This is a genomic window from Limnobacter alexandrii, assembly GCF_005871185.1.
Lineage (GTDB): Bacteria > Pseudomonadota > Gammaproteobacteria > Burkholderiales > Burkholderiaceae_B > Limnobacter > Limnobacter alexandrii.
In genome coordinates, this window is record NZ_SWKN01000006.1 from 1 (window position 1) to 57671 (window position 57671).

General features: G+C 53.1%; 49 protein-coding genes and 1 tRNA gene (1 of these 50 running past the window's edge). 12 read left to right on the forward strand and 38 right to left on the reverse strand.

What is annotated here, in order from left to right; all coding sequences use genetic code 11:
- Window positions 1-288: hypothetical protein (locus FCS97_RS16585; protein ID WP_212746414.1), on the forward strand; the 288-nt coding region annotated here is incomplete at its 5' end.
- 84 nt (window positions 289-372) lie between these two features.
- Here FCS97_RS16585 and FCS97_RS00260 read toward each other — a convergent pair.
- Window positions 373-1149, reverse strand: coding sequence for an enoyl-CoA hydratase (locus FCS97_RS00260; protein WP_138515525.1), 777 nt, complete (start codon window positions 1147-1149; stop codon window positions 373-375).
- 151 nt (window positions 1150-1300) lie between these two features.
- Here FCS97_RS00260 and FCS97_RS00265 point away from each other — a divergent pair, with 151 nt between their 5' ends.
- From FCS97_RS00265 to FCS97_RS00285, 5 genes are read left to right on the forward strand one after another with little or no spacing between them, the layout of a single operon-like run.
- Entirely contained in the window at window positions 1301-2047 is a 747-nt protein-coding gene (locus tag FCS97_RS00265; protein WP_138515527.1) for an SDR family NAD(P)-dependent oxidoreductase, read from the forward strand.
- 28 nt (window positions 2048-2075) lie between these two features.
- The gene (locus FCS97_RS00270) at window positions 2076-3356 is read left to right on the forward strand and encodes an FAD-binding domain-containing protein (protein WP_138515529.1); all 1281 of its coding nucleotides are present in this window, start codon (window positions 2076-2078) and stop codon (window positions 3354-3356) included.
- 2 nt (window positions 3357-3358) lie between these two features.
- Complete coding sequence (locus FCS97_RS00275) at window positions 3359-3841, forward strand: DUF3429 domain-containing protein (protein WP_171035097.1); 483 nt, start codon at window positions 3359-3361, stop codon at window positions 3839-3841.
- Between the two features lie 48 nt (window positions 3842-3889).
- Window positions 3890-4873 carry an acrylyl-CoA reductase (NADPH) gene (gene acuI / locus FCS97_RS00280; protein WP_138515533.1) on the forward strand — a complete coding sequence of 328 codons (984 nt, stop codon included), beginning with the start codon at window positions 3890-3892 and terminating at the stop codon, window positions 4871-4873.
- A 16-nt stretch (window positions 4874-4889) separates the two neighbouring features.
- The gene (locus FCS97_RS00285; RefSeq protein ID WP_171035098.1) at window positions 4890-6728 is read left to right on the forward strand and encodes a M61 family metallopeptidase; all 1839 of its coding nucleotides are present in this window, start codon (window positions 4890-4892) and stop codon (window positions 6726-6728) included.
- Here the strand turns inward: FCS97_RS00285 and trpC are convergent.
- The 7 genes from trpC to rpe form a co-directional block, all read right to left on the reverse strand.
- Complete coding sequence (trpC, locus tag FCS97_RS00290; protein ID WP_138515538.1) at window positions 6722-7510, reverse strand: indole-3-glycerol phosphate synthase TrpC; 789 nt, start codon at window positions 7508-7510, stop codon at window positions 6722-6724. The two genes, FCS97_RS00285 and trpC, sit on opposite strands and share 7 nt — an antisense overlap.
- Window positions 7511-7519: 9 nt before the next feature.
- Window positions 7520-8557, reverse strand: a complete 1038-nt coding sequence (gene trpD, locus FCS97_RS00295; RefSeq protein ID WP_138515540.1) for an anthranilate phosphoribosyltransferase — start codon at window positions 8555-8557, stop codon at window positions 7520-7522.
- 48 nt (window positions 8558-8605) lie between these two features.
- Window positions 8606-9190 (reverse strand): aminodeoxychorismate/anthranilate synthase component II, encoded by a 585-nt coding sequence (locus FCS97_RS00300; RefSeq protein WP_138515542.1) that lies wholly within the window; start codon window positions 9188-9190, stop codon window positions 8606-8608.
- An 89-nt stretch (window positions 9191-9279) separates the two neighbouring features.
- Window positions 9280-9831, reverse strand: coding sequence for a hypothetical protein (locus FCS97_RS00305; RefSeq protein WP_138515544.1), 552 nt, complete (start codon window positions 9829-9831; stop codon window positions 9280-9282).
- A gap of 99 nt (window positions 9832-9930) precedes the next feature.
- The gene (gene trpE / locus FCS97_RS00310) at window positions 9931-11433 is read right to left on the reverse strand and encodes an anthranilate synthase component I (RefSeq protein WP_138517737.1); all 1503 of its coding nucleotides are present in this window, start codon (window positions 11431-11433) and stop codon (window positions 9931-9933) included.
- Window positions 11433-12113 (reverse strand): phosphoglycolate phosphatase, encoded by a 681-nt coding sequence (locus FCS97_RS00315; protein WP_138515546.1) that lies wholly within the window; start codon window positions 12111-12113, stop codon window positions 11433-11435. The genes trpE and FCS97_RS00315 overlap by 1 nt, the downstream gene beginning before the upstream one ends.
- Before the next feature lie 6 nt (window positions 12114-12119).
- Entirely contained in the window at window positions 12120-12800 is a 681-nt protein-coding gene (gene rpe / locus FCS97_RS00320; RefSeq protein ID WP_008253168.1) for a ribulose-phosphate 3-epimerase, read from the reverse strand.
- 151 nt (window positions 12801-12951) lie between these two features.
- Between rpe and apaG the strand changes: the two genes are divergently transcribed.
- Complete coding sequence (gene apaG, locus FCS97_RS00325; protein ID WP_138515548.1) at window positions 12952-13335, forward strand: Co2+/Mg2+ efflux protein ApaG; 384 nt, start codon at window positions 12952-12954, stop codon at window positions 13333-13335.
- On the opposite strand, the gene FCS97_RS16495 is transcribed toward apaG, so the two are convergent.
- Entirely contained in the window at window positions 13332-13478 is a 147-nt protein-coding gene (locus FCS97_RS16495; protein WP_171035099.1) for a hypothetical protein, read from the reverse strand. The two genes, apaG and FCS97_RS16495, sit on opposite strands and share 4 nt — an antisense overlap.
- On the opposite strand from FCS97_RS16495, the gene mltA reads away from it, so the two are divergent.
- A complete protein-coding gene (mltA, locus tag FCS97_RS00330; RefSeq protein ID WP_171035100.1) occupies window positions 13477-14721 on the forward strand; it encodes a murein transglycosylase A in 1245 nt (414 codons plus the stop codon). The genes FCS97_RS16495 and mltA overlap by 2 nt on opposite strands.
- A 19-nt stretch (window positions 14722-14740) precedes the next feature.
- Here the strand turns inward: mltA and FCS97_RS00335 are convergent, their stop codons facing one another.
- Both FCS97_RS00335 and FCS97_RS00340 read right to left on the reverse strand, forming a co-directional pair.
- A complete protein-coding gene (locus FCS97_RS00335; protein ID WP_138515552.1) occupies window positions 14741-15550 on the reverse strand; it encodes a DsbC family protein in 810 nt (269 codons plus the stop codon).
- An 86-nt stretch (window positions 15551-15636) separates the two neighbouring features.
- Window positions 15637-16863 carry an FAD-dependent monooxygenase gene (locus tag FCS97_RS00340; protein ID WP_138515554.1) on the reverse strand — a complete coding sequence of 409 codons (1227 nt, stop codon included), beginning with the start codon at window positions 16861-16863 and terminating at the stop codon, window positions 15637-15639.
- Between the two features lie 127 nt (window positions 16864-16990).
- Between FCS97_RS00340 and FCS97_RS00345 the strand changes: the two genes are divergently transcribed.
- The 4 genes from FCS97_RS00345 to FCS97_RS00360 all read left to right on the forward strand — a co-directional run bounded on the left by FCS97_RS00345 (window position 16991) and on the right by FCS97_RS00360 (window position 21264).
- Window positions 16991-17066: transfer RNA gene (locus FCS97_RS00345), tRNA-Phe, on the forward strand.
- A gap of 168 nt (window positions 17067-17234) precedes the next feature.
- A complete protein-coding gene (locus tag FCS97_RS00350; protein ID WP_138515556.1) occupies window positions 17235-19622 on the forward strand; it encodes a GAF domain-containing protein in 2388 nt (795 codons plus the stop codon).
- A 41-nt stretch (window positions 19623-19663) separates the two neighbouring features.
- Entirely contained in the window at window positions 19664-20812 is a 1149-nt protein-coding gene (locus tag FCS97_RS00355; RefSeq protein ID WP_138515557.1) for a hypothetical protein, read from the forward strand.
- Window positions 20809-21264 (forward strand): hypothetical protein, encoded by a 456-nt coding sequence (locus FCS97_RS00360; RefSeq protein WP_138515559.1) that lies wholly within the window; start codon window positions 20809-20811, stop codon window positions 21262-21264. The genes FCS97_RS00355 and FCS97_RS00360 overlap by 4 nt, the downstream gene beginning before the upstream one ends.
- A gap of 30 nt (window positions 21265-21294) precedes the next feature.
- Here the strand turns inward: FCS97_RS00360 and FCS97_RS00365 are convergent, their stop codons facing one another.
- The 27 genes from FCS97_RS00365 to FCS97_RS16590 all read right to left on the reverse strand — a co-directional run.
- A complete protein-coding gene (locus FCS97_RS00365) occupies window positions 21295-21561 on the reverse strand; it encodes a hypothetical protein (protein WP_138515561.1) in 267 nt (88 codons plus the stop codon).
- A gap of 45 nt (window positions 21562-21606) precedes the next feature.
- A complete protein-coding gene (locus FCS97_RS00370; protein ID WP_138515563.1) occupies window positions 21607-23043 on the reverse strand; it encodes a pilus assembly protein TadG-related protein in 1437 nt (478 codons plus the stop codon).
- Window positions 23044-23205: 162 nt separating this feature from the next.
- Entirely contained in the window at window positions 23206-23616 is a 411-nt protein-coding gene (locus FCS97_RS00375; protein ID WP_138515565.1) for a DNA-binding transcriptional response regulator, read from the reverse strand.
- 92 nt (window positions 23617-23708) lie between these two features.
- Window positions 23709-24332, reverse strand: a complete 624-nt coding sequence (locus FCS97_RS00380) for a ParA family protein (RefSeq protein WP_138515567.1) — start codon at window positions 24330-24332, stop codon at window positions 23709-23711.
- 45 nt (window positions 24333-24377) lie between these two features.
- Window positions 24378-26606, reverse strand: coding sequence for a penicillin acylase family protein (locus FCS97_RS00385; RefSeq protein ID WP_138515570.1), 2229 nt, complete (start codon window positions 26604-26606; stop codon window positions 24378-24380).
- Window positions 26607-26707: 101 nt separating this feature from the next.
- Window positions 26708-26830 (reverse strand): hypothetical protein, encoded by a 123-nt coding sequence (locus tag FCS97_RS16745; protein ID WP_256366096.1) that lies wholly within the window; start codon window positions 26828-26830, stop codon window positions 26708-26710.
- Window positions 26831-26915: 85 nt separating this feature from the next.
- Window positions 26916-27713: a ParA family protein gene (locus tag FCS97_RS00390; protein ID WP_138515571.1), complete on the reverse strand. Its 798-nt coding sequence runs from the start codon at window positions 27711-27713 to the stop codon at window positions 26916-26918.
- Window positions 27714-27726: 13 nt separating this feature from the next.
- Complete coding sequence (locus FCS97_RS00395) at window positions 27727-29163, reverse strand: coniferyl aldehyde dehydrogenase (protein ID WP_171035101.1); 1437 nt, start codon at window positions 29161-29163, stop codon at window positions 27727-27729.
- A 141-nt stretch (window positions 29164-29304) separates the two neighbouring features.
- Entirely contained in the window at window positions 29305-31647 is a 2343-nt protein-coding gene (locus FCS97_RS00400) for an efflux RND transporter permease subunit (RefSeq protein ID WP_138515575.1), read from the reverse strand.
- A gap of 29 nt (window positions 31648-31676) precedes the next feature.
- Window positions 31677-32849, reverse strand: coding sequence for a WD40/YVTN/BNR-like repeat-containing protein (locus FCS97_RS00405; protein ID WP_138515577.1), 1173 nt, complete (start codon window positions 32847-32849; stop codon window positions 31677-31679).
- A 70-nt stretch (window positions 32850-32919) separates the two neighbouring features.
- The gene (locus FCS97_RS00410) at window positions 32920-34287 is read right to left on the reverse strand and encodes a DUF1329 domain-containing protein (RefSeq protein WP_138515579.1); all 1368 of its coding nucleotides are present in this window, start codon (window positions 34285-34287) and stop codon (window positions 32920-32922) included.
- Window positions 34288-34314: 27 nt separating this feature from the next.
- Window positions 34315-36171 (reverse strand): DUF1302 domain-containing protein, encoded by a 1857-nt coding sequence (locus FCS97_RS00415; RefSeq protein ID WP_138515581.1) that lies wholly within the window; start codon window positions 36169-36171, stop codon window positions 34315-34317.
- 375 nt (window positions 36172-36546) lie between these two features.
- Window positions 36547-37206, reverse strand: a complete 660-nt coding sequence (locus tag FCS97_RS00420) for a TetR/AcrR family transcriptional regulator (protein ID WP_138515583.1) — start codon at window positions 37204-37206, stop codon at window positions 36547-36549.
- A gap of 57 nt (window positions 37207-37263) precedes the next feature.
- Window positions 37264-39399 carry a CocE/NonD family hydrolase gene (locus tag FCS97_RS00425; protein ID WP_138515585.1) on the reverse strand — a complete coding sequence of 712 codons (2136 nt, stop codon included), beginning with the start codon at window positions 39397-39399 and terminating at the stop codon, window positions 37264-37266.
- Between the two features lie 84 nt (window positions 39400-39483).
- Entirely contained in the window at window positions 39484-40371 is an 888-nt protein-coding gene (locus FCS97_RS00430) for a hypothetical protein (protein ID WP_138515587.1), read from the reverse strand.
- Window positions 40372-40445: 74 nt separating this feature from the next.
- The gene (locus tag FCS97_RS00435; protein WP_138515589.1) at window positions 40446-41615 is read right to left on the reverse strand and encodes an NAD-dependent epimerase/dehydratase family protein; all 1170 of its coding nucleotides are present in this window, start codon (window positions 41613-41615) and stop codon (window positions 40446-40448) included.
- Between the two features lie 54 nt (window positions 41616-41669).
- The gene (gene cysC, locus FCS97_RS00440; RefSeq protein WP_246065672.1) at window positions 41670-42215 is read right to left on the reverse strand and encodes an adenylyl-sulfate kinase; all 546 of its coding nucleotides are present in this window, start codon (window positions 42213-42215) and stop codon (window positions 41670-41672) included.
- A 29-nt stretch (window positions 42216-42244) separates the two neighbouring features.
- Complete coding sequence (locus FCS97_RS00445; RefSeq protein ID WP_138515593.1) at window positions 42245-43375, reverse strand: TIGR03032 family protein; 1131 nt, start codon at window positions 43373-43375, stop codon at window positions 42245-42247.
- Between the two features lie 77 nt (window positions 43376-43452).
- On the reverse strand, window positions 43453-50844 hold the full coding sequence (locus FCS97_RS00450) for a tail fiber domain-containing protein (protein WP_138515595.1): 7392 nt from the start codon (window positions 50842-50844) through the stop codon (window positions 43453-43455).
- Between the two features lie 8 nt (window positions 50845-50852).
- Window positions 50853-51416: a hypothetical protein gene (locus FCS97_RS00455; protein WP_138515597.1), complete on the reverse strand. Its 564-nt coding sequence runs from the start codon at window positions 51414-51416 to the stop codon at window positions 50853-50855.
- A 118-nt stretch (window positions 51417-51534) separates the two neighbouring features.
- A complete protein-coding gene (locus FCS97_RS00460; protein ID WP_138515599.1) occupies window positions 51535-52218 on the reverse strand; it encodes a hypothetical protein in 684 nt (227 codons plus the stop codon).
- A gap of 39 nt (window positions 52219-52257) precedes the next feature.
- The gene (locus FCS97_RS00465) at window positions 52258-53142 is read right to left on the reverse strand and encodes a peptidylprolyl isomerase (RefSeq protein ID WP_138515601.1); all 885 of its coding nucleotides are present in this window, start codon (window positions 53140-53142) and stop codon (window positions 52258-52260) included.
- On the reverse strand, window positions 53135-53620 hold the full coding sequence (locus FCS97_RS00470; protein ID WP_138515603.1) for a hypothetical protein: 486 nt from the start codon (window positions 53618-53620) through the stop codon (window positions 53135-53137). The genes FCS97_RS00465 and FCS97_RS00470 overlap by 8 nt, the downstream gene beginning before the upstream one ends.
- Complete coding sequence (locus FCS97_RS00475; protein WP_138515605.1) at window positions 53617-54486, reverse strand: hypothetical protein; 870 nt, start codon at window positions 54484-54486, stop codon at window positions 53617-53619. The genes FCS97_RS00470 and FCS97_RS00475 overlap by 4 nt, the downstream gene beginning before the upstream one ends.
- 3 nt (window positions 54487-54489) lie before the next feature.
- Window positions 54490-55740 (reverse strand): type II secretion system F family protein, encoded by a 1251-nt coding sequence (locus FCS97_RS00480; RefSeq protein ID WP_138515607.1) that lies wholly within the window; start codon window positions 55738-55740, stop codon window positions 54490-54492.
- 2 nt (window positions 55741-55742) lie between these two features.
- Window positions 55743-57443: a GspE/PulE family protein gene (locus FCS97_RS00485; protein ID WP_171035102.1), complete on the reverse strand. Its 1701-nt coding sequence runs from the start codon at window positions 57441-57443 to the stop codon at window positions 55743-55745.
- Between the two features lie 12 nt (window positions 57444-57455).
- On the reverse strand, window positions 57456-57671 hold the 3' end of the coding sequence (locus FCS97_RS16590) for a hypothetical protein (RefSeq protein WP_212746415.1). 675 nt of this gene lie beyond the right edge of the window; the window shows 216 of its 891 coding nt (coding positions 676-891); its start codon lies off the right edge, out of view — the gene reads right to left on this strand; the stop codon is at window positions 57456-57458.

The following is a 57671-nucleotide window of genomic DNA, read 5'->3' on the forward strand; positions in this document are numbered from 1 at the left end:
TCGAAATTTCTGCTAACCTTGCCGCTCTTCACTACTGTCTCGTTACCACCTGAGACCCTGAAGAACCGCTTGTTTGCTTCGTTTCGTGCTGCTTGTCGTGCAGCAGAGAAACGAGATTATGCACATCAATCCAAAACCTGTCAAACACTTTTGCGAAGAAATTTGTATTTTTCTGCAACACAGCAAAAGTGTGTTCCAACCACCCCACAAGCCGACGAAAACAAGCCCCTGACGTACAAGGATTTTTTTCAGAGTTGCACAAAAAACAGGCTCCCGAAGGAACCCTGAAAATATTTCAATTTTTTGACGCGCCCGCTGTGTTTAAGGCATCTCTGATGGAATTAATTCCGAATTAATTCCAAAAATTCTGCTTTATTTGTTCTTGAAATCGGGTTTTCGCTTCTCAACAAAGGCGGTCATGCCCTCTTTCTGGTCTTCCGTCGCAAACAAACTATGGAACATACGACGTTCAAACAACATTCCTTCCGACAAAGAGCTTTCAAATGCGCGATTAATGCTCTCCTTGGCCATCATTACAGAGGGATTCGAATAAGCGGCGATCACTGTGGCGGCCTCAATGGCCTCATCCAGGCATTTGTCCGCCGGCACGACACGTGAAACCAGGCCGGCACGCTCTGCTTCCGCAGCATCCATCAAGCGGCCGGTCAAACACAGGTCCATTGCCTTTGCTTTACTGATTGCGCGCGGCAAGCGCTGCGTGCCGCCAGCGCCGGGAATAATGCCAAGCTTGATTTCAGGTTGCCCAAACTTGGCAGTGTCGGCACAAATGATGAAGTCGGTCATCATGGCCAATTCACAACCACCCCCCAAAGCAAACCCACGCACCGCTGCAATCACAGGCTTGCGTACGTTGCGAATGGTTTCCCAGTTGCGGGTGATGTATTCGCTTTTGTACACGTCCATATAGGTAAACGAGGCCATGGCTCCAATGTCGGCGCCAGCAGCAAAGGCTTTCTCGCTTCCTGTAATTACCATGGCACCAATGTTGTCGTCGGCATCAAAGGCCATCAAGGCATCGCCCAACTCACTCATCAGTTGATCATTCAGTGCATTCAATACCTGTGGGCGGTTCAAACGCACCAGGCCCACTTTGCCGATGGTTTCTACGAGGATGGTTTCATATGTCATGGTCAGTCTCCTGCTTATTAATAGGGATGTGGAAAGTCTAACCGCTCAAATTCGAGGAATTGAAGACTGGAAAGAGTTTTGAAGGAAGACGTGACTTTATTTCTTGTCTAGGACAAAATAGGGGCACTTTGGACAAAACAGGCAGTAAAGAATGACAAAGTGCGTATTTGTAATGGGCGCCAACAGTGCGATCGCCCAAGAGTTGATTCAGTTGTGCGTGAATTCAGACCAAGAGGTGATTGCGGCAGGCCGAGATATCGCCGTACTTGAGGCGTTGTACGGTCAGACCTCGGGTGTGCATATAGTAGAAGCGCAGGCATGTGATTCGGCCTCGGTTGACAGAGCCTTTGAAACAGCAGCCAGCATGGGCAAACAGGTCAACGGCTATGCGCATTGTGTGGGTTCCATTCTGGTGGCCCCGCTGACCAAAACCACCGATTCTCAGATTGACAACGTGATGCAGGTCAACCTGCTCTCGGCCATGTATGGGCTGAGGGCCTTTTTGAGACAAGCCAAAGCCCAAGGCCAAGGTGGTTCAGCCGTTCTGGTTTCAACCTGCGCAACTGGAATTGGCGTACCCAATCACGAAGCAATTGCAGCCGCGAAGGCTGGGGTTGAGGGCTTGGCGAAATCAGCGGCAGCCACGCATGCGGCAGACAACATTCGGATCAATGTGGTGGCTCCTGGTCTCACAGACTCCCCGATTGCCTCGGCTTTTCTAAAAAGCGACATGATGCGGGCAGCCAGTGCAAAGCAATATCCACTGCAAGGTGTAAACACACCTGCTGAAGTGGCACAGGCCATGCATTGGTTGTTGAGCGACGGCGCCAGCCGGATGACCGGTGCTGTATTGAACGTCGATGGGGGGTTCCGGAACATCCGCCCACTTGTGAAGTAAACCCGATTCGATAAATAAAAGGCCAGCCATGCAGTACCAGAAACCCCACAAATTTGAACCCAGCCGCCGTGCCGCATTGAATGCGCTGGCGAATGTGGACCCGGCACTTTACAGTCGCACCCGAAATTTTCTGGATGGGGCGGTGACATGTTTGTCGCCGTGGATTACCCATGGCTATTTAAGTGTTCGGGAAGCCACCCAAATACTGATAGAAAAATATCGCCTGAGTTTTGAAGACAAATTGATCTTTGAGTTCGCTTGGCGGGAGTTTTTCAAACATGCACATGCCGAACTGGGCAACGGCATATTAAGTGATGTACGCAGACCAGTTTGGTCGGGCAGATACAACCAACAATTGCCGGACGATATCCGGGAAGGCCGAACCGGGGTTGAAGCAATCGATGCTGGTGTGGCCCTGCTTTACGAGACGGGCTACTTGCACAACCATGTGCGAATGTGGATTGCCTCTTATGTCGTACACATGCGCAAAGTGCACTGGAAAGTGGGTGCTGACTGGATGTACGCCCACCTGTTGGACGGCGATTTGGCTTCCAACCACCTGAGCTGGCAATGGGTGGCAGGTACGTTCAGCCACAAGCCCTACGTGTTCAACTCGGACAATGTGAAGAAATACGCGTCGAAATGGGACTGCAGTGGCACAGCCATCGACACGGACTATGAAGACCTTGAATCAATCGCGCGAAGCAAGCGTGATGTGGGGCGCGAAAAAAGTGCGCCTGCGGTGGGCCTGGAAGAGCCTATTCGCCATGACTTTGATCTCGAACTGTTGAGCGACACACTGAAGCGCAAGACGGTGGATCTTCGACAACAGGCTGGGGTCGAGTCTGGCAGCTCCCTGATGAGCAATTTCAAGAAGATCAATCTGGTTCACCCCTGGGACTTGAAGGCCTGTTTTGATTTGACACAAAGCGGCGAGTTGCGCGTGGGGCTAATTGAGTGCGCATTTCACAAAGCGCACCCCTGGAACACACAACGATGGGATTTCGTGCTGAATGCCATGGAAACCGGTTGCGACCAAGTCTGGATTGTGAATACGGATGACATTGGACACTGCGCAAACATGCTGGCACGGTTTATTCAAACAGGTGCGGAGTTTGAGTTGAAAGAAACCTTGAATTCAGGCTATTTGACCATGGGGCGATGTTTTCCGGTTCGATGGAGGCTGGAAGACAAGCTTCTGCCAAACCCACCCCGTTTTCAGCAAAGTTTTTCACGTTTTTACAGAGAGGCAACCATGATGGCAGGCAGCCTGGAAGAAGCCGTGCATGGCGGTCTTTTGGTGGATTGACGATGGCACAAGCATTGAAAACCCACTGGATGAATGTTCTTGGCTACGCAGGTTTGATTCCTTTTATAGGCCTGGCCGTGCTGACAGGAATTTACAGTGACACTGAAACTGCCGCGAAACTGGCCAACTACAACCTGGTGTACGCACTGTGCATTGTTTCCTTTTTGGGTGCGGTGCATTGGGGATTGGCCATTTCACTGAGTAGCCAGGATCAGCCTGCCTACCTCGCAGGGCTGGATCAGGCAGAATTTGAAACACGAAGTTTTATCTGGGGCGTGACGCCCTCGCTTTTGGCCTGGTTGGCCGGTGCATTTTCGCCGCCTGAATTCACCTTGTGGATTCTCGCGCTGATTCTGGCTTTGGTGTGGTTGGTGGACCAACGTTTTTTAAAGCCCATGAAAGCGTTTGATGCCTACCTGCGCTTGAGAAACCACCTCACATTGGGCGCAATTCTTGGATTGTTGACAACCGCCTGCTTTGTCTAATGGTGTAGTCTTGTTTCAAGACTGATCAACAGCAAGGAAGGGACAAGTATGTTTAAGGCGGTATTTCTTCAGAAAAACGAACAGGGCGAATTCAAAGCCAGTGTTGAACAACTGGATGAAAGCCAGCTGCCCGAATCTGGCGATGTGCTGGTTCAAATATCCCACTCCACACTGAATTACAAAGACGGCCTGGCCATTTGTAACAAGTCGCCTGTGGTGCGCCAGTGGCCGATGGTGGCGGGCATCGACGGTGCTGGCACTGTGCTGGAAAGCGCCCATCCGGGATTCAAACCTGGCGATGACGTGATTTTGAACGGCTTCGGCGTGGGCGAAACTCATTGGGGCTGCCTGGCCGAAAAAGCGAAATTAAAAGGCGACTGGCTGATCAAACGGCCAGAAGGTTTGAGTGCAGCCCAAACGATGGCCATTGGCACCGCTGGCTACACAGCCATGTTGTGCGTTCTGGGTCTGGAAAAAGGCGGCGTGAAACCCGAGCACGGTGAGATTTTGGTGACAGGCGCAACCGGCGGCGTCGGCAGCATTGCCATTGCGCTGTTGAGCAAGCTGGGCTACACCGTGGTGGCCACCAGTGGGAAACCTGATCAAGCCGACTTTCTGAAAGGCTTGGGTGCCAGCGAGGTGATGGATCGCAAACTGTTGAGCGAACCCGGGAAACCTTTGCAACGCGAGCGTTGGGCCGGTGTGGTGGACTGTGTAGGATCGCACACCCTTGCCAACGCTTGTGCACAAACCAAATACGGTGGCACAGTGACTGCATGTGGCTTGGCCCAGGGCATGGACCTACCCTCGTCAGTGGCTCCATTTATTCTGAGGGGTGTCACCTTAAGGGGTATTGATTCTGTGATGGCACCACTGCCGGTTCGAGAGGAGGCGTGGCGCAGGTTGGCTTCTGACCTTGATTTGAAAAAGCTGGACCGCCTGTCGCACACCATTTCGCTGGAAGGTGCCATTGAGGCAGCCGCTCAAATTATGGCAGGAACACACACTGGCCGAGTACTGATTAAAATTTAATCCACAGACAATGACCATGTTGCATTACCAGGTCGCGGTGGCAGACCCGAAAGGCCACTACTTCGATGTTCAGTTGCAATTTGAAATTGCCAGGGAACAACTACAGGGCAAGGATGAGGAGCGCTGGATTGACCTCAGCTTGCCGGCCTGGATTCCTGGTAGCTACTTGATTCGCGAGTTTGCAAAGAACGTCCTGTTTGTGCGAGCGCGTGTTGGCCATGTTGAAACCACATGCGCCCGGGAAAGAAAAGACACCTGGCGTGTGCATGTGGATGGCGCGCAGATTGGTTCAGTTTCCCAATCGCTTTTAATACAGTGCGAATGGCGAGTGTACGCTTGGGACCTGTCAGTGCGCGGTGCCCACTTGGATGACACCCACGGTTTTTTCAATGGCACCAGCCTGTTTCTTTGCCCGAAAGGGTTTGAGCACGCACCAGTTGAGTTAAGCATCACCAGACCCGGAGAGAATTTGCCGGACTGGCTGATTGCCTGCGGCTTACCCACCCAAGCGGGAACTTTGAAAGACCCCCACGGTTGCCCGGTGTTGCGGGCGGGGAGTATGGTGAAGTTTCAGGCCGCTGACTTTGACAGCTTGATTGACCACCCAGTAGAAATGGGTGCCTTGCAAGTTGAAAGCTTTACTGCACTTGGTGTTGAACACGTGTTCGCCGTTTACGGCGCGGATGCGGACCTGGACCTGCTGCGCATATGCAATGACCTGAAACCCGTGTGTGAAGCGCAAATTGCGCTGTTTGAACCAGAGACCAGGCAAGCGCCCTTCGAGCGCTATGTATTTATGCTGCATGCGACCGACAACGGATATGGCGGACTGGAACACAGAAACAGCACCGCCTTGCTTTTCAACGCCGGTGAACTGCCACAACGCGGCGTTGAAAAAGCACCCAAAGGTTACGAGGGCTTTCTGGGGCTTTGCAGCCATGAATACTTTCATTCATGGAATGTGAAGCGAATGAAGCCCGCTGCATTTGTTCCCTATGATTTAACACAAGAGAACTACACCCGACTGCTTTGGATTTTTGAAGGATTCACCTCCTATTACGACGATGTGATGCTGGCACGTGCGGGCAAGCTGAATGAAGAGGCTTACCTGAAAAGCATGGGTAGGAACATTGCACAAGTCATGAAGGGGCCGGGGCGTTTAAACCAAAGCGTTGCTGACAGTTCTTTCGACGCATGGACCAAGTACTACCGACAAGATGAAAACGCACCCAATGCCATTGTGAGTTATTACACCAAAGGCTCGTTGGTGGCCCTGTGTATTGATGCAGCCATTCGGCAACAAACCGGAGGACAAAAAAGCCTCGACGATGTGATGCGACTGATGTGGCAACGAAAGGGTTTGACTGGCGAGGGCCTGCGCGAAGATGAATTCCCGCGTTTGGTGCTTGAAGCCACAGGCATTGAATTGAGCCGGGAAATTGCACAGTGGACAGACAGCACCGACGAGCTGCCATTGGGCGATGCGCTAAAAGCCTATGGATTGACATTAAGCCAAAGCCAAAATGAGGAACAGATTTACCTGGGCCTGCATGGTCAATTCAAACCAGAAGGCATGTTGGTGAAACAGGTGATCAATGGCAGCCCTGCCCATGCCAGCGGAATTTCAGCAGGCGATCTGCTGGTGGCCATGGGTGGAAAAAGACTGACTGAGACGCACTACAAACGGCTGTTGGCCTCAAGCCAGCCAAGCACTGAGGTGCATGCAATTGGATTTCGCGCTGAGCGATTGATGGAGTTTGATTTGCTGGCAGGAAAACCTGCGTCGAATGAATGGACGATCAAGAAACTAGAACAGATTGAAGGCAAGACAGTTCCTGCCCCTTGGCTTCAGTAGAAAAGATCAGCCAATGCCTGACCGGGCGAGGGTGCCCGCATGAATGCCTCGCCCACCAAAAATGCGTGAATGTCGTTGGTGCGCATCAATGCGACGTCATCTCGCGTTGAGATACCGCTCTCTGTGATCAACAAATGTTCCGGGCCCACTCGACCTTTCAAGTCGAGTGTGGTTTGTAGTGACGTTTCGAAAGTTCGCAAATTGCGGTTATTGACGCCAATCAGGGGCGTTTTCAATTGCAAGGCAATGTCCATTTCTTGTGCGTCGTGCACTTCCACAAGCACATCCATACCCAGCTCATTCGCGCATTGCTCAAGCTCCAGAAGTTGAGGTAACTGCAAGGCAGAAACAATCAACAAAATGGCATCGGCACCCAAACCACGGGCTTGAACAACCTGATAGGTGTCGATGATGAAGTCTTTGCGAATGCAGGGTAAACCGCTGGCTTCGCGGGCCATGTCGAGGTATTGAGGTGCGCCTTTGAAGTATTGAATGTCAGTGAGAACTGACAAGCAAGTTGCACCATGCTCGGCATAGCTTTTGGCGATTTCGACTGGATCGAAGGGTTCTCGCAAAATGCCTTTGCTGGGGCTGGCACGTTTCACTTCAGCAATGACAGCGGGCAGGCCTTTGGCCACCGCTGTTTTCATGGCATTGGCGAAACCCCGCGTTGGGGCCAGACGAGCAGCTTTGGCCAACCACTGTACTTCAGACAAGACCTGCTTGCCCTGCGCAATTTCTTCGCGTTTGGTGGCCAGAATTTTGTCAAGAATGTCGCTCATGTTGCTGCCTTATTGCTCAATCGACTTGGTGAAGTCGACGAATTCATTGAGTTTGCGGATTGCCGCGCCACTGGACACCGTTGCGCGTGCAACATCAATACCCTCTTTCAGGCTGCCAGCTATTCCTGCTGTGTACAGCCCCGCTGCACTGTTGAGCAATACGATGTCGCTGATTGCACCGCCCTGGCCATTCAATGCATGGAAAATTTTGTCCCGGGACTCTTGAACCGAACCCGCGTGCAGGCTGCTGTGCGAGGCGCGGGCAAGACCGAAGTCTTCAGGCTTGATGCTGTAGTGCCTGATTTCACCATCGCGTAGCTCAGCAATTTTTGAGTCGCACTCAATACAAAGCTCGTCCATGCCATTTTCGCCGTGCACGATGAGCGCTTGAACAGACCCCAGGCGCCGGAGCACCTCAGCCTGCAATTCCAGCAAATTGGCGCTGTACACACCCATGACCTGCCGCTTGGCGTTGGCAGGGTTGGTCAGTGGACCGAGTATATTGAATACGGTGCGCACACCCAGTTCTTTGCGGACCGGGCCGGCAAACCGCATGGCGCTGTGATGATTTGGCGCAAACATGAATCCGATACCCACCTTGGCAATTGATTCTGCAACTTGTGCTGGCTTCAGATTGATATTGGCCCCGAGCAATTCAAGTACATCAGCGCTGCCTGAATTGGAGGACACACTGCGACCGCCATGCTTGCCCACTTTCGCACCCGCAGCTGCCAGCACAAACATGCAGGCAGTCGAGATGTTGAATGTTTGCGCACCGTCGCCACCCGTGCCGCACAAATCGACCGCCTCGGTACCGGCGGGCAGTTCAACCGGCGTAACCAGGTCGCGCATGACTTGCGCGGCTGCAGCCACTTCTTCTGCGGTTTCGCCTTTGACACGCAAACCCACCAACAAACCTGCAATTTGAGCTGTGGTAAGGCCGCCGCTCAACAATTGCTGGAATGCATTGCGGGTGAGCTCATGCGACAAGTCTTGCCCGGCAAGCAGTTGATTCAAAGTGGCGGGGTAATTAAATGGCTGCGACATGACGTTGGCTGGTTAGGGTAAAGGTTGGGTACGTGTAGTGCCGACAAATCAGGCCGCGACGGGCGACTTGACTCGCTTCAGGAAATTTTTCAACAGATCGTGGCCGCGATCACTCAAAATGGACTCCGGGTGAAACTGAACACCCTCAACATCGAGTGTTTTGTGGCGCACGCCCATGATTTCGCCATCGGCGGTTTCAGCGGTGACTTCCAGGCAATCGGGCAGGTTTTCACGCTCGATGGCCAGGGAATGATAGCGAATGCAGGTTAGAGGATTGGGCAAACCTTCGAACACGCCTACATTTTGATGATGCACTGGGGATGTTTTGCCGTGCATGATGGTTTTTGCCCGAACTACCTTGCCACCAAAGGCCTCCCCAATGGCCTGATGCCCCAGGCACACGCCCAATACGGGCACAACCCCAGCCATGCGCTGGATGATTTCAATGGACACACCGGCTTGCGCGGGTGAACAGGGGCCGGGAGACACGCACACTGCGCTGGGCTTGAGCGCCATGGCTTGATCGACTGTGATGGCGTCGTTGCGGACCACATGCACCTGCTGACCCAACTCGCCAAAATACTGGACGAGATTGAAGGTGAAACTGTCGTAATTGTCGATCATCAACAGCATGGTGAACCTGCGCCTGAAGAAGAATGTGGGGTAGATGTGCTTGATTTTCCAAAATTTTAGCACATGCACCCGACACCACCTGCCCTCACTCAAGCGTATTGCAGTGACAACACCCGATCCACCCGGTATTGAACCTGGCTGGACAATTCAAGCAATGCATTCTTGATTTCTGCGGTTTTGGGATTGGGCCGGTCCATGTACCTTAAAACCTGATCAATGGCAGCACGCGCCAGAAGCAAATGATCGCCTGTGCAACGTTGTTTAAGCCACTGAAGCTGACTGTGGGTAACCGGCCCATGGCACAAACTGTTCAGCGTTTGATTCATGACATGCAGTTGCACCTGGGCCTCACGGCCTTGCGCCCTGGAAAGCCCCAAAACATTGGCGTTGATTTCCTGAACCAGTTGAGCTGCATCGCAAGGCAAAATCACGAATCGTTGTACGCCGCGATTGCGCGCCCGCAAGATGGTTTCCTTGTCGGCCTGACAGGCCATGAGCGGAAAAAAATAAGGACCGTTGAGCAAATGAAGTGCTTCGGTGTTCGTTTGACACAATTCGACCGTACCGGGCCAGTGCGGCCGAATTGAATCGACCCAACTGTGCTTCACTGCGCCTTCATTCATTACGACCAACAATCTCATAACCACCCCAAGCTGAATTGATAATTCAAGAGTTCAGGTTATGAATAAGTCGTAAAGATGATAGCTACCCAGCCGGGGGAATTGTCCGTTCTGCTTGAATCAGTTCAACTCGCCGTCCAGGCCAGCCTGCACCAACTCTGCCGCACGCATCACCGCACGCGCCTTGTTTTCAGTTTCAAGCCATTCGCTTTCGGCAACAGAATCGGCCACCACACCGGCACCAGCCTGAACGTACAGCGTTTGGTCTTTTACTACGCCTGTTCGAATGGCAATGGCCACGTCCATGGTGCCAGTGAAACTGAGATAGCCGCAGGCACCGCCATACACACCGCGTTTGGTGGGCTCGAGTTCATCAATAATTTCCATGGCACGTACCTTGGGCGCGCCAGACAATGTGCCCGCCGGGAACGTAGCGCGCAGTACGTCCATAGCACCCATGCCTGGCTTCAAGTCGCCCTGCACATTGCTGACAATGTGCATGACATGAGAGTAGCGCTCGATGATCATTTTCTCGGTGACCTGCACTGAACCGACTTGTGCAATTCGGCCTACATCGTTGCGGGCCAGATCGATCAGCATGACATGCTCGGCAATTTCCTTGGGATCGGCCAATAACTCTTCAGCCAGAGCCGAATCCTCTTGCGGTGTTTTGCCACGCGGGCGGGTACCGGCAATGGGGCGCAAAGTGACCAGAGGGTCTTTACCCTCGACTTGGTCTTGCCGAACCAGAATTTCAGGCGATGAACCCACCACCTGAAAACTGCCAAAGTTGTAATAGAACAGATATGGCGACGGGTTCAGGGAGCGCAATGCGCGATACAACATAAGTGCATCTTGCGTGAAGCGCTTGCTGAGCCTTTGGCCCAGCACCACCTGCATCACATCGCCAGCGGCAATGTATTCCTTGGATTTGGCCACCATGTCAAAGAAGTATTCTTTGCTCATGCTGCGTTCAATCGGTGTGCTTTCACTGCTGCCTGAGACCGGAATGGCGATGGGCTGGCGAAGCTGCGCCATGAGACGTTTGACTTCGGCAACACCTTCTTCGTACGCATTGGTTTGAGTGGGGTCAACGAACACGATGAGCTGAATGGTGCCTTGAATGTTGTCGACCACCGCCATGCGATCGGTGAACATCAGGAGAATATCGGGGATTTCGAGATCATCCGCCTTTCGGCTGGCCTCCAGACGTGGCTCCATGTAGCGCACAGTGTCATAACCGAAATACCCGGCGAGCCCACCAAAAAACCGGGGGCTGCCCTTGACAGGCGGCACCTTGAAACGGGCATGGTACTGCTCGATGAATTGCAGCGGGTCGCCATTGAATGTTTCAAGTGCTTCGAGTGTGCCGTCCGCATGCTGCTGTTGCACAACCACACTATGTTCAACCACTTTGATGGTGATACTGGAGGGCAAACCGACAAAGGAATAACGGCCAGAACGTTCGCCGCCCACCACCGATTCAAGCAGGAAAGTATTGGGCTTGTTGGCCAGTTTGAAATACACCGACAAGGGCGTATCAAGATCAGCGTAGCAACGCGCGATTAATGGAATGCGGTTGTAACCTTGCGCAGCAAATGCATCAAATTCGGCTTGAGAAATCATTGTGGTACCCGTGTGCCCAGCAGGCGTTGTGCAGCTTCTTCGATTGTATTCACGATGCCATCACATGTTGTATCGTGAACTGATCGCCCTTCGTTGTAACCGTAGGGCAACAGCCAACACTCTACGCCGGCTGCGTTTGCAGCAAGTGCGTCGTTCACGGAATCGCCAATCATCAAGGCCTGAGAAGGCTCAACACCAAGCAACTTGCAGGCGTGAGTCACTGGCATGGGATCGGGTTTTTTCACAGGGCAGGTGTCTCCGCCTACGACCACCTCGAAGTAATGGGCAATGCCAGTGCGTTCAAGCAAAGGGTGGGTGAAACGCTCGGGCTTGTTGGTCACCACCGCCAACTTGTAGCCCGCATTTTTCAACAACGCCAACCCTTCTTTCACACCGGGATAAAACACCGAGTGATTGCCATTGATGTGGGTGTAGTGATTTTGCCAGTTGGCCATGGCCTGGGCATACAGTTCAGGCGAGGCCTTTTCGGTCATGCTGCCGGTCAGGCTTCGATTGACCAGATTTTCAGCGCCCTTGCCCACATACACGGCCACCGTTTCTTCGGGTAAAACAGGTTTTCCCAAGTCGACCAGCATGGCGTTCACCGCTGCGGCGAGATCAGGCACTGTGTGCAACAGGGTGCCATCCAGGTCGAACAATACTGCTTGCTTGGTCATGGTTGTTTATCTCGTAGTCGCGAGTTCTGCGCGCATTTGATCAATCACTGCCTTGTAATCAGGCTTGCCGAAAATGGCGGAGCCGGCCACAAAGGTGTCCGCACCTGCCCGGGCTATTTGGGCAATGTTGTCAGGCTTCACGCCGCCATCCACTTCAAGGCGAATGTTTTGACCGCCCTTGGCCACATGGGCATCAATTCGTTTGCGCAATTCGGCCAGCTTCACCAAAGCTTGTGGAATGAAACTTTGACCGCCAAAACCAGGGTTTACCGACATCACCAAAATAAGATCGAGCTTGTCCATGACATGATCGACCCAGGAAATTGGGGTGGCTGGGTTCAGCACAATGCCCGCCTGGCAGCCTGAATCGCGGATCAGGCCCAAAGTGCGGTCGAGGTGATCGGTGCCTTCGGGGTGAACACTGATCAGGTTTGCGCCCGCCTTGGCGAAATCGGGAATGATTCGATCGACCGGGCGAACCATGAGGTGGACGTCAATCATTGCAGTGGTGTGGGGGCGCAGGGCCTCGCACACCAAAGGACCAATGGTGAGGTTGGGCACGTAATGGTTGTCCATGACATCGAAGTGAACCCAGTCTGCGCCCGCTGCAATCACATTTTTCACCTCTTCGCCCAAGCGGGCAAAGTCAGCAGAAAGAATACTGGGAGCGATTACAAACGGGTTCATGGTTGGCCTTCGATGGAGAATTCACAAATCAAAGCAAGAGTTTAAACGAAGTTACCCCAGGTAAATGGCTTCGCTAGCGGCTTCGGATTTGTGAAATCGAGGGTTTGAAGTCATACTTGAAATTCAGAGCAACATTCACAAGCCACACCGCATGAGCAGCCCGTCACCGTATCAGTTTGAAGTTCGAGTCAGCACCCAGTTTCTGGAAGAGCAAAGTGACAAAGACAAAGGCCCTTATGTGTTCGCCTACACCATTGAAATCGAGAATGTGGGTGAGCGAACCGCACAATTGCTAAGCCGCCACTGGATTATTACCGACGCCCACAACATTGTTCAGGAAGTGAAAGGTGACGGAGTGGTGGGCGAACAACCCACCTTGCGCCCAGGCGAAAGTTTTGAATACACCAGCGGGTGCCCACTGCCTACCCCTGTGGGCACCATGAAGGGCAAATACACCTTTGTGGGTGAAGGTGGCGAACAGTTTGATGTGCCTGTGCCCGAGTTTTTACTGTCAATGCCGCGGGTGTTGCACTAATCCTTGTTTGGGGGCGACTCGGTGGTGGATGATTCTTTTTCGGACTTTTCGACCGGATGATCCACCCTGGCCCTCAAAGTCCACCACATGATGAACACGATCAGGCCCAAAGCCAAAACCATTTCTGCAATGAGTAACCACATGTTCAATCCACTCCGTTGTTGGTGGCCCAGCACTGTGCTGGCTGCCCTGATTTTATCTGGATGCGCTACTGCTCCGACTCCGAAAGCGGCGGAATGTTCATGCCCGCCTGGAGAAAAACAGGCCAAAACCGAGAAAAAAGACGAAAAACCGGCTTTGCCCCTGTTGGTGAAGTCTGACTTCTCAAGCCTGCCCGGATGGAGCAACGCCGACCATGGCCGTTTTCTGGAAGCATTTGCAGAGCAATGTTCAGTCAATGGCAATGCCTTGGCCAAACGCAAAGCCACACCCACCGGTCTGCTGGAAGCTTGCCGCAAAGCCCGACAGAATTTGAGCGGCAATGCGCTTTTGCCCGCGCAAATCTGGATGGAAGCCAACTTTGATGTGTGGCAGTTTCAGCAAGAAGACGGCAAGAAAGAAGGTTTGCTGACCGGCTACTTTGAGCCCATGCTGAAGGGCGCGCGCAAAGCACAAGGCAATTACAATGCGCCACTTTACGGCGTACCCGCTGACCTGATCACAGTGAAGCTGGATGAACAGTACCCCGAGTTAAAAGGAAAACGCCTGCGTGGCCGCCTGCAAGGCAACACGCTGGTTCCATTTTTTGACAGGGCAGAATGGGAGCGCCTTGGACCAGATCGCGAAAAACCGATTGTTTGGGTGGATGACAAACTGGACGCGTTTTTGCTGCAAGTTCAGGGTTCAGGCCGGGTGACCTTGCCGGACGGCAGCGTGATTCGATTGAGCTATGCGGAGCAAAACGGCCACCCCTACAAATCCATTGGCAAAGTGTTGGTGGATCGCGGAGAACTGACTGCCGCACAAGCCACCATCCCCGGCATCAGAAACTGGGCGAAAGCCAACCCAGGGAAGCTTGACGATTTGTTGAATGCCAACCCGAGCGTGGTGTTTTTCAAGGAAAACAAAGTGCTTCGCCCGCAGGAAGGCCCGGTGGGCGCAATGGGCGTTCCCTTGACCGGCAAACTCAGTTTGGCCATCGACCGCGAAAAGATACCCTATGGCAGCCCGATCTGGATTGAATCCAGTAACCCGGTGACTAACATGCCGATTGCGCAGGGCACCTTGGCACAAGACACAGGTGGTGCCATTCGGGGACGGGTACGTGCCGACTATTTTTGGGGAACTGGGGAGGAGGCAGGCGCGGCCGCTGGCCTGACTCGCCAACCCTTGAAGATGTGGCTGATTTGGCCCAAGGGCACGCCACTGCCCGAAGGCGGGAGCTAGGCCCCCGGAACCGAAATAGTTACTTAGACCGTGATGCCGCTGCAATGCGGCGATTCAGGTCAGCAGAAGGGATGGCACCACTGACACGTGTGCCGTCCTGGAAAAACACAGTAGGTGTGCCAGAAACACCCATTCCACGCCCCAAGCTGACCAGATCTTCGATAGGCGGGTTGCAATTGCCGTTGCCCGTGGGCGACTGGTCTTTCAGCATCCAGTCATCCCACATTTTCGACTTGTCGCTGGCACACATCACTTTCTGCGCTTTATCTACTGAGTCTCGGCCCAAAACCGGATACACATAGGTGTATACCGTGGTGTCCTGCAGCTTGGTTAAAGTTTCCTTGCGAAAGCGTTTGCAGTATCCGCAGTTCGGATCTTCAAACACAGCAATTTTGCGACTTCCCGTGCCATACACGGTTTTAAGGGCAAGGCCCAAAGGCAAGTCTTTCTCGAAATTGATCGCATTGAGTTTGTCCAGCCGGGCCTCTGTCAAATTGGCCATGGATTTGCTTTCAAGCAACTCACCCAGAATCATGTGACTTCCGCTAGCATTGGTATATATGATTTTCTTGGTACCGTTGTGGTTCACCACCACTTCAAACAAACCATCAATGAACTCAATGTCGTTCACTGAAATTACCTTGACACCAGAAGCTCCCAAAGACTCATTCACAGCAGCGGTGATGCGATCGACCTGAGATTTGCTTGCCGCCGCCTGCACTGGCTGAACCGACTGGGACAAAGCCCAGGCACCTGCTGACAAAGCGATTACGGAGAAAACAACAGCACCGCTGCGCTTACGAAGGGACAAAGGGAGATTAAATTTCATAGGCCTGCTTGGGTAAAAATGATGAATTGTATTTAGGACACGCTCGAAGGCAATTTGTTCATTGCGCCAGGAATTTAAGGGTGAATTTACCGCATGGCCTGCTGAGACAACCAACGCTTGAGCATGGGTAACTGGTTGACAAGGTGCATGCCTTTGTTGCGCACCCAGGCGGCGCCCGGCAAGTCGAGCCTGAACAGGGTGTGCAAGCCATCGGTCAAAAAATGCACCGGCGTGCAAGCCGCTTTGCGGCGGCGCTCCCAGGCGCGCCACAGTTGTTCATCAGCCAGCCCCAAGCGCTGCACAGCCAAAAGGCGCTTGCGCGAGGTGAGCAAATTGGCCAACTCGGCTGCGTCCTCCAAGCCAAGGTTCAACCCTTGCCCAGCCAGAGGGTGAATAACATGGGCGGCATCGCCCATCAACACAACACCGTTGTCAAACCACACCGGCGCAACGCCGTGCTTGAGCGGAAAGGCATATGTTTTACCCACAGGCACCAAATCGCCATACAGTTCTTGAACTGCACCGCCCGAAATGGATTGCACTCGGCTGACCAGGTCAGAGGAGCCGAGTTGTAATAAAGCCTGAGACTGAGACAGTGGTAAAGACCACACCATGGAGACATGCGGGCCAGGCAAGGGCAACATGGCCAAGACCGAATCGCCAGCAAACCATTGACGCGCAGCGCCGTGATGCGGCTTTTCGATGGCAAAGGTGGTAACCACGCCTTCAGCACTGTAATCATCAAGCGGAAAATCAAGACCAGCCTGCTTGCGGGTTTCGCTTTGCGCACCGTCTGCGGCAATCAGCAAAGGGACACGCACGGTTTTCAGGTTCGTGACCACCGCCCAACCCTCTTTTTCGCGGGACAGACCTTCCACCCTTGCATCCAGCCAATCAATGCCCGGCTGGTAACGCATGGCCGCAAACAGCACATCATAGAGGCAGCTTTGTTCGATAATCCAGGTGAGGTAATCAACCCCGGTGTCACTGGCATTAAACCGCAAATGGCCTTGCGCATCGCCGCTGGAATCGCCCCAAACCTGCATCTCCGTGACAGGCTGCACTTTTTCGCTCGGGATGTTGTCCCACACCCTTAAGCGGTCCAGCACCCGTTGACTGCGATGCGACAGGGCAAATACACGGGGATCAAAACGTTGATCGGGATTGGGCTGAAACTGGGGGGGACGAGCACCCACCACCAACACCTTGAAACCAGCACTGGCCAACACCAGCGAGGCCACCAGCCCAACAACGCCACAACCAATAATGGCGACATCGTGATTCTGGGACTGCGTGCTTGCTGGATTGCTCATGGACTCTCAATGACCGGCGTGATGAATTATTAAACATGCTACAGCGATTTTGCATTTCTTGTTTGCGCAACGTGAAAGTTTCGGATAAACTTGCGGGCTTCGGTAGTGAACACCACCGAAAACGCGTGGCCGAGTAGCTCAGTCGGTAGAGCAGAGGATTGAAAATCCTTGTGTCGGCAGTTCGATTCTGTCCTCGGCCACCACCACCCCCCGGTACCACTCTGGTACGCCTAGAAAGGGGAGCCCCCCTACTGTATTTCCCAACGCTATTTCAGCGCTTTCGTTAGCTGTTACACTTGATTCACAACAATTAAATCAAGAGTGGCGCCACGCCCTGCTTCACAACGCCGCACTGAGCACTGAATGGATCCATGACCAAGCCCAATGAGGTGGCCGAGGCTTTAAGACTGGCCGAGCTGTACCAACTCGCAATTCTGGACACTCAACCCGAGGAGGGTTTCGAAGCAGTAGTTGATTTAGGCGTGTCTGCCTTCAATTGCTCGAGTTGCATTGTTTCATTTGTCGACTCGGATCGGCAATGGTTCAAAGCCCGACGCGGCTTTAACAGCCTGAACGCGGACGAAACCCCACGCGATATTTCAATTTGTACCCACACGATCAAAAAAGATGAACCCATGGTCATCCCGGATTGCACCGAGGATGAGCGTGTCAGGGACAGCCCGCTGGTCAGTGGTTCACCCTGGATTCGGGCGTATTTGGGCGTACCGATCAAAACCCCGACCGGGGCCAGAGTGGGTACTTTTTGCCTGATTGACACCAGCCCGAGAAACTGGAGCAGCGCCGAAATCAAAATGGCGAGCTCAATGGCGGCGCTGGTTGAAGTTTCGCTGGCGAACCGGCATCAAAACGCGCTGGAAAACCGCTCTCGTGAGTCGATTTTTCAAGACAGCCACCGCAGTGACTTTTCGGGTCGTGAATCGTCGTATGCCAGCTGGCGACGAGTTGGCGACGATAATTTCATTGCATTGTCGCCCAACCTGGAAGATTGGCTTTGCCTGAGCAACAGCCCCAGAATCAACTGGGCCTGGTTCAATAATTTGGTGGTGAGGGAGCATCGGCACGATGTTGAACTTGCAAGACAAACTGGCGACGGACAAACATTCCAATACCAAATTCAGTTGCCCAATGGCCGCCTGCTGACTTTGAAAGAACGAACCTACACCTCACCCGAAGAAGAAGGCGAGGCGTTGACCGTAGGACTGATTCAGAAGATTGCCATATCAGCGCAATTGCCGCCTGCCGCCTTGCATGGCAGGCCTGACCCCTTGGACATGCTGAAATCCACGGCAATGAGTTTTCTGGCTGAATCAACACGCGGCAAACTTGTACTGGATCTGAATTACCAGTTGGTGCAACTTGGACAGGTGGATGACGCAGAACTTCATCGACTGAAAAATAACCAGTCCATTCTGGACTTCATTTATGAAGAGGACAGGGACGATCTGGTTCGAGGCATGGAAACCGTGCTTGGCACTCGCCTGAAGCAGAGAGTATTTGCCAGAATCAGATTACCGGGCGACAAACCCGCATGGGCGAGATTTGTCATTGAGCGACCTGCCCCAGGCGTTGAAACCAGTCGTAAAGCCTTGGTACTGACGTACACCAAGATGGTCAACGAGTCGACCATGGTAGACCGCAATCTGCTTGACCAAACCCTGTTGAACATGACGGAAAAGCTGGGCGGCCTGGGTACCTGGTTTTACCATGTGGACAGCGGCCTGCTGAAAGTGAGCGAACAATTCAAGTTGATCTGTAAAGCCCATGATCAGCCTTTGGGCAGCATATTTGAGTTAACAGAATTGTTGGGCAAATTAACTGGCAAGAACATGGCATCGACCTTGATTGAATGCATCAACAATCGCCACCCAGCCAAAATTGAATGTGAGGTCAACCTGGATCGCCTGACCGGTCATCGCTGGTTTCGCTTCAGTTTTCAACCAATCAGCAACGGCTTGGGTGGTAGCAGTGGTCTGTACGGTTCCGTCGAGGACATCACGCATACCAAACATCTCGCGCAAGAGTTGTCTCGCAAAAGCAAAAGCCTGAACCAGGTGTTGAACACTTTGACCGACGGGACTTTTGAGCTGAATGAGGCGCTTCAACTAGAGTCTATTGATGCGCTGGCCAGGCCTTTGATTCTGGGCAAGGAGGCATTTGTTCACCAAGCGGCAATTGCAGATGTATTACCCACACTGGACACGCAGGAACTGCGTCAACGCCAGGCAGCATTAAAACGGGAAGGTCACGCCAAAGACTTTGAGTTTTTCAATGCCCGAACAGAGCGTTGGTTGCGATTCAAATTTTTGCCACGAGATGAAGGAATGACTGTTCTACTGCGCGATATCACCTCGCGCAAATCGATGTACAGGGATCTGTTCATGGTGGGCTCTGCAATTGAGCAAATCAACGAAGTAATTTTGGTGGCCAATGACCTGGGCAGTAACCCTACGTCATTTCAGTGTATTTACTTGAACTCAGCCTTTGAAAATGTAACCGGACAGGCCGTGTCAAAATGGTTGGGGCGCAACCCCTATCCCTTGATTGCAGACCGTTTGCCCCTTCGAGATTTCCGAAAAGTACTTGTGCATTTGCTCAAGCGCGAAAAACTCACGATTAAAACCCGATATGAAACAGACAGTGGAACCTACACCCCCTGCGAAATATTGGTGTCGCCTTTTGTCGACAAAGAATCGGGAACGCCTTGGTCTTTGATTGTTTTCAGACCTGCAAGCACCTGATAATGACCACACTCTAAAAATAATATGTATTGAGCCTGCTTTTGAACTTTGCCATCACCTTTCACAAACTGCTGAAAGCCGTCGCGCTTGTGTCGGGGTTTGCGCTTGCCCATGGGCAGGCCTTGGCCGTGGACTATTCACTCAGTGGATTTGGAACCGTTCAATACACGCAAGGTGACAACGAACGGAAGTACCTGCGTTTCGTGGATGAAGACGGCACCTTCAAAGTCAACTCGATTTTGGGTGCACAACTGGATGTTCAGCTGACCGAGCAATTCAGCGCGACGGTCCAGTATGTTGTTGCCCCAAAGCAAAGACGTGACGAAGGTGTTGAATTTGACAACCGCTGGGCATTCTTGAAATACAAGCCCAACGACAACTGGCATTTCAAACTGGGGCGGCAACGACTCAACTACTACCTCGATTCAGAGAACCTGGATGTTGGTCACACCTATGTACCAGCCAACCTCAGCCCGGAGGTTTACTTCAACGCGGGCGTGCTTTCCATCGATGGCTTTTCGGCGAACTACAACTTTGAGGACGCCAGCGGAAGATATTGGGGAGTTCAAGCGATTACTGGTAACCGGGACATTGTTCAACGGCTTGCTGGATTTAATCAGGACTTTCCGCTGAATTCGTTTGAAATTGCTGGACTGGTGTTAAGCGTGCAGGGCGAACGATATCGAATCCAAATTGCGCACCACGGTGCAGAAGTGGATCGTGTGTTGACTCAGGTCAATGGTGTTCAGCTTACCGATGGTCGACTGGACGCCAACGCAAGATTCACCAATCTTGGGGCCGAGTATCGCTGGGACCTGTACACCTTGCGCGGAGAGTTGAGTCAAACAGAATTGGCCACGTCCCAAAGTGGCATCATCACCGGCAGTGGATTGCCGCGGATTACGCAATCGGCGCCCAAGTTTGAGGAGCATGGCGCGAACCTCCTTCTGGTGCGCAAAGTATTTGAACAACACGCAGTGTACGGAAGCTACGGACGATTCATTTCTGAATTCGACGATCAGTACTCTTTCGCGATTGGTGGCAAATACAATCTTGACGCTTCGAGTTCAATCAAACTCGAGCTTCAGCATGTGGTTGAAAAAAGCAACCGGCCGCAACTGTCAGACAACCGCATCCCCAACACAACGTTCAATTTCCTGAGCGTGTCCTACAACTGGGTGTGGCAATGAGTGCGCGCGTCTCCAGGATTGTCAGGGCCACGGCATCGATTGGCTTGTATTTAATCCTTGGCGTGGTAGGGGCAGCCTCAGCGGAAGTGTATGTGGTTTCATCCGCGTCGCTCCCCATCAATGAGATTGCAAAACGCGAGTTGCGCAGCATTTACAAAGGACGCTTAAGCCAAGTAAATGGCCATCGCCTGACCCCATTGAATTCAGCGCCGGGCACAACAGACCGCGATGCATTTTTAGAACGCATCATGAATTTGAACGAGCTGGATTACACCGGCTACTGGCACGTGCGCCGATACACCGGCCAAGGCACGCCTCCCACAGAGGTTGGAAATCAGGAAGAACTCTTTGCCGCACTCAAAGCGCAGCCTGATGGCATTGGCTACCTGTGGGTGCCAAACGGCAGCAAACCAAAACTTCCGGATGGACTCAAATTGATCCGGCTGAAATAAGCCAAGCAGTCTCCGCCTGGCTTTATTGCCTTATTCCTTGGTGTAGCCCTTGCTCAGGGGTAGCCACCAAGTGAAACCAAACACCAGTGTTTTCATAACTACTTTACCGACTGGCAAGTTCAGTGCTCGCAGGCGATTAATGGCCAAGGGAATTTCAAGCACATGCGCCAACAAAATGATGGCGGCAAACAGTGTGAGAAAAGGAACATGAAAACCCAAAAGGCCAACCAAGGGAACAATCAGCCAAAAAACCACCAAGCCTGCTTGCAGCCCGTACCAAACCCGTTGTTCACCCATGCGTGTCCCCTGCCGTTATTAATATTGAGATGAGCGAAGTTTAACTCAACGGGTGAGCACTGCCGTGTTGAAGCAATCCATGTTGTCGACTTGAACATAAACTTCATTGGCTTCTAGCCCCAACACTTCAAAAATTTCATCGAGCCCACTGCCCAATGAGTTCAATGCGCCCCGCAAAACCGGGTTGGTTGCCAGCACAGTCAGTATTCCGTTGAGCGCATTGACACCGGTATTCAAATTCGTCAGCAAATTGCCCACACCCTGTGAGGCTTCGAAGCTGTAAGAGGTTGTGACAATCGGATCGGGATAACCCACCATCGACACGTCGTTTGCGCTGCCGCTGCCCACATTCGCATTGATCGATCTCTGCCCCAACAGCGGCAGTGATGGCAAACGCAGCGCGGCGGCAATGGGTGTTGAATCCAGGTCGACCGCAACCGATGAGTCGGATTGGGGCAATCGGCAATCAATGTCCTTGATGTCGACGGAGCCGCCACCCGCTGTGACGGTGAGGTCCAACACGCCGATTCGGGTCGATACAGCCAACTGCTCAGTGCGGGCCGTGGCAATCACCCTGCCATCCGTGTTCAATTTGGTGGCCACAAACAATTGGGGAGGATTGAGTACCGACACATTGAGTGTATTGCCCAAGTTCAGGCGAATGCCGTTGCCCCCAACGCCACTGGCCGCCGCAAAGCTGGATGCAAACGCCAAATTGCCCAGACGCACTGAGGTGCCCGCAAATTCGGAATCGCCGCTGGTGTCTGCTGACAGTATTTGACTCAAAAGAAAATCAACCGTATCGACCGGACCGTTGCCTGGTATAGCCACCACCGGGGCGTCAGGACCAGCAACGTTCAGTGCTGCATCCAACAGTTGCGCAGCCGTCACCTCTGTATTCAGCAAACGCGCCATGTCCAGTTGATCGCCTGCACTGAACACGCCCAGTTCCACGCCCAACTGCAACAAATCAACCTGGGCATTCGAAGCCAACAGCCCCTGGAAACCCAGCAAGTTCAGACGCAATTCAGAGCCGATGGCGCTCATCAGCGGAGAAAGACCCGAACCATTCAGATTCAAGGCCAACAGATTGGTACCTACCAAACCCGAGATAACCGGGGTGACAGTGGCTTCGGCCACCGCCACAACGGATTCAGTGCCCAGAAAGGCGGCGGGCACATTGCGCACCACGCGCACCAAAACTGAACGTTCGCAGGCGTTGGCGGGCAGCAAGGTGTCAGTGCCCCGAACGTTGCAATTGATCGAAATACTGTCACTGGCGTCATCCAGGCCATTGCGCCTTGCATAATCCACCGCCGCCGTGAAACCCTGGGATGAATTGGCAATGTCGCTTGCCGCAGTCTTGGCAGCCAGATCGGCAATGCGCTGCACTTCTTCCCTTTCCCACACCACTTGACCCAGGCCCAATACGGCCAAAGCGCCCACCGCCATCAACATGGTGAACACCGTGAGGATGGTCATGACCCCGCGCTGGCGATATGACGGAGATACGAGCTTGGAATTGAATGAAGACATGTTGGTGCGGCGAAGGCAAACAAGCCTGATTTTGCATCAAAAAGCTTGAATTTGATATCGCAAGCTAAGGGCGATTGCGCAGTCAGATCAAGTTTTGCGGTGTTGGGCCTACTTGCCGTCTTTGAGAAACTTGCCAAGAATTCGCTTGCCCGGCGCCAAACGTCCCACCAAGGCTTTGGCCACACTGGCAATGATTTCCATGGGTGCAGCCAATCGGGAGGTTTGCGCGTGAGCCCCCAATTCCTGCAAGGTTGCGCTATCAAGCACGCCTGTTTTGCCTTGGAGCAAAACAACGCCCAATTCGGGATTGTTGGCTTTGATTTGGTGAAGCAAAGAAGATTGACTGGCCTGTTCGGCGTCAACCAACATGACTTTTACTGAATATTGGTCAATCGAGCGTTCCGCGGCAGGCAAGCCAGCGCAAGACAAAACTCGCTCAAACTGGTTAGAAGCACTTAATTGTGCTTCCAGCGCCAGGCGCGAATCTTGGTCCGAATCGACAATCAGCACCGTGGTCATTGCCCCCTCCTTTTGGTGTTTGGAGGTTGTTTAGCAATTAAGGTGCCAGAAACTCAAGGGCAATTTGGCCTGTTTTGGTGCAGAACCAAATATTAGCCCCTGCCGAGCAGGCCCTTGACTTCCCGCCACAAGCTTTCAATTTCCGCAGCCGCCTTGGAGTTGGGCGCAAATTCATTGACTGATTTGCCCAGGCCCACACTGATCACAAAGTCGTTGCGCTCGTGCACGATGGTGCGGCAAATTTTGGCAGTGGCTTTAAGTTGCTCAAAAACAATTTCAGGCGTGCTGCTGAATACTGAGGCACCGTTGATGACCCAGGTAACCTTGCTGCCAGCATCGGAAGCCCATTCGAGGGTGCTGCTTGCGCTGTGAATGTCCAGCGGGCTTGCCTTGGTGGGAATCAACACCAGGTCCGCATGCTCCAAGGCATCCTTGACCCATTTTTTATCCGTGGGAGGCATGTCAACAAAGACATAGTCATACCCTTCATCTTCTAGCTCGGAAAGCTCGATCACAATGTCGTTGAAACCCACCTTGCGTACATCAGGATAGTCCGCCTCGCGCAGCGAGTCCCAAAACCTGCTGGAGCCTTGGGGATCGAGGTCGAGCAATGCTACTTTTTTCTTGCCTTGCTGACTGGCCAGGGCCGACAAATTCAAGGAAAGCGTTGTTTTGCCAGCCCCGCCTTTGCGGCTGCTAATGATGATGGTCTTCATGGGTGGACATCCTGTGCAATAGGAAATTAAAGCAATATCGAGAATTTATTCTAACCTGCCAATGCAGTGGGGAAAAAGTTGTTCAATGCGGCTTGGCCGCAACGGCATGGGTATGCTTTGCCGTGTTTGCCACAGAGGTATTTGATCGGTGAGCAGTTGACTGCCCACCCAGCCGTCTTGCCCGCCCAGTAAAACAAAGTAATTCTCGTCAGGATCAGCAAGATCCGATAGATGCCTGCTTTGAGAACCATAGCTGGTTTCATCAAAACCCCGAATCAAATTGTGTGCATTTTTCATCAAGGTTTCTCGGGAACCCGCAGCCGGAAAGGATTTCGAAGAAAAAAGCTTACCCAACAAGGGCACATGCCCAAGCACATGACGCAAACGGATTTTGTGCAAATTGCCCCAAAGCTGCCAGTGTTGGGCCCTGCGGTTTGCCTCATCCACACACTTTGGCACTATTTTCTCGCGTTCTGAATCGGCGAGACTCTCGAGATCTTCCATCAGACAGGATGTGAGATAGGACCATTGATCCATCAAACTGGGCATTCTGCCTGCGTGGCGCAAAACCGACAATTCTTTGATCAAGGCCGCCAACAAAAACTCGAATTGAAGTGCAGCAAAGCTGTCGGCCGTGTAAGCGCCACCCCACAAATCAATTGAATTGCACAACACAGTCTGTTCACTGTTGCACAAAAAAGGGCGGCAAAATTCAGCCAGTTGACTGGACAACTGGTCGGCCAGCGGAGAAGTCACATCCAGCTGCAAAGCCAACAGGCTTTGGGGACTTAATCGCTTTTGGGAATTGAACAGGGCCCGCGCCCGCATGACGCGATCATCGCCGTTGAACAAAAATCCAAGCCCCGTCACTTCTGAAGGCCGGTTGTTGGCAGACACGATGAAACCAGCGGCGGGGTTGATGACACTGGGGAAATCGCGGGCACACAACTGCTCTGACCAGTGTTCGCTGGCCAGGGCCTCGGGCAGCACCCAGTCATTTTCCGGGAAACCGGGCCGCTTGGGCAAAGTAGCCGCCAGCACATGGCCAATGTTTCCATCTGTGTCGGCCCCAAGCACATTGAGAGGTGTTACCCCCACGCCATGCATGGCCTGTTGTAACTGCTCCACATTCTGCGCCTGCATGCCCAGTAGAAAACTGGTGATTTCATCGGTGGGCCAATGCCCTGCCCAGCGCAAGGCCAGGTTGTCTTTGCCACACAAGCGACCCAATGCAGCGCAATCGGTGAGCACCGGGCCATGGGGGGAGAACCTGAGTTTCCTGGTTCGGGACCAAGAAAACCGCACCCGGATTTTTACGACTTGCTCGGCGGTGTTGTGCAAGGTGCTGTCATCAAGACGTACCAAGTCTGATGATGCTGCACGCAAATTCGTGCCGCCCCAAGCGAGGTTTGCATTTCTGCCCAACCCCAAAATTGGCACGCCCGGGAACATGAGGCCCACACACTGGTAAGTGGGTGTGCGTAGCCCCACCATCATCCAGACATTGGGCAAGTGTTGACCCAAGTGGGGGTCGTTAACCATCAATGGCTTGCCGCTTTGTGTGCGCGTGCCATGCACCACAATAGAATTGCTGCCGGAGCGAGACAGGCTGTTCAAGAACTCGCCGATTTGTTGGGCAGTACTGGGCTTATTTGAGTTGGGATTGTCGAAACTGGTGGACACGCCGGCCCCAACTCGGCGAAGCCGGTTCCACCATTCGATGAAATCGCCGGACAGGCGATGTTCGATCAATGAAAAGTAAATGGGCCAGTTCACGTCTGCGCCGGCCAGCCGACCAAACAAAAGAATGTCCAAGGGCGAGTACGGTTCAGGTTGAATACCCAAGAACTTTTCATCCACCCCGCGCTTCCGTTGTGCTTGCACGCAGTTAAGCCCGGCCACGAAGCCTTCAACCCATTCCTGGCTTTTTTTGGGCATCCTGGCCCAAATTTCAGGCGCAGCCCGACCAAAATCGAGCAGACGAATAAGATGGTCCATATCAACAAACCCACGCCCTCCCATTTCGGCCAAACGCCCTTGGGCGAGGCGCTTGAGAAATTGCAGCTGCGGTCCGCGTTGAAATTCTGTAATGGTGCCAAGTGCAAATGCACCGTCGCGGTCGGAATTAGAGACCACATAGGGAACAAAGAATTCATTGAACCGAATGAAGGTGCCTTCAGCGAAAGGCAGGTTCAAAGCCTTGAATTGTTGCAGTCGATCTTCAAGCGTGTACGTTGGGTAACGAACCGACAACCAACCCATCGCACTGGACAAGCGGGCCAACCCGCGTGCGAGTTTACGCAGCAGGGGATTTTGAGACGGACCGAGAGATTTAAGCAAAACAGCCTAGGCAGAGCGGGGATTGAGTGTAGCCCTCAGGACAATCCGTAAGACACCAGTTTACCCAGGCGTTTTTGAAGTTTTTTCTGAAGGCGCTGCTGACGGGCAGCTTTGAACTGCCCACCCAGCTTGTTGACCCACACCATGGCTTGGCGCATTGGATACACTCACGTTGAATTGATCTCAAACTGTGAGTGTGATGTTTACAGGTTTCAGGAATGTGACAAACCCGGAATTGACAAATCAGGCAACCTTTTTCTTGCCCTTCGCAGCCGCCGCTTCAATTTCAGTGTGCATGGCCAAAAATTCCAGACTCAGCTTGTGCGACGGCATGAAGTGAATCATTGGCTTTGCGGCATCGTGGCTTTCCCGAATTTTAACGGACGAGGAAAGGCAGGTGTTCAACACCGGGTGACCCTCTTCCAGCAATTCAGCAACCAGTTTTTGCGGCAGGCTTGCACGGGGCTGAAACTGGTTGACCACAATGCCTTCAACATTCAGCGCGGGGTTGTGGTCGGCTCGAATCTCGTTGAGCGCGTCCAGCAGGTTGTACAGGGCGCGGCGAGAGAATTCATCGCAATCGAAGGGAATGAGCACAGAGTCGGCGGCAATAAGCGCAGAACGCGAGAAGAAATTCAAGGCCGGGGGGGTGTCGATGTAGACACGATCGTACTGCCCCTTCAACTCGTCAAGGGCTTCACGCAATTTGAAAATTTTGTAACGTGACTCCAGTTTGACCTGAAGTTCTTCAAGTGCGGGGTGGCTACCCAGCAAGTCGAGATTCTCGTACGGTGTTTCAACCACAAATTCTGCGCTTTTCTTGGGGCGAATTTTGAAGTTCAAAGCCTGATCAAAAAAATCAGCCAGGGAGTATTCAAGAGGAGCCGCGCCGCGCCCCATGATGTACTGGGTGCTGTTGCCTTGAGGATCAAGATCGATCAACAGGGTTTTCAGGCCGCTGTTGGCCGATATGGCCGCCAGGTTGCTGGTGATGGTAGATTTCCCAACCCCACCTTTTTGGTTAAAGACCACCCGACGCATGTGAACACTCCCTTTAGACGATTTTTTTCAATACTGTAACAACTTTTTCGAACACTGTGCCATAGGGAGCGCGCAGCAATGACGCTGCATTGAGCCTGGACTGTTCGAGAACAGGCTTAAGTTGAGACATTGCATTGAAACCGACCAAGCCGTGATAGGCGCCCATGCCGCTGGCACCCACGCCACCGAAGGGCATATTGTCATTTAACACATGCCACATGGCGTCATTTACGGTGACACCGCCCGACACGGTTTGACCAAGCACCATTTCTTTTTCTGCGTTTTTGCTAACAAACAGATACAGCGCAATCGCCCTTTCCTTGGATTGAACAAGGGCAACAGCTTCCTCAAGGGTTCGATAAGAAAGAATTGGCAAAATAGAACCGAACACTTCTTCTTGCATCACGCGCATGTCGGGGCTTGGATTCACCACCAAAGTCAGGGGAAACTTTTTGGCGGCTGGCTCAAACACCTCGTGAGCCGGATTGATCTCAATGATTTCAGCACCCTTTTTTCGCGCATCCTCGACCAGATCGCGCAAGCGGGCCATGTGCTTTGAGTTGATCACACAGGACACATCGGGGTTGTGTCGAATGGTGGGGTATTGTTTGTAAGAAGCGCGTTTGACCTCAGAGATAAAACGCCGCAATTGGCTTTCATGCACCATGGCGTAGTCGGGTGCAACACACACCTGCCCAGCATTAACCATTTTGCCATGTGCAGCGCATGCAGCAGCTTGTGCCACATTGCCACTGGGCGCCACAATCAAAGGTGACTTACCACCCATTTCAAGTGTTACCGGGGTCAGGTTCTCGGCAGCGGCTTTGGCCACCAGGCGCCCCACCCTTTGAGACCCGGTGAACAACAGGTGATCAAACGGCAAACGTGAAAATGCTTCCGCCACCGTTTCGTCGCCTTCAATCACCGCGACATGCTCTTCACCAAAATTGTTTTCAAGCAAACGGGCGATGAGTGCAGACGTTCTTGGGCTGTACTCGCTGGGCTTTAGCATGCAGCAGTTACCCGCTGCCAATGCCGAGGCCAAACCAGCAAAGCTGAGGTACACCGGAAAGTTCCAGGGGGTGATAATGCCAATCACACCCAAGGGTTGTGGCCTGATGTACGACACGGACGGACGCATTTGCAAAGGCGTGGGCACTTTGCGATGCTTCATCCACAAACCCACATGTTTGCGGCTGTGTCGAACTGCGGCCAGGCTGCTGATGATGTCGAGCATGGTCGATTCATGGCGAGACCGATGGCCGAAATCGTCCGACATGGCATCGAGCAAGCAACTTTCATTGCGAAGAATAATCTCTTCAAGCAATTCAAGGTTGCTGATGCGTTCTTGTTTACTGGGGTTGGGATTGGCCCGATAAGTTCGCTGCTGACAGTCGAACACATCCTGCAATCGTCCACTGACCAGTTGTAGGTTATCGACGCGGTCCAACAAACAATGCTCCGTATGAATGAGACTCGATTGTGGCGGCGCTAACAGTTGTACACAACCCCCTCAAATGAACTGTGTAGAAATGAAAAAACGGGCCGATAAAGCCCGTTTTTTCAATAACTTACTGCTTTCTTACAACAATTACACTTTTTCTCCACGACGATCAAGGAAGTAAGCCAGCGCGGGCAGGAATACTACTGCACCGACCATATTCCACAAGAACATGAAGGTGAGCAACAAGCCCATGTCAGCCTGGAACTTGATGGGCGAGAATGCCCAGGTGGCTACACCAATGCCCAGGGTAAGACCAGTAAACACAACCGCCTTACCCGTGGATTTGAGGGTTTCAAAGTAGGCATCGGCAAATGGCATGCCCTGCTTCAAATACTCCTCAAGCTTGCCATAGATGTAAATGCCGTAGTCCACACCAATACCCACGCCCAAGGCGATCACTGGCAGAGTGGCCACTTTCACACCGATACCCAGCACCACCATCAGTGCAGAACACAGCAGCGAGGTGAGTGCCAATGGCGCAATGATACAAATGACCGTGCGCACGGAACGGAAAGCCAGCCACACCAGAATAGCCACCACGCTGTAAACCCAGATCAACATTTCGGTTTGAGCGCGCTCAACCACTTCATTGGTCGCAGCTTCGATACCCGCGTTGCCGGCCGCCAGTTTGAACACTGCATCGCCTGTGTCATTGTTCGCAATGAAGTCTTCAGCGGCAGCCACAACCCGCTTCAAGGTGTCGGCTTTGTGATCTTCGAGGAAGACGATAATGGGCATGAAGGAACAATCGGAACTGAACAAGCCATCTGACAAGTTCATGCCGCTGATGGTGCCGTTCAATACAAACTGGTTGCGGTTCAGTGCATTCCATTTGATATCGCCTTCGCTGTATGCGCTGATGACAAACTTGGAACGATCAGCCAATGAAATACTGCTTTGAACACCTGGCACCTGTTCAATGGTCCACTGGAACAAATCCACCGCAGCCAGGGTGTTGTACTTGATACAACCATCCATTTCTGTCTCAACCATGACCACAAACACGTCAGTGCTGGTGGAGTAGTTGTCGGTGACATAAGCGTTATCAAGGTTGTAGCGGGAGTCTGCCCGCAATTCTGGTGCGCCTTTGTCAAGGTCGCCAATTTGTACATTGGCATTACCCCACAAGCCCACGGCCAGCAAAGCCAAGCCCACTGCCAGTGCTCCCTTGGCCATTTTGGCCTGGGCAAAACCGGAAATGAAATGCCACAGCTTGTTGCCGCCAGACTCGTCTTGCTGCAACTTGGTAACTGCTTTTTCATCCACACCGGTGTAGCTCATGATCAATGGCAACAACACCAGGTTGGTCAGAATAATAACGGCCACACCCACAGAGGCGGCAATCGCAAGGTCTCGAATCACTGGGATATCGATCACCATCAAGGTGGCGAAACCGAAACCGTCAGACAACAGGGCGGTAAGGCCGGCAATGTACAAACCACGAAACGCCAGGCGTGCCGCATTCAATTTGTTGTGACCATCACCCTGTTTGTGAGCGATTGCATTGACGATTTGCACGCCATGGCTTACGCCAATGGCAAACACCAGGAAAGGCACCAACATGGAATAAGGATCAAGCCCCATGCCCAATGCGTTCAGCAAACCCAACTGCCAGATGACAGCCGTGATTGAGCAGGCAAGGGTTGCAATGGTACTTTTTACACTGCGTGAATACAGGAACAACATGACCAGGGTGATCAGCACTGCCACACCAAAGAACATGACAACCTGCGTTGCACCTTCGATCAGGTCACCCACAATTTTTGCGAAACCTGTTACGCGAATTTCGATTTTGTCGGAATTGAATTCATCGCGAAGTTCGGTTTCAATGCGCTCGGAGAACTCTTTGTAATCCAGGCGATTGCCGGTTTCCGGATTAATTTCCAGCAAAGGCAGGTACACAATGGTGCTTTTGAAGTCGTTGCCCACCAAGCGGCCGATTTGGCCTGACAGCTCCACGTTCTGACGCACTTGCGCAATACTTTCCGCATCGCCGTTGTAGGTGGCGGGAATCACCTGTCCACCTTCCAGTCCTTCCTCAGTTACAGAAGTCCAACGTGTATTCGCAGTCCACAAAGACGCCATTTCAGGTCGGTTCACGCCCGGGATATAAAAGGCCTTGTCGGTCACCTGCTTCAGGGTTTCGAGGTATTCCGGCGTGAATATGTCGCCCTCCTTGGCTTGCACGGTGACACGCACCACGTTGCCAAGGCTGGTCAGGTCTGCCCTGTTCTCAAGGAAATTGACCACATACTCATGTTTGGTCGGGATCATTTTCTCGAAACTGGCCGCCACTTTCAGTTGAGTTGCCTGCCACGTCAACACGGCAGTGGCCAACACCATCAACACAATGACGAGCAAGCGATTATTAAAGATCAACCGCTCGGCAAACGGCGCGTTTGCCTGGATGTTTTTATCTGGAGAAGTCATTTTTAATTGAGTCCGTTTGAGGGGTCTGTTTACTTGAATTCAGACAGGGACAAGGTTTTGAAACCCCGCATACCCGCCAACAGAATTTCCTGGTCATTCAACTGCACCACACTGGCTGAGGGCAGTTTGTCGGAACGACGCGTCACTTGAATGGTTCGGAAGTCGTCGGTGCTGCGCGCCAAAATGCCACGCGACCCCACCACCACCATGGAACCATCAGTCAACACGGTTGCCCCATTGAAAGTTTCGCGCAAATCGGTTTCCACGGCTTCCCACTGACTGCTGCCAAAAGGAAGTCTAAACGCATTGCCGCGAAGACCCACTGCGACCACGGTGCGCGTGTCGGGCGCTTCGATCAGGGCAAAAACAGAGCCATCGTAATCAATTTTTCGTGCCGTCCAGGTTTCACCTTCGTCAGCACTAACCAGCACCGTGCCCTGCTCCCCGGCCACCCAGATTTCTCCGGTCTTGCTCAACATCATGGTGTTGAAATGGTAGTTGGTCGAATTGTTGGTGCGGTCACCCAGGTATGTCCAGCTTGCTCCCTGGTCAGTGCTTTTTAGCAACTGCCCGTAAGCGCCGGCCACAAACACGGTGCCATTGCCATTCACAATCACATCCAGCAAAGGCTTGGAGGGACCCACTTCGAAATCGCCCTGCGCAAGATCCAGCGTAAAGGTGGCCTCTTCGGCTGCAATCTCGAGCCGCTCGCGTTCTTCAGGTGCTGCGTTCTCGGGCAGGTTGTCTACTTGTTCCTGCAAGGCGTCGGCTTTGGCCTGCGCGATATCCAGCACGAATTGATTGATGGTGGAACCGTCCATCAGCTTGGTCCAATTGGCACCTGCGTCTTCAGTTTTTAACACCACACCGTCATGGCCTACTGCATAACCAACCGCTTCGTTGTCAAATGCCACGGACACCAATGTGATGGAGACAGGCACTTTGCCCGCAACCCAGGTTTGCCCGTTGTCTTCGCTTTTCAAGATTTGCCCGAACTCGCCTGCGGCATACAGATTGTTGCCCACGCGCTCAACATCCAGCAACAGCGACCGGGTTGCATTAACGCTTGGAATTGACGGTATTTGGAGCAAATCCACTTTCGCAGCAGTCAGGCCGCCATACCCGATGAGGCCTGCACACAGAACCCCGCCAAGAACCAGCGTGGAAGCCGCCCTGTTAGAAAAACGATTCCGGAGAAACATTGATAATCCTTTGAAATTAAAAAAGGCTACAAAGGGCGCATGCCCCCTGTAGCCTGAATTTACCTAACGATTACTGCACGCCGAGACGACGCAAGCCCGCTGGTGTGTAGTTTGCCCGGTCAGGCGTAAAGTCGAACACGAATGGCTGAGCAGCCTCATTGGTCAAACCAATGGTGAGGTAGCGACCAGACTGCAAGTCATAGAGTGCTTCAGCTGCATAGAAGGGCACATTTTCGTTGTAGTACTGGATGTTGTGCGCCTCAGCAACGCGCCACAGCGCGCCCTTGCCATCGTAGTGATCGATGATGGAGGCTTGCCAATTGTCTTCGTTCACGAAGAATACGCGCTTGGCGTAAATGTGGCGTGCATCACTCTTCAAGGTCGCTTCCACTTCCCACACGCGGTGCAACTCATAGCGCAGGTGCTCTGGGTTCATGTGCAGCGGTTGGTGAATTTCCTTGTAAGTCAGCTTGTTGTTGGCCAAACGGTAGGAGTTGTACGGAATGTACATTTCCTTTTTGCCCTTCAACTTCCACTCGTAACGGTCGGGTGCGCCGTTGTAAAGGTCGTAGTTGTCGGTGGTACGCAAGCCGTCAGCTGCCGTCCCTGGTGAGTCGTAAGCCACTTGTGGTGCACGGCGAACGCGGCGTTGACCCGCGTTGTAAGCCCAGGCCCGGCGACCTTCTTTCACCTGATCCAGTGTGTCGTGTACCAGCAATACGTTGCCGGACACAGACACTGGGCTCTTCAGGATTTGATAGAAGTAGAAGTTGATGTTGTCGTCTTCACCAGCCTTGTAGAAGTTAGGCAAGTTGCGAGGAAACACCAAAGTGTCTTCAATGCGGTTAATGATGAAGGAGCCATCGCGCTCGACAGGCACCTGCACGAAATCACGCTTGGCAGCGCCACCACGATAACGGGTCAGGTGGTTCCAGATTACCTCAACACCATTTTGTGGAATGGGGAAAGGAATGGCCTGCTCGAAACCGACCACGGCGTTACCGTCGTTCTCAGTTTTGGCATTGGTTGCGTTTTTCTTGGCTGCGTCCAAAACTTTCTTGGGGTAAGCCGTTGTGCGGTGGGTTTTGTACACATTCATTTTGAATGTGGGGTATTTTTTGAGCATTTCCAGCTGGCCTGGTGACAGGTTGGCCTTGTATTGCTCGGCATTGGCACCGGTGATGGTGAACAATGGCTTTTCATTGGCGAACGGATCAACCAAGTGCTGGCCTGGCTTGTAGCCCGCAGGTGCCTTGGTGAGGCCACCGGTGTAGGCTGGAATGGTGCCGGCGGCATTGCCCGCCTTTTCCGCACCAAATTCAGTCAGGGTTGTGCCCAGCTTTGCCGCTTCTTGCGCGCTGACAGCCGCTTGCGCGGTACCAACGGCAAACAAGCTTGCCAGAGCCAGTGCTGTGAGTTTTGTTTGAAACTTCAACATAAAAATTCCTCCAGTGTGTCTCTGTTCTTAGAATGAGTAAGAGCCTGTGAATGAAATGAAATCGCGGTCGCGCAGTGGGTCAAAGTCAGCTGCATTGGTAAAGGTTGTGTAGCTAACAGCAGCCTTCGTATTCGCGTCAAACTCGAAGCCGAGAGTCAAACCAACGGATTGACGGCCCTCATTGAATGCACCTCCTGGCTCTGGTGACCAACCATCCACATCATGAGAAAATGCGATTTGAGGGATCAAATCTGTACCCAAGAATACATCTCTGTATGTGGCAGCTCCCCGCATGCGATAGCCCCAAGAAAAATCGGTAACAAAACCCTCGTTGGGTCTAGCCGTCCCAAATACAGGATTACGTCCGTATTTTTGAACATCAAGCCCCGGCAGGTCATGTACATAGACGGCCGCTACCTCTGCCGCGAACACTGCTTGACTAGACCCTAAGGCACGGTCAAACGTCCGGATGAAGGTAGTTTGAATCTGACTAACGTCGAATTCGTCGTAACCTCGAGCAATCTCTCCTGGTTGGGTCGTTTGTACTCTTTGATCAAAGGTTGAAGTCCCCAGAGCTGGGGCTAAACCTCCCAAAAGAGCACCAAGCAGCAATTGGTTCTGATTAATTTGAACTGGCAAGTCCATAGCATGAGAGAATTCACCGCCCCAAGACCATCCGCTTACATTGGTTGCAAAACTCAGGCCCAATACCGAAATATCTTCGGCATAGTCCACGACATAAGTACCGTCAGTGCCTCCAAACGCGTAAGGAAGAGGGCCGTTTGGCCCCTGCGTAGAAGAGGTACGGAAACTCACAGTTGGCAGGCGACTGTGGTAGTTCATGACATAGCCACCGAACTCAGTATCCAATTCGCTAACGTAAGATCTAAGCGCAAATCCAAACTGGCCGCCATCATCTGGTTGACGATCTACACCCCTAACTACTGGAGGCAGTGTCAATGTTGTCGCCCCGAGGGTTACGGTATTAAATGCGCCCCCCAGCTCCATTTGATCTCCGATCCTCATGCCTGAGGCGCCGAATATCAATGGACCAGCAAACGCTAAGCGGTCACAACCATCTGGCCCAGAATCCGATGTAGAAAAGTAAGTACCGCACCCTTCCAAAACAGTTTTCCGCCATTTGAGCTGATAAAACGCCTCGAGACTAGTATTGTCAGTCAACCCCAAATTCATGTAGAGCATCTCTGAGGGGGTAAAACCCTCTTTCAAATCAGCACCTGGGCGACGAAGGGCGGAAATATCAATTGTATTCAGGCCACTAATAGGGCTCTGAATAAACAAACTTTCACCCCAAGAGATTACCTGTCGCCCTAAACGCAAATCCACCGGCTTACCGCCAATATCAGTATTTATATACCCGAAAGCGTCAAGTACATCGATTCCATCGAATCGCGCATAGGGGTGGAATCCATTGTCATTCAACCTTTGATTCCGGGCATTTCCAGTTGGCTCGTGACCGTGATAAGTTGAGCCTTTGTTTTGCTCGTAGTCATAAAACCATTTGACACGAGAGAAGAATCCATAATTGTCTTTTTTCAGCTCAAAATCATGAACACCCTTGACGATAGTTGAAAAAGTATCGCCATTGTCGTAGTTCAAATTACCGTCGTCAGATGTATTAGACAAGCCTGTACCTGGCACTCCATTTTGATCGGTGTTTGACACTGCAAATAAAGCACGATCTCGCCCTTCAGCCCTAAAACTGGTACCGGCAGAAACAGTTGAGTTGATGCTTAAATCGAAATCTCCAACTTTGAATTCAGCAGCCTGCACAGGCATTACCGCCGCTGCAAGAAAACCCGCAGCGATCATGTTGCGCACGGCAACGTGTGTTCTTGTTTTAGTAAAAGAATGTTTGTTCATGTAGCCCCCAAATAATTATCGAGTCAGCAGACGTAATACGACTGCAATTACCAAACAGCCTCAAACCGAGGATGTCGGAAAATCAACTGAAAAATCGAATAGTTGTTCCGGCCTGCAACAGGCGCGAAGCAACATTCATGGGGAGCTTCGGGAACCTTGAGAAAAATAAGACATGTCACCTCCAGTAATTGCATCTTTATTGATGCTTTTTGCTAATTTTTGCTTAGTGTAAAGCAGCTTTCCAAAAAATAAAACCGTAATTACAGTTTTAGTTATTTAGAGTGCTCTGACTAAAAATGTACCACTGGAGTAACATGAAATGTTGCGCGAATTGTCAATACTCGCAATTTAGTAGTAATTTCACTACAAGGCCTGTCAGGACTTGATTCCGAGGTATCGGCTTACCACATTCTGAATTCGTGTTTCAAATTCTTGAGTTCGGAATTTGACGGGACCAGCATCGCGCAGGCGGGCATTGTGAAGTGCTCCGTAAACCACTTGAATGGCAAAACCCAAGGCCCGCAGGGGGTCTGGGTGAACGGTGCTGTCGATGTGTTGCAACAGGGGTTTTGACACTGTGGTGATGAAACCAAGACCGACGTCACGCATGGGCGTTGAGTCGATAAAACCCTTGGATTCACGAATAAACGCTTCAGTCAAAATTGAGCTGTATTCACCCTGAAAAATACCTACAAGAAAACTGACTACTTCGTCGCATATCACCTTGCCATCCACACCAATCCAGTTTCGGTCATCAAACTGACTGGCTGCGCTCATGAGCAATTCCTGGCAGCTTTCGGCAATCAGGGCATCGAAGTAGCTTTCCTTGTCCTCAAAGCGACTGTAAAACGAACCCACCGTGCAACCGGCTTCGGTGCAAATGTCTTTGATGGAAATTTCCTCGAGCACGCGAGTGTGCAGCAACTTGCGCCCAGCTTTAAGCAGGTCGTATCGTTTTTGAAGACTGCGCGCCTGCATGGCAGGACGAACACCTTGGGTATTTTCTACGGCTTCGGCTTTGGCTTGATTTTTCACTGGAAATAAGCGCGCCCACGTGGAGTGGGCGCTGCGAGTAATCGATTAATAGCCGGATTATGGCATTAAATTTTGCAATGTGGGTAAATTCAAAGTGCCGCGTAGCGCCACCAAAGGGGTGATCAAGTCGCGCGACGCGGTAGCCAAGTATTGCGGATGGTAGCCATACACCAGCAAACCCAGCGTTTCGCCTTCGGCCAGGCGCTCGGCCACACCGGTCATTTCCACATGGCGGGTGCCAAATCCGCGCACCGGTGTCACCTGGTCATCAATCAATCGCCAGGCTCCGTTGCGGTTCACACCCAAACCGACAAACAGCATGGGGTCACAACCAGGCTCTAGCCCGGCCAGACCGATTGGAGACATCGCTGTGGCCGCGTAAATTTGACTGCACAGCGGATTCATCAGCATGTCCACAGGTGGCGCAAGCTCGAACGTGGCGGTTGGAATACCGGCAATGGTATTGACACCAGCGGGTAATTCGATGGGCATGACCGCGGGGGCGAAGGGATAGCGCAAAATACCTGTGGCCGCACTGGTCAGCACATTGAGCGGATCTGCACCTGGGGTGAAATCAACGGCAATCGGCTGCAAATCAGCTTGCGTGGCCTGGCCTTTGGCTGCAGGCCCTAACTTGGTGAATAGTGTATTTTCATTCACCCAGACCGCGGCATTTTCTGAGGCCTCGCCTTGCCCCACATCGTCGTTCAAGCTTAGGCAAACCTTGCCTTTGTTGGCGGCAAGAGTGGTGAATGCATTGGACTCACTGGAATTTTTTATGGCTGCAGCTTCTTGGGGTGTGAACAACTTTTCTACGAGAAACGCGAACTGCGCCTCGGGTATGGAGAGATCACCACAGGCAAAGGGACCGCCAGGTTTCTGGAACTCAATTTCATTCAAACCATTTTGGGCACCCTGCTCGGTCAAATCTGCCAAGCCCGGCACCATGGAGAGCGACAGGGGCAAAATGTGACCGCTTTGGTGTGTGAGAAAACGCACGTCGGCTTTCTTGCCCTTGTCGTCTTCAAGCGCGCGGTAGCAGGCGAAGTTGTGAAACCCGTCGTTGAAGTTGAACAAGGTGTCGCGGAACCCTTGGGTGAACAAAATATCCACAGGCTCGGGCGTTTTCTGGGCCAGGCCTGGCGTTACTTCACTTTGCAGGAAGGTTTGCGCACCGGGGGCTTCAGCATCGCACCAGTAGCTGGGGCTGTGATAGCGGAAAAACTCCAGCGCGCCTTCCGGAAAACGGTTGGCTGTGGCACCACGCAACAGGGTTTCGCGAATCAAATTGTCTTGGCCGCTGGTTTGCAAGGCCATTGGGTCGCCGGCCTGCAATTTGGGGCTGAGCGAACCCGATTCGCCACCAGCCACCAGCAACAAAGCCCAGCCCGACTTCACGGTGCCGGTGGGTTTGATACCACCCGCTGCCGGCTCAAAATTCTCAATGCCATAGGCACCACCCGGGTTCAGGCTGTAGCGCAGGTCGTTCCAGGTGATGTCGGGGGTCAAGGCATCCAGCCGCGTCAGAGGATCCACATTGTGAATCAGCAACTGGTACCCACCGCCATAGCTTCCACCAGTGGCACCGGCCACCATATTGAATTCGCGATCACCCGCAGGCTTGTTGTTGCTGTAACGCAACCAGTCCAGGTTGTCCTCGGCCCAATCCAGAATTTGAAGCAGGTCTTGCCCTTCGAAATCGGGGCCCATAACACGCACAGAGCCACCACTTTCCCCAAAGCCGCGCTGATCAATGCTGATAACACCGGCCCCCGCCTCGATCAGCTTGCCCATAATGCCGCGCGGGCTGGTCGCCCGTGCGCCGCCATAGCCATGGCCTTCAAGCACAACAGGATTGCCCAAGCGACAATTGAACTGCGCCGGTTCAAACACCGTGAATGCAATGTTGTGGCCGCTGGCCGACTGCAAGTTCACGCTGTAACTGTTGCCACCTGCCCTGGGCTGGGTGGCGTTGTCGCTGCAAGCAGTAGATGTGAACTGACGTTGCACCGAATCGGGATTCTTGAAATTGGCCACGACCGCAATCGCTGGCTCTACCTCTTCATTGGGATTGGTGGGGTTGTTGGGGCCGCCCGCAGTCAACGGCGCGTCATCGCTGCCACAAGCTGCCAAGCCCAAGGAGGCGCCGAGCAAGGCGGTCATCCAGAGTTTGCGAATAGGTACTGCCGTCATGGTGTTGTCTCCTGCCACGGTATTGGTGTGTTATCCCTTTGTTACCGGGACGTGACAGGAAATGGATGTTGCAGAAGTGTCGGGTTACCGACACTTCACTGCAGCTGACACACATTGTGACAGCCATTTGCAAACCCGCTCAAACCGGGTTCCAAAGGTGTAGCGTGATTCACTGCCCTCGGAAGAACGGCCATAATCTGCATCCAAACCCATGATGCTGCCGCGGTAGCGGGATTTACCCACCAACATGTCGTCGCTTTGGGCGCGAATCAACCGTGGATGTACCGCACGCCAGGGCCAGGGCTGGGCAGGTGGCTGTGTTTCGCGCCCCTCAGCGATTTCAATCAGTTCATGAACACTGGGCAAGCGCCAAGCCCTCATTTGAGCGTCGTTTAACAAATGGCTGGGCGTGCAGGCCAACAGGAGTTGGGCCTGGATTTTAAGGGGCAGGGCTTCGATTGAGAGACAACCACCTACACCATTTTTGGGTGCAACCCCGTCGGGCAACGCACGATTTAACAAGGCCATGGACTGTTCACACAGTTCCGATTGTGCGTGAAGCAAACGCGCCCGGAGCTGATCTGTGACGGTGTTGTCGTGCCTCGACCTTAGAAAACGCAAGTCGGTTTGTACGGATTTGCCCTTATGGTTAAAGCCAGCCAGCTGCGACCGTGCAGCGAACAACCGTTGGGCGTGCAGAGAAGCAGATTGAGCATCAATTTGGCGGGGCTTCGATAGTGCAAGTGATTCAAGCAGACTATCCACTCGCGAGGACGCTGTGGCCCCGGAAATGGCACTGGACTGCGGGGTCAGTGAAGGAATCGCACGTGGGGCCAGGGTTGGCGTAACAATGCCCGCCACGGCGCCGGAAACTGCGCGGTGTGCAGGCCCCCTGGACGGCAATTTGAAGTACGAAACACCGTGAATGCCGGCTGACTGGGTTGGCTGGTGCGCGGACGTAGGCGTTGGCATGTGTGCAAGCTCCTGAACTCAGATACAAAATTTGAACTGCACTGAGTAACAACTCAAACCACTTGGTTCAGGATTTACAGTTGATAAAACGCCCGGTACCACTGAACAAATGAATTCACGCCAGCCTGAATACTGGTTGCCGGGGCAAAGCCGGTGGCAGCAGTCAGCATGGTGGTGTCTGCACAACTTTGGCTTTTCTCAAGAATCGGGCCAGTGATGTATTCCTTGACTGCGGTTTTCTCCAGCGCCAACTCAAGTGCTGCAATCAAGTCTTCGATAGACACTGGAAGGCTGTTGCCAACATTCAAAATTCGCCAGGGTGCGTTACTGGTGGCTTGATCCGGCAATTCAACCAACCACACCGGATTGGGTTCGGCGGGTGTGTCGCTGGCTCTCAAGATGGCCTCGACCAGGTCGGTGATGTAGGTGTAGTCGCGCGTGTTGCGGCCATCGTTGTAAATTTGAATGGGTTTGCCTTCGAGTATGCGCTTGGTGAATGCAAACAGCGCCGAATCTGGTCGCCCCCAAGGGCCATACACCGAAAAAAACCGCAAGCCAGTGGTGGGCAAATTAAACAGATGGCTGTAGGAATGAGCCATCAGCTCACAGGCGCGCTGGGTGGCTGCATCCAGACGTTGCGGGTGATTGGCGCTGTCGCGCTCACTCATGGGTTTTTGAAACCCGGCGCCGTACACGGCATGGCTACTGGCATACGTCAGGTGATGTATCTTGAAGTGCCGACAGGCTTCCAGCAGCGACACAAAACTGTTGATGTTGTTCTGCACGCATTCGGCCGGTTTGTCGTGCGACAAAAACTTGTCGGTTTGCCCAGCCAAATGAATCACGCGCTGTACTTTGTAGGTTTCAAGACAGTCGTGCAATTCCTTGCCATCGCACAAATCGGCACGCACACTGTGGTACTTGCTTCCGGTAGCCTTGGCAATCTCCTCCAGCATGGTGAGGCGCTCGCGTTTAAGCCGGGTGTCGTAGTGATTGTTCATCGAATCAAAACCGATTACTTTGTCACCGCGTTCCAACAGGGCCTTGGCTGTGTGGAACCCAATAAACCCCGCATGCCCCGTGACCAGCACGGTTTGCTTTTGATCGGCCTGTTTGATACGCAAGGGTCCGATTGCCTCGAGTTCGGCCATTTCCTGGGTTTGGCTGGGTAATGAGTCCGGTTGCGTCACCGAGCTTGGAGAAAGCTTGTCAGGGCCGGGTACGGCCTCCATTCGAATTGCCATAGTGTGCCTATGCCTTGAGACAGTTTGCAAGCCTCCCTTGAAACCAGAAAAAAGTCAATCCGGCGGCAACAACGTGTGCAACCGGAGCAGGGTTATCAATTGATTCACGCACTCGTCCAACGGCGTGACATGTGTCTGCAACACCAAGTCAGCGGAGGCAGGCGGTTCATACGGTGAGTCAATGCCCGTGAATTCAACAATTTCTCCACGCCTCGCTTTCTGATACAACCCTTTGGGGTCTCGGTACTCGCACACGCTCAGGGGGGTGTCCAGATACACTTCCAGAAAACGGACGTTGTGCATGCTGCTGCGCACTGCATGGCGATCACGGGCGAAGGGAGAAATCAGTGCCACGATCACAATCAGACCGGCATCGGTCAGCAACTGACAAATTTGTCCCGTACGCGTGACTGCCAAGCTACGTGAGTGCGCCGAGAAATCGAGATCCGCGTTCAGACCGCCACGCAAACTGTCCCCATCCAGCACCATGGTGTGCATGCCAAGGCGTATCAAACGCTGCTCCAGCGCGATGGCCAAGGTGGTTTTCCCGGTGCCACTTAAACCGGTGAACCACAATACGGCCGGGGGGTGCCCCTTCAATACCTGTCTCTGGGCAGATTGCGCAAACGCTAGCACTCGGCAACCTCGCGACCCACCGACGACTGATCCGCGGCATTGCCAACCTGAGGTGCAACACCAGCCAATTGATCAATCACCAGCAAACCGGGGTGTTGTGCCTCATCCAGCGACATGACAGCAGCCTGACGACAATCCGGAATCACCACGGTATCAAAGAACTCTCTGGCTGCACCTTCAAAGGTAATGGCTTGCATCACGTCGCCGGTGTTCAGATTCACTGCAATCAACTGACACCGGTCGGCAATACCAATGGCTTTCAACCTGTCGTGCAATGGGAAATCGGGAATGTAACCGTCATGTCGGGGTTTGCTGATTCCCATCAAGGCATAGTCGCCTACAAAACTCAGGCCCCGACAATAACCACCCACAAATGCAATACAGTCGTATTGGCCAGTTTTTCGATCAATCCGCCCGAACTCACCTGCGCCACTGTTCAGTACATACAATTCGCCATTGTGAATACGAGGGCTGTGCGGTTGAACCAAGCCAGTGCAAACAGCCTCCTGGGTTTGTGCACACCAAACCACCCCACTGTCAAACGGCATGCCACGCCAACCCGCCGCTTTGTCAGTCACTGCGAAACAGGTGACGTACTTCAGTGCCCCGTTCTCCATGCACATGCCGTTCAAGTGACATCGGTCCTCTGGCAACAAGGCAGAGATAAAACCTGGGCGCCACACCTCCTGCACACTGTGTGAGGTGCTGGGCGTGACAACACAACTGTACTTGGCGGCGACAAACTGTACTTGGCCATCGCCACTGAAAGCCAATTCATGCGCATCCAGATCCCCCGTGAAATGGACACTTCGCGGACTGTAACACCGCTGGTACACCGGGCTTTCAATGCCCGGGACTGACAAAAGGTTGTGATAAAGACGTACATCTGTTTGACAAGCCACCGCAAGTTGCTCACCGTGCAAGGCCATACCCATGCACAGCGGAAAATTGACCACCTGGAAATGAAGGGAGTTGCTTTGTGGCGGAAAGCCGATGACATGCAAATCGCCCATGCTGCGCGTGCCCAGCAACAGACTGAACCCAAGTTTCTTTTGCAGCTCCACCCACTCCGGATTGCAATGTACTTGCGTGTGCGCTTGCTGACCACCCTGGTTTTGAATCATGACTCCCCCTGCGTGAAGGTACTTTCCCTGTCGAAAAGCTTATTCCAATACGCAACACACGCATTCACCCAGGGCGGTTAACCCATTTTGATCCAGCTGGCCTTGATGGATTTTCCCGCCGCAATGACTTTGACCTGGTTACCCTCTGCATACAATTCAATGCCCTCGCTGCTGACCGATACCACCTTGGCTTGCCCCGCGTTCACAATCACCGTGGCTGTGGCGTAGCTGCCGTCCAATGCGCTTGTGCTGACTGTGTAGTGTCCATCGGATTTGGCGGCGAACAACACTGCGGGCAAACCAACGCCCGCATACACCTGGGTTGATCCAGTGTTGACCTGTTCAGCCTGAACCGTGTTGGCCACCGCCGAGTTGGCTCGCAGGTTATTCACTTCCAGTTCGGCAATCCGGGCCATTTCTGCTTCCAGACGTTGGGCATACAGCGAATTGGCTCGCACTTGCTGTGCAGAGAAATTGCTCGCTTTCAATTCGGCTGCATGAACCGTGATTGACTTGCCATCCTCGGAAGCCGTGAAATTATTGGCCCAACGTTCATTCATCATGTTGATGAGATCCGTGTTGTTTTTCACACGGCCATCGAGGGAAAACAAGGCGTCATCCAGGCGTTCAATGGCAGCTTTGTTGGTTTGAATGGCCACTGCATTTTCTGCAATTTTCTGAATGTTCAAATCAATCGCACTTTGCATGCCGTCCATGCGTTTTACTGCATCGGTCTTCCAGCCTTCCAGGGAAGTAATGCGTGTGTCGTGCTCGGTGATTCGTTCATCCAGTGCCGTAATTTGTTTACCCTGTGCTTGCACTGTTTTGTCCAGCGCCTTGACCTGAGTACTGAGTTGCCCTACGCCCATGGCTGCCATCGCACCCAATGCGCTGTAATCCACCGACATCATGCCATCAGCTCGAGTGGCCACAGCCTCGGGGAACAGGGTCTGAATTTCTTGCGCAATCACACCGATGCGACGACCCAATTCCGGATTGGCCATGTACTGGTAACTGTAGGTTTGTAACTGCTCAAGGCGACTTAATACGGAAACGGAATCCTGTACCTGGATATTTGTTTTCAGGCGTCGATCCGAACTGGTGTTAAACGCTGTGGCTTGAACATAGCCAGTGGCGATCACGTCACCGTTGCCCGCCACACGGAATACAGGAGTGAATGAGCCGTCCGCTTCAAGACGCCCCACCTGTAACTCATCGGTAGTGGCTGAGCCAAAAGTGTTGTTGTTATCGCCAATTCCAACCCGTAACAAAGACTGATCCGCGGCACTGTTGACTCGATACAGCCCCAATGTGTCAGTGCCTTCCTGATTTTCGCCAAACCGCAGCAATTGACTTGATGAAACCTGTGCGCTGCTAACATACAGACTCTGCATATCAACCCGCCCCGCAAACACCGCCGACTGATCTGGCTTCAATGTGAGCACCGTGTTGTAGGTTTGATCACCCACACCACCAGAACTGCCCTGCCCCACACGGAACTCCAGTCCGTCTTCTGCACCTCCGGCATCAATTCGCGTTGAGCGTGCTCCGGGGCGAATACGCAAGTGATCCCAGGCTAAGTCATCCACTGACGACATCACTCGCAAATCACGCAGCTGGGTGTAGTTCGCTGCATTACCCGTGTTCAGGAAAACATTGCCGGTTGCACCAAGCCCGCCAGTCACTTGCAGTTTGTTGGCGGTGCCGTTGTCGCCAGTTGCACCGATCACCACATTGTCGGAGGTACGCCCCAACACCACTGTGTTGGAGGTGGTAACTGATGCACTGTCACCAAGTACTGTGGCATTGCTCAAACCGTTGGCCACGGTGGCAAAATTACCAATCGCAATGTTGTTGCTGCCTGTGCTTGCACCATTCGCAACCAGGTCACCGATAAAAATGTTGCGATCACCCGAGGTCAACGTGTTGCCAGACCGGTGACCAATCGCAATGTTGCTGCTGCCCCCAGAAAGCGATGGCATTGCATAATGTCCCAGGGCCGTGTTCGAGCCACCAGTGGTCAGGTTGTTAAGCGCCGTGTTACCCACTGCCACGTTGTAAGAACCCTGGAAATTTGACAGCGCGTTGGAGCCAATCGCCACACTCTCCGAACCCGTTGCATTGGATGCTGCGTATTGACCCATCACCGTCACCAACTGACTGGTCACCATCGCAGAGCCCGCCCCCTGACCCACTACCGTGTTGCCGGATGCTGTGGTGCTGCTAGTCAGCGCACCGTCGCCGATGGCCACATTGCCACTGCCTGTGGTGTTGTAATACAGCGCATATGATCCCACTGCCGTGTTGTTGTTGCCTGTGGTGTTGGAATACAAGGCATCAATGCCGAAAGCCGAGTTGTACGAACCGGTGGTATTGAGTTGCATGCTGGAACCACCAACAGCAGTGTTAAAAGTACCGGTGGTGTTGAATTGCATACTGGATGGACCAACCGCCACGTTGTGTCCACCTGTGGTGTTGAACGACAATGCACTGGCACCCACAGCAGTGTTGCGAACACCCGTCGTGTTATCGCGCAAGCTTGATCGACCAACGGCAGTATTGTCAAAACCCTCTGTATTAGAACGCATGGACAGATTACCCACTGCAGTATTGCTGTAACCAGTTGTGTTGCTGAGCAAACTTGCATATCCAACTGCCACGTTGCGTACGCCGGTCGTATTGGAATACATGGCCTGAGAACCTACAGCCGTGTTGTAATAACCCGAAGTGTTGCTGTACAAACTCTGGTAACCGATTGCGGTGTTTTCATCGCCATAATCATTGCTGAACAAAGCCTGATAGCCCACGCCGGTATTCCAGGAGCCTGACTCATCGCCATAGCCCAGTGTGTTCATTTGCCCCAACACACCGTCACCGATCGCCACATTGCCCGCACTTTTGCGGCTGGACAAAGCGCCCTGGCCCAAGCCAAGATTGGGCTCCGAATAAAAGGCTGAACCCGTGTCACTGGCATACCGAAAGGCCAGTTGTGCCGGCACACCCAGTACACTGATCGAGCCCAGATCTACATTGCCCGAAAAGCCTGCATTGCCGGTGACTTGCAAACGGTTTCCACTGCCATCATCGCTTGTGGAACCAATCACTGTGGTATCAGTAGTACGACCCAACACGACGGTGTTTGAGCTCGACACCAGTGCATCCGCACCAATTGCAGTTGCAAAATTTTGCTGCGTAGTGTCTGCCAAACCAGAGTTGGTACCGAGGAATGTATTGCTGTTGCCAGTAGTCAAATTCACACCACTGGACCTGCCCAAAACCACATTTCTTGATCCACTGGTTTGGGACACAGCAGCGTCTGTACCGATGGCTGTGTTGTCGTCTCCACTAATCAAATTGCGGAGTGCAGAGTTGCCCAACGCACTATTTCGAGAACCAGTCGCATTGTTTAGAGAATAAGCACCAAATGCAGAGTTCGCTGAACCAGAAACTAGGTTTCTTAATGCACTGGCGCCGACGGAAGTATTGTTGACACCCAATGCACCGCGTTGCGCTTGAGCATATCGACCGATTGCAACGTTATCATCACCGCCCGCAGTCATTGATGCCGCAAACGTTCCGATTGACATGTTCAATCCATCGCTCGATTCGATCACGCCCAAAAGATCGCTTTGGGCAAAAGTAACATTACCGGTGCGGCCATTGAATTGGGTCACGCCAGTGTTGGTGATGGTGATAGACCCGGCACCGTTTGTCACCGAAACACCAGCACCCGCTGTCAAGGTATTTAAGGTATATCCAGAGCCGTTGCCAATCAGCAGGGCACCGTTGGCCGCTGCGGAACCGTCAACACCAGTACCTCCACGAGCCACCGCCAAAATACCTGTTGCAATGTTGTCCGCATTCAGGTCGGTCAGACCCGAGCCATTGCCAGCAAAACCCGTGGCTGTGAATGTTCCGCCAATGGTCAATGCGCCGGTAACGCCCACATCGCCAGTCACCTGCAGAATCTTGTTTTGCAAAATGCCGCTCGTGGCTTTGCCTGTGGAACCAATCACCGTAGTGTCTGTGGTGCGGCCCAGTACCAGGGTGTTACTGGTGCTCACCGAGGCGTCTGAGCCTATCGCAGTCGCGTACGAAAGATTGTCTAGGGTGGGGTGAGCATACGAGCCCAAGTAGGTGTTATTACTCCCGTAACGTTGGCGAGCAGCATAATCATTCCCGCGCTGAGAACCCGCGTAAAAACCGAGTGCTGTGTTCTCGTTGCCTGTGTAATTTGAGCTCATGGCACGCCCACCAATACCCGTGTTGCCAAGGCCATCCGTAGAGTACAAGGCCGAAGTGCCTACAGCCGTGTTTAAATCGCCACTGATCAGGCAATTCAAGGTTTCATAACCTAAGGCGATGTTACCGAAGCCGGTTTCGTTACAATTTTGAGCGCCGTTGCCTATGCCGATATTTTTGAACCCAGAGATGTTCCCAGGCATCACATAGTCGCCAATCGCAATATTGTAGTAACCGCTTTCTGGATTGTTCAGTGAGTTTTGACCAATCAGCACATTCGATACGCTATTGGTAAAAATCAATCGCCCTGTACTCAGGTTGCCTACAATATTTGCGTCTTGCGCAGCCAAGGAACCGTTTAGCACCATGCCGCTGAAGGTAGGCGCACTGGTGGTTGCAATACTTTGCGGCAAGCCTAAGGTTATGCTACCCGACCCGTTGGTCACGTTGATTTGATCGGCCACACCCTGAATATTGGCCAAGGTATATCCAGAGCCGTTGCCAATCAGCAGAGTACCATTGGCCGCTGCGGAACCGTCAACACCAGTACCCCCACGAGCCACCGCCAAAATACCTGTTGCAATGTTGTCCGCATTCAGGTCGGTCAGACCCGAGCCATTGCCAGCAAAACCCGTGGCTGTGAATGTTCCGCCAATGGTCAATGCGCCGGTAACGCCCACATCGCCAGTCACCTGCAGAATCTTGTTTTGCAAAATGCCGCTCGTGGCTTTGCCTGTGGAACCAATCACCGTAGTGTCTGTAGTGCGACCCAGCACCAGGGTGTTGGATGTACCCACCAATGCACCCGAACCGATGGCTGTTGCAAAATTAAGCGGAGTGGCCACACTGGGTAAAGCATAAGAGCCCAGAAAGGTGTTGTTGCTGCCAGTGGTGTTTGCATTCGCAGTATTCGCCACTGAGTTTGCATACCCTGCATCGTCGCCCAATGCCACGTTGTAGGAGCCTGTGGTGTTGCCGCGCAAGGCGCTTTGACCGATCACCACATTTCGAAGGCCCGTTGTGTTGGCGCGAAGGGAGTAATGACCCATGGCCACATTCCTTTCCCCTGTGGTGTTGGAATTCAAAGCCTCCATACCCACGGCTGTGTTGGCGAAACCTGTTGTGTTGGCGCCCAAAACAGAACGGCCAATGGCAACGTTTTCGTTACCCGTGGTGTTGGAAAACATGGCATACGTACCCATGGCCACGTTGAACGAACCGGTGCTGTTGGAATACAGCGCATCCGCTCCCACTACTGTGTTGTGGGTACCCGTGGTGTTGAAACGCATGGCAGCATTACCAAACGCCGCGTTGCCCGAACCTGTGGTGTTGTTACGCATGGTATCAACACCAAACGCCGAGTTGGAAATACCTGTGGTGTTGGAACGCAAAGTATTTACACCAAACGCCGAATTGAAATTACCTGTGGTGTTGGCGTTCAAGGCAAAAGGGCCGACGGCAGTGTTGGCGGAACCGGTTGTGGTGGCACCCAAAGCAGCTAGGCCGATGGCCGTGTTTTGGGCACCCGTGGTATTGGAATTCAGCGCAAATGTACCCACGGCAATGTTCCAGAAACCTGTTGTGTTGGCGCCCAAAGTAGAAGGGCCGACAGCAACGTTATCGCTACCTGTGGTGTTGGAAAACATGGAATATGGACCAAACGCTAAGTTGTTGGAACCTGTGGTGTTGGAACGTAAGGCATCACGACCAAACGCCGAGTTGTTTGAACCTGTAGTGTTGAACCGCAGGCTGGAATAACCAACAGCAGTATTGTCGAAACCGGTTGTATTGTTTTGCAAAACACTGGAACCCACAGCAACATTGCTATAGCCCGTAGTATTTGCCGACAATGCGTTGTTACCCACCACCGTATTTCCACCGCTACCGCTTTGCACACCCGGCATGGCGTTGACGCCAATAATGGTGTTGATGTTTGCAACCCCAGCGGATGTTCCAACATCCATTCGGGACGCTGCAACAGCGCCACTGAATGTGGCACTGGTACCATTTAAGCCACCATTCAATACAAGCCCACCAAATGTGGGCGTGCTGGTGGTGGCAATGTCTTGCGGCAGGCTAAGCACCACATCGCCATTTGCAGCACTGGCTGTGATCTGATTGCTTGTGCCCGCAATACTCAGTACTCCGGTGTTGGAAATGGTAATACTACCTGCGCCATTCAATATGCCAATGCCGTCGCCCGCAGTGATGCTGCCCAACGCATATCCAGCGCCAGTTCCAATCAGCAGGCTGCCAGCAGCAGCCGCGCTGCCATCTACACCGGTACCCCCAAATGCTGCACCCAGCACACCGCTGGAAATATTGCTGGCATTCAGGTCGGTTAACCCTGCACCGTTGCCCACGAAGCTGTTGGCGGTGACGCTGCTGGAGAATGTTGCGGTGCTACCCGCCAGTGCACCGCTAATGGTTGCACTGGCCGCCTGAAAATCTGCAACAGTGACTTTGCCCGTGGTGTATGCAATGGCACCAACCCCATTGCTTGCCGAGTCGTCGCTGAACCGGCTGCCGTCTACAGGTTGCCATGCCCCCCCCACGTAGCTATATAGCCTGTTGTTCTCCAGCACAAGTCGGATATCGCCCTCTTCCGCAGGCATACCGGCCAGGTCGGCGTAGGTACCCACTGCACTTCTGAATTGCCTGGATGAAGTTTGTGAAGGCGCGGTCACTTGTACATAATCGTCGCCCAACCCGGTTCTTGTGCTGAGAATGTGGGCGCAAGAGGTTTCCATGCTGCCATTCAAGCCGGGTGATACCACGGCGTACACCAAAGGGCTGGGGATACCAAGACCGGCGAGAAAACTGGCGTTGGACGCAGACGAACTGTTGTCCCAAGCGCAATAACCCAGTGGGCGACCCGCACCATCGCGTTGTGGCAAGTTGGCTGATGATGGTACTGAACCCATGTCCACTGGGTAGCCACTGGGAGCCCCGCCCATGCCAACGGCGCGCAGCACTCCATTGACCTCCTGTACGCTGCCTTGCATACCCTGACTGACCTGGGCCACTGTGTTTTTAAGCGTAAATTGGCGAATCAACTGGGTGGCGGTAAAAGCTGCCGCAGAGTCGCCAGAGCGACCCACGGCAGGTGACACCACCGCTGCGCCCAGACTGAGGGCCACCAGATAGGGCAGCGCCTTTTTTACCGCCAGCACCAACGTTTTGGGCTTGAAATCTGCAGCGTTGAGTGGGGTACAGTGTTTTTTCATAAAAACCTCTAGTTCAATACCGCAAAAACCAAATCATCGCCATCGGCGGTCACCGAGTCTTCAAACTGTCGAAGCAAACGCGCACGCGTGGCCGCTGCCCCACCATTGACACGAGGCTCAAGCCGAAGCCGTATACCTCCGGCGGCCGTGTGCTCATAAACCCATTCGTTAAAATCCGGCGGGCTGACAGGCATGGGAATACCATCGGGCATCAACCCCAAGGCCAATGGGCCGCCTGGAGTTGGACAAGTCACTGCGGAAATTGCGGCCCGATTGCCTGCCCCGGAGGGTGCAGGGTAAGCATGCCGTGCATTGAATTGCCCATGGTCACCATCCGGATACACCGCGGCACACAACATGATTTTTCCTTTGATCACTTCCAACTGAACAGACACCTCGTCCACGTTGTTCTGCACTGCCTTGCCTTGTTCGGTGCTGGTGTTCAGACGTGCATAAGCTGCGCCCACAATCGCCAGCAATCCGATGCCGTACAAAATGTAGGAAGCGATAAATCCGCTTTGTAGTCGAGAACCTTTGAACTTCACAATAAACACCACCTCGAATGACTGCACAGACTTGTGTGCATACCGGGTTAACGGGTGGTTTGTCGTGACCAAACATCCCTTGCTTTGGTGAGACCGCGCATAAAAAAAGCCCGCTGGTTCGCGGGCTTTTTACACTGGATGAACTTCAGTTTTCCTGAACCACTTTGAAATAAACGTGCTTGTTGTCACTGGTGGCGACGCAACCCTCGGGCCATCCTGCCACGCCAGCCAAGCCAGAGATACCGCCATCAGTGGTACCGGTGGTCCACACCGACAACGCCGTTCCCGCTGCAGGAATGGTGTCACTGCCATACAGCAGGGTGTTTACCCGACCGCACACATCTGCACGCAAACCCGGGAGAATCACCATGGGATCTTCATCACCAGTGGCCAATGCGTTGCCCGCTGTTACTTTGTTGATGTACCAGTGACCCGCCGAGGCCGCTGTTGGGGGTTTGATGGTGGTGTCCTCGCCGGCTGCAAACGCGGTGGTTGGCATGATTTGAGGTGATGCGTAACGAGCCACTGGATCAAACAAACCCTGATCGGTGGTGTTTGAAAAATCAAGTGTTGAAGTAACCGCAGACGAACCGAAATCACTGGCGTACCGAGCCACGCCATCGCGCAGGTCACTGGCCTGTTTCAGAATGACAGATGCATTCACCTTGGCTTGTTCCACATCGGTTTGAGAGGTGGGACTGCGGTTAGCCAATGCGAAACCACCCAACACAGCGGTCATTAATGCAATACCGAACAACAGGGCTGCTTGAATGAAACCCGACTGCTTTCGCTGACGCAGGCCTGGGGCGGAATATAAAATCGACTTCATGATGTTCTCCTGAATTACCTAATGTTCAAACCATGTTCATCAACCCAATTCCACTTTGGCTTGCCTGCGGGCTTGCTCAAGTTCGGCATTGAATTTTTCCAAAGCAAGGGCTTGAACGATGTCTTGCTTCAATTCCTCGACAGTGGGTTTTTTCAGTTGCTTCATGTCTTCTACTTTCAGAATCAAAAGACCATTGCGCAACTGAAGCACCTCACTGAACTCTCCTTTTTTCATTTTCGAAACCACACGGCCCAGGTTGTAAGGCAAGGCCTGTGCAACGGCATAGCCGTCACCCTGCTCCACCAGGGGTTTTAACTGGTCGAGCGCCTCTTTCTCGCCCTTTTTCAACTTGGCCAGCGTGTCCTGCACATCGTTGGGGTCAGTGCTCAGGTAATAGCTGATCTTCCACTGCTGGAAATTCTGGTCCAACACATTGGCGTCGTAGTAAGCCTTTACCTGTTCATCGGTGACCGCCTTGCGCAATTCATCCATGCGTTTGGTGGTGTACAGCGTTGACAGCACCTCACGCTCTGCAGCGCGCAAGGCCGCCTTGGCCTCCTCCACATACAGCTCGCGGCCACGCTCAGCGGCCACCACCTTGTTGATGTAGCGGTCAACCACAATTGCTCGATCCACTCCGGATTGCAGCATGCCGCCCAACTCCATTTCCGTAATACTCACCCCATTGATGGTTGCCACCTCGCGATCGGGCGAACCATTCGAGTCGCCTGCCGCAAAGGCGCTGGCCACAGGAGAAACACCCGAACTCGAAGGCCCTTGAAAGGCAGTCCATCCCGCCCAGGACACCAAACCCACCAGCCCCACCGCTGCCAAGCCCAGTGCAAGCGTCTGCTTTGCAAAAGGTGTGCTCATCGAGCCAGTGTGGCTGTCCGAAGTTTCTTCATGTTGATTCAATTCATTCATCACCTTGCCCCCTCAATTTAACCTCAACTTTCTCAGTCATCCCTTTCACAGTGGCCAACGACGCAGACCCTGTGCAACCCGCCAAACAGATTTCATCTGCATGCCACACCACATCCTTTGATACCCCCTGAATGCTGTTCAGCACATACATGAACTCGGCATACTTCGACGGGTCAGCAATTTCAATTCGAATGCTGTCCCGGTTTGCAACCACTCGAACATCGGGACTGAGTCGACCCAGCACTCGCGCGTAATCCTCATAAACCGCTTTGCCAACAGGCACTTTTTTCAAACTGAATTCGGGCAGCTCCTGACTCTTCTTTTCCGTCCCGGTGGCTTGCAAAAGATCATTGACCGAGAACACCGCCAGGACCAGCATGACCACGGCACACATCATGGCAAACATAGGGGCCAAACCCATCAAACGGGATGCCTCGGTGATCCACACTGCACTGTTGTTTTTCAGATCCAGTTTCACTTGAGCGACTCCTTCTTGCCTTGTTTACGTACAGTCAGCAAACCTTCCATATCCCTGAGATCGGTGACCACATCTCGCCCAAGCGAATCGAGATAATCCTGACTCACCCAACTGGGTAGAACCAATTCAAAGGACTCATCGTTCTCGCCTTTCATTTGGTATTTTTCGATCCATCCACCCGAGCGCACCACCGTGGCCGATACTTTTTGTATCCTCGAAATTTGCCGCGCCAAAGGCTGCTGCACACTGAGCTTGACCAACGTGGCGTTCAAGTCATTCTCCACAGCGCGCGCATTCAAACCTTTGGCACTTTGACTGTTGGTGTAGGCACTGGCTGCCTGTGCACCCAAAAACACCAGCGATGCGGAGATGAGTACGCCCATGGAACCTTTCATGAGCATGGCACTGACACGTTCGGTGATCCCCTGAATCGCCTGAGGGATGCTGCTCAGTGGCTTTCCTCCCTTGTGCTCGATTTCTACCACCTGCAAATCAAGACCAATCAGAAAATCCTTGAGCACTTCGGCGTCGTTGCACAACAGACGCAAGCTACCGCCCTCAATGATGAGTGCGGCGGCATAATCGGTGCCATTCAACAGATAGATTGCATCGCCCACATGCAAGGGCCCGCCAGGCAGTACATCCACAAAGGGCAGGCTGAAACCTGGTGCCGAACTGAGACAGGCGCTTTCTATGGCGAAGTAGTACACATGCCCGGCCCGCTCAATGTAATAAGTGTGCAAACGGTGTGTACCCAAAATCGCATAGGCCTGGTTCATGACCACCTTCTGCGCACTACCACCCCCGACTGGCAAACGACCGGCGATCAGATTGGAATAAATGTTTTTCAGATTGATGGATTCCATGTTTTACGCTCCCGACAACACCACTTCGTTTTGCAGGTACACCACCGCCAGACTGAACAGCACCGCGATTCCTGAATAGGCCAGAGAGGCCACAAAAGCGATCACTGCAAAACGCCTCGCTGCACTGTTGGCCTTGTCATCTCTGGTTTGGGAAATGGAGGCCAAACACTCGGCCAATTGAGCCTGGTCTTTGTGTGCGCGAATCAACAGCCTTTCACTGCTGTCGAGTAAAGGATGGTTGAACGCCACAGCGGGCTGTTCGCCGATCTCGCTGCGATCCGTGATGGTTTGCCAGAACAGTGACACAGTGGGTGTGATGGTGCCCTTGCGGGCAATCTGGACCGCGTTGAGGAACGCCACTCCGCCTGTGAGCAGTGAACCCAGCACACGGGTGGTCGCAGCCACGCCCGAGCAAATGAGCAACTCACCGATCACAGGTACCTTTTCCAGCATGCCAAATGCCTGCGTGCGAGTTTTTTGATCGGGCGACAGCACCAGCATGGTGAAGTAAAGCAGCACCAGAAAAAAGACAAAGGAGAATGCGAGCAAACCATTGTTAACCCACTCAGCCAGTGCCAGGGAACTTTGGTACTGGGCCACTTTTGCCGGGTCTTCACTCACCAGCGGCGTGGTTTTCAACTGTTCAATCAGGCCAAACCGCATGCCCACCACCGTGGACACCGCCATGATCAAATCAAGCGCTGTCCAGGTGACAGCACCAAACATCAGCTTCAATGTTGCAGAACCCTTTTCGTAAAAGCTCACCGCAGTTTCGAGCGCTTCGCTCAATTGGCCCGCTGCCTCACCGGCACTCAACACCGCCAGGGTGGAGTCATCGAACCAATTCAGCAACTCAACCGCAGCAACAAATCCAAATCCCTGACGCAAGGCATTCAAAGCCTGGTTAAGCGCCAAACGCGGCTCCCCAAGCTCACCAAGAATCACTTGCTCAAGGGCTTTCTCGGGAGACAAACCGGAGCGCACATTGAAGGCCAGCGCCTGCAAAAATTTCTGTTTGTAACTGCGGCTCACCTTGGAACCCAACAGGCGGGAGAGGCGACTTTTTGCTTTCAGCTCAAACACCTCCAGCACAACACCACCACGGTCGATGACCTGCTGGATCGCTTCACGTTTTCGGGATGCCGTGATCACCAGTTGATGCCGAAAGTACCCACTCAGTCTTTCATCGGGACGGGCTGTGGCATCCAGCATTTGGGGGGCAAGGTACTCCACGCGGAAGTTGGAAATCGACATGCTCAGTCTCCAGTGACGCCGAGCGCCTGAAGCACACTGGGCCAATCAACGAGCCCCTGATCCATCAGGGTTTGCAAGGTTTGAAGCCTGCTGGTGTACTCCACGCCGTTTTCTGTGTGCAAATCCACTGGCAATTCCAGATTGTGGTTCTTGAAGGCCTTGACGAAACGGCCCCGCATGCCTTCGTCAGCCGGAACATGCAAAGTTTCATGCGCAGCAACCCGGCCTGAATAACCCAGACCTGCGCAGCGGGTACAACCCACCTTGTGTCGCAGGCCTTCCCGCGGCTGAATCAACCCACCAGTCAAGCGCAATGCCTGCGCCTGGACGCCTTCAATCAAGTCAGCGGTCAAGGGGCGTGCGCATGAGCACAGCCTACGAACCAAACGTTGGTGAATCACAACCCTGAGAAAATGGGCAAGCAGAAATTCGGAATCGGCCCGATGGGCAGGATCAATCATGGAGAGAAAACGCTCACTGACCTGCAACACGCTGTTGGCGTGAATGGTGGAAATCACCAGATGACCGCTTTCTGCAAATGCAAGGGCAGCTCGGGCGGAATCGGCATCACGAACCTCACCAAAAATCAGAATGTCTGGATCCTGACGAAGAATCGAGCGCTCAAGTTCAATTGCTTTTTGCTTGATCAGGGCCTGAAGCTGGATCTGCTTTGCAAAAGGCAAAATGTATTCCACCGGATCTTCTACCGTGATGACATTCATGGCGTCACGACGAAAGCCACACGCCATGGTGTATTGAGTGGTGCTTTTGCCTGAACCTGTGGCGCCTGAAATAAATACGAGGCCTCCGGTTTTGCCGGTTTGATTGGTAATGCTCCGGATCAGCGACGTCATTCTGGGCTGACCGGGGAACAATGCATTCAAACTGGGCAACAGGGAGGCATCAAGCGCACGCAACACGACCGATTCGCCATCCACCAATGGCTGAGTGGAAATGCGAAAGTCCACAACCCGCCCATCGTGCTCCACGGTAAGCCGGCCGTCCTGCGCAGTTCGACTGTTTGAGGCATCCATGCCTGCTTCAATCTTGATTCGCGCAACCAGGGACTGCATCAGGAGTTCAGGAAGCAGATGGGTTTGCCGCATGACGGAATCAACCCGGTATGCGATCCATGCATCGGGATCGGTTTTTCTGCTCAGATGAATGTCGCTGGCACGAAGTGACAAGGCCTCTTTCAACACGGCGTACACCAGACTTCGCAAACGCCCCGCCTCCAGGCCCTCGTGACGAAGAACCGTAATCAAACCATTCACTGAACCAGACTGCTCGATCCGCATCAATTGATCGCAAACCTCCTGTCGACTGGCGGGCAGAAATTTCAATGCGGAAACCGGTGCGCGCAGAATCTGACGTATGCGCTCTTGCTGGGCAGGCTTTAACGGCTGGGCACAGCGCAGTGTCAACACTCCTTTGGAAAACTCGGTTGGCACGCACACAAAACGCCGGCAAAACTCCAGGGGCAAAATGGTTTGCAAGGTGAAATGATCACCAATGACGTTGGAGTCCTCCTCCGTGCTCTTGTCCGACAAATCGTCCAGATTCAGGAATCGGGACCGCAAGGCCAGATTCCCCATTTCCGCTGCGCGACCCTCGCTGCGCAAATGGCTGTGTTGTTGGCGCAGCAAATTAAGCTGATGATCATCCAGCCCGGCCTGCATCAAATCGGCTTCAAGTGCTTTCATCGCATTCATTCCTCAGTTGGGGAAACCCGTGCCGAAACCAGGCTGGTTGTTAAACCCGGAATTTCCGCCAAAGCCTCCGCCCAATCCGCCCCCACCGAAGCCTGAACCGAAGTTTCCTCCGGGCTGTCCACCCAAAGTACCGGATGGAGAAAAAGTTTGAGTGCGTAACACAGGCACCAGGTGTTTGAACTGCTCAGTCTCAACTTTCAGCAACTGCGAGTCGCTGGG

Coding starts and splice junctions, on each gene's coding strand:
- FCS97_RS00260 (WP_138515525.1), bottom strand. CDS start 1,149: ATGACATATGAAACCATCCTCGTAGAAACCATCGGCAAAGTGGGCCTG.
- FCS97_RS00270 (WP_138515529.1), top strand. CDS start 2,076: ATGCAGTACCAGAAACCCCACAAATTTGAACCCAGCCGCCGTGCCGCA.
- FCS97_RS00370 (WP_138515563.1), bottom strand. CDS start 23,043: ATGACCATCCTCACGGTGTTCACCATGTTGATGGCGGTGGGCGCTTTG.
- rpe (WP_008253168.1), bottom strand. CDS start 12,800: ATGAACCCGTTTGTAATCGCTCCCAGTATTCTTTCTGCTGACTTTGCC.
- FCS97_RS00410 (WP_138515579.1), bottom strand. CDS start 34,287: ATGTTGAAGTTTCAAACAAAACTCACAGCACTGGCTCTGGCAAGCTTG.
- FCS97_RS16745 (WP_256366096.1), bottom strand. CDS start 26,830: ATGCGCCAAGCCATGGTGTGGGTCAACAAGCTGGGTGGGCAGTTCAAA.
- trpC (WP_138515538.1), bottom strand. CDS start 7,510: ATGAGCGACATTCTTGACAAAATTCTGGCCACCAAACGCGAAGAAATT.
- FCS97_RS00485 (WP_171035102.1), bottom strand. CDS start 57,443: ATGAAAGCACTTGAAGCCGATTTGATGCAGGCCGGGCTGGATGATCAT.
- FCS97_RS00465 (WP_138515601.1), bottom strand. CDS start 53,142: ATGAATGAATTGAATCAACATGAAGAAACTTCGGACAGCCACACTGGC.
- FCS97_RS00400 (WP_138515575.1), bottom strand. CDS start 31,647: ATGACTTCTCCAGATAAAAACATCCAGGCAAACGCGCCGTTTGCCGAG.
- mltA (WP_171035100.1), top strand. CDS start 13,477: ATGTTCAATCCACTCCGTTGTTGGTGGCCCAGCACTGTGCTGGCTGCC.
- trpD (WP_138515540.1), bottom strand. CDS start 8,557: ATGTCGCAGCCATTTAATTACCCCGCCACTTTGAATCAACTGCTTGCC.
- FCS97_RS16495 (WP_171035099.1), bottom strand. CDS start 13,478: ATGTGGTTACTCATTGCAGAAATGGTTTTGGCTTTGGGCCTGATCGTG.
- FCS97_RS00380 (WP_138515567.1), bottom strand. CDS start 24,332: ATGAAGACCATCATCATTAGCAGCCGCAAAGGCGGGGCTGGCAAAACA.
- FCS97_RS00375 (WP_138515565.1), bottom strand. CDS start 23,616: ATGACCACGGTGCTGATTGTCGATTCGGACCAAGATTCGCGCCTGGCG.
- acuI (WP_138515533.1), top strand. CDS start 3,890: ATGTTTAAGGCGGTATTTCTTCAGAAAAACGAACAGGGCGAATTCAAA.
- FCS97_RS00340 (WP_138515554.1), bottom strand. CDS start 16,863: ATGAGCAATCCAGCAAGCACGCAGTCCCAGAATCACGATGTCGCCATT.
- FCS97_RS00315 (WP_138515546.1), bottom strand. CDS start 12,113: ATGACCAAGCAAGCAGTATTGTTCGACCTGGATGGCACCCTGTTGCAC.
- FCS97_RS00435 (WP_138515589.1), bottom strand. CDS start 41,615: ATGGCAATTCGAATGGAGGCCGTACCCGGCCCTGACAAGCTTTCTCCA.
- FCS97_RS00285 (WP_171035098.1), top strand. CDS start 4,890: ATGTTGCATTACCAGGTCGCGGTGGCAGACCCGAAAGGCCACTACTTC.
- FCS97_RS00425 (WP_138515585.1), bottom strand. CDS start 39,399: ATGACGGCAGTACCTATTCGCAAACTCTGGATGACCGCCTTGCTCGGC.
- FCS97_RS00460 (WP_138515599.1), bottom strand. CDS start 52,218: ATGAAGTCGATTTTATATTCCGCCCCAGGCCTGCGTCAGCGAAAGCAG.
- FCS97_RS00390 (WP_138515571.1), bottom strand. CDS start 27,713: ATGCGTCGGGTGGTCTTTAACCAAAAAGGTGGGGTTGGGAAATCTACC.
- FCS97_RS00335 (WP_138515552.1), bottom strand. CDS start 15,550: ATGAAATTTAATCTCCCTTTGTCCCTTCGTAAGCGCAGCGGTGCTGTT.
- FCS97_RS00405 (WP_138515577.1), bottom strand. CDS start 32,849: ATGTTTCTCCGGAATCGTTTTTCTAACAGGGCGGCTTCCACGCTGGTT.
- FCS97_RS00415 (WP_138515581.1), bottom strand. CDS start 36,171: ATGAACAAACATTCTTTTACTAAAACAAGAACACACGTTGCCGTGCGC.
- FCS97_RS00275 (WP_171035097.1), top strand. CDS start 3,359: ATGGCACAAGCATTGAAAACCCACTGGATGAATGTTCTTGGCTACGCA.
- FCS97_RS00430 (WP_138515587.1), bottom strand. CDS start 40,371: ATGCCAACGCCTACGTCCGCGCACCAGCCAACCCAGTCAGCCGGCATT.
- FCS97_RS00480 (WP_138515607.1), bottom strand. CDS start 55,740: ATGTCGATTTCCAACTTCCGCGTGGAGTACCTTGCCCCCCAAATGCTG.
- FCS97_RS00305 (WP_138515544.1), bottom strand. CDS start 9,831: ATGAGATTGTTGGTCGTAATGAATGAAGGCGCAGTGAAGCACAGTTGG.
- apaG (WP_138515548.1), top strand. CDS start 12,952: ATGAGCAGCCCGTCACCGTATCAGTTTGAAGTTCGAGTCAGCACCCAG.
- FCS97_RS00300 (WP_138515542.1), bottom strand. CDS start 9,190: ATGCTGTTGATGATCGACAATTACGACAGTTTCACCTTCAATCTCGTC.
- FCS97_RS00265 (WP_138515527.1), top strand. CDS start 1,301: ATGACAAAGTGCGTATTTGTAATGGGCGCCAACAGTGCGATCGCCCAA.
- FCS97_RS00445 (WP_138515593.1), bottom strand. CDS start 43,375: ATGATTCAAAACCAGGGTGGTCAGCAAGCGCACACGCAAGTACATTGC.
- FCS97_RS00360 (WP_138515559.1), top strand. CDS start 20,809: ATGAGTGCGCGCGTCTCCAGGATTGTCAGGGCCACGGCATCGATTGGC.
- FCS97_RS00450 (WP_138515595.1), bottom strand. CDS start 50,844: ATGAAAAAACACTGTACCCCACTCAACGCTGCAGATTTCAAGCCCAAA.
- FCS97_RS00365 (WP_138515561.1), bottom strand. CDS start 21,561: ATGGGTGAACAACGGGTTTGGTACGGGCTGCAAGCAGGCTTGGTGGTT.
- FCS97_RS00350 (WP_138515556.1), top strand. CDS start 17,235: ATGACCAAGCCCAATGAGGTGGCCGAGGCTTTAAGACTGGCCGAGCTG.
- FCS97_RS00475 (WP_138515605.1), bottom strand. CDS start 54,486: ATGGAATCCATCAATCTGAAAAACATTTATTCCAATCTGATCGCCGGT.